This is a genomic window from Rhodococcoides sp. S146-33 (assembly GCF_059489205.1).
Genome location: NZ_JCAJWY010000003.1, coordinates 283573 through 338238 on the forward strand (window position 1 = coordinate 283573; position 54666 = coordinate 338238).

Genomic DNA, 54666 nt, shown 5'->3' on the forward strand with positions numbered 1-54666 from the left:
GCGCGCGCTCGGGCCGTGCGCGGCAGCGTTCTTCTCGCCGCAGCGGCCGTCGCCGGCATCGTTCATCTCGCGTCGTGGCCTCTGACATCTGCGCGTGCAACCGATCCGACGATGGGGCCCGCTGTTCTGCCGTTGGTGGTGGGAATCGTCGTTCTCGGTGTCGCCGCGGCACTTTCGGCCCGCCGCGCCGATCGGTGACGGCGGTTTCATCCCGCCCGTGGCGGTGAGATAGGCCACATAGCATGCATGCGCCCGATGCGCCGTCGGGGCACCTGGATAAAGTCCATGCTCAGACCCGCTCACACCCCTGGAGCGGGCGTCAACGTAGACGAGACGGTGAGCTGATGGATCTCTTCGAATACCAGGCGAAGGAATTGTTCGCCAAGCATGGCGTACCCACCTCCGCCGGTCGTGTCACCGACACGGTCGCCGGAGCAACACAGATTGCCGAAGAAATCGGCAAGCCAGTAATGGTCAAGGCACAGGTCAAGGTCGGCGGCCGCGGCAAGGCCGGCGGAGTCAAGTACTCCAAGGACTTCGCAGCAGCAACCGAGAACGCAGAAGCGATTCTCGGACTCGACATCAAGGGCCATGTCGTCAAGAAGCTTCTCGTCGCAGAAGCCTCCGACATCGCCGAGGAGTACTACATCTCCTTCCTGCTCGATCGCACCAACCGCACCTACCTCGCGATGTGTTCGGTCGAAGGTGGAGTCGAGATCGAGGTGACGGCGGAGGAGAACCCCGACGCACTCGCACGTATCCCCGTCGACGCAGTCAAGGGCGTCGACCTCGCGTTCGCACGTGAGATCGCCGAGAAGGGCAAGCTGCCCGCCGAGGTGCTCGACGCCGCTGCGGTGACCATCCAGAAGCTGTGGGAGGTCTTCATCAACGAAGACGCTCTCCTGGTCGAGGTCAACCCGCTGGTTCGCACCCCCGACGATCAGATCCTGGCTCTCGACGGCAAGGTCACGCTCGACGCCAACGCAGACTTCCGCCAGGCCGGCCACGCAGAGTTCGAGGACAAGGACGCAGCCGATCCCCTCGAGGCCAAGGCCAAGGAGAACGACCTCAACTACGTCAAGCTCGACGGACAGGTCGGCATCATCGGAAACGGTGCCGGACTGGTCATGTCGACCCTCGACGTCGTCGCCTACGCAGGCGAGGCACACGGCGGCGTCAAGCCCGCCAACTTCCTCGACATCGGCGGCGGAGCCTCGGCCGAGGTCATGGCCGCAGGCCTCGACGTCATCCTCGGTGACGAGCAGGTCAAGAGCGTGTTCGTCAACGTCTTCGGTGGCATCACCGCGTGTGACGCAGTCGCCAACGGCATCGTCGGCGCGCTGAAGAAGCTGGGCGACGACGCCAACAAGCCGCTGGTCGTCCGTCTCGACGGCAACAAGGTCGAAGAGGGCCGCAAGATTCTCGCCGACGCCGCGCACCCGCTGGTGACGCTCGCCGGAACCATGGACGAGGGCGCCGACAAGGCCGCCGAGCTGGCAGCGAAGTAGAGGAAACAATGTCTATCTTTCTGAACAAGGACAACAAGGTCATCGTCCAGGGCATCACCGGCGGCGAAGGCACCAAGCACACCGCCCTGATGCTCAAGGCCGGCACCCAGGTCGTCGGCGGCGTCAACGCACGCAAGGCCGGAACCACGGTCAAGCACGTCGACGCCCAGGGCAACGACATCGAACTGCCGGTGTTCGCATCGGTCGCCGAGGCCATGGAGAAGACCGGAGCCGACGTGTCCATCGCGTTCGTGCCGCCGGCATTCTCCAAGGACGCCATCGTCGAAGCGATCGACGCGGAGATCCCGCTGCTCGTCGTCATCACCGAGGGCATCCCCGTGCAGGACTCCGCGTACGCGTGGGCCTACAACGTGGAGAAGGGCAAGAAGACCCGGATCATCGGCCCGAACTGCCCCGGAATCATCACTCCCGGTGAGGCTTTGGTCGGCATCACGCCCGCAAACATCTCGGGAACCGGCCCCATCGGCCTGGTCTCCAAGAGTGGCACGCTGACCTACCAGATGATGTTCGAGCTCCGTGACTTCGGCTTCTCGACGGCCATCGGCATCGGCGGCGACCCGGTCATCGGAACCACCCACATCGACGCCATCGAGGCGTTCGAGGCGGACCCCGACACCAAGATCATCGTCATGATCGGTGAGATCGGCGGCGACGCCGAAGAGCGTGCAGCCGACTACATCAAGGCCAACGTGACCAAGCCGGTCGTCGGCTACGTCGCAGGCTTCACCGCTCCCGAGGGCAAGACCATGGGCCACGCAGGCGCCATCGTCTCCGGCTCGCTGGGAACGGCGCAGGCGAAGAAGGATGCACTCGAGGCCGCAGGCGTCAAGGTCGGCAAGACGCCGTCCGAGACCGCTGCCCTCGCGCGCGAAATCCTGGAATCGCTGTCCGTCAAGTAGGACTCGCTTCTGAAAGAGCCCGCCACCGATTTCGGTGGCGGGCTCTTTCGTGCGCTCGCGGTTCGCGCCGCGATCCGGGCGCGTGAATGGACCACTGCATACGTCTGGGCGCGGCAATGTCACATTCACGCGGTGCGTGCACACCAGTGGACTAGGTTGACCCCCGTGCACAACATCTTCACCACTGCCTTCGTGACGGTCCATCGGCTCTACATCAAGAAGGTCGAGCGAAAGGGCCGAACCGCAGCGGAGGTCGACGAGATCATTCGGTGGTTCACCGGATTCGACCAACAGACTCTCCAACACCATCTCGAGGCCGAGACGACGTTCGAGGATTTCTTCGCTGCGGCGAACCTGAACCCGAACGCGACCCTGATCACCGGAGTTGTCTGCGGCATTCGCGTCGAGAACGTCGAGGATCCGTTGATGAAGAAAATCCGGTTGTTGGACAAGTTGATCGACGAACTCGCCAAGGGCAAGGCGATGGAGAAGATTTTGCGATCGGGTTGAAATCACGATGAATCGAACTGTGGTGATTGCTTCGGGGCAGGACTTCACTGTTCGTCATGACAACCACAGAAAATCGTGCTCTCACCAAGAACTGGTCCGACGCTCCGACCACCGCTGCAGGGTGGATCTCTCGCGCGGGTGAGGTCGCTCAGCTTCTCGCCGTGGACGCCGTCGCCCGTGACAAGGGTCGTGAGATTCCGTCCGCTGAGGTCCAATTGCTCAAGGACGCCGGGCTCGTCACCCTGCTCGGGCCTGTCGAACACGGTGGCGCAGGACAGGATTGGCCGACGGCCTATCAGGTGATTCGTACCGTCTCCAAGGCCGACGGTTCCATCGGCCAGCTGCTGGGTTACCACCTTCTGTGGTTCTGGGCTGCCCGGCTCGTGGGCACTCCCGAGCAGATCGAGGCCGTCGAAGCCGATGCCACGAAGAACAAGTGGTTCTTCGGTGGAGCGGTCAATCCCCGCGACAACGACGTGTCGGTCACCGACGAGGGTGACACCATCGTGTTCGACGGCTCCAAGACCTTCTCCACCGGCAGCCGCGTCTCGGACGTGACCGTGCTCGAAGGTGCGCTCGCGGGCAGTACCGATCACGTGTTCGCCATTGTGCCGTCCGACATCGAGGGCCTGTCATTCCATGACGACTGGGACAACATCGGCCAGCGTCAGACCGAGAGCGGCAGCGTGACCATCGACAAGGTTCGCGTCGACTGGGCCAGCGCAGCAGGATTCGTGGACAAGGCTTTTCAGCCACGTGTGTACAACACTCTCAACGTTCCGACCATTCAGTTGGTGTTCGTCAACTTCTACCTCGGAATCGCGAGGGGTGCTCTCGAGGAGGCGGCGTCGTACACCAAGGACAAGACTCGCGCATGGCTGCACAGCACCGTGGACAAGGCCGTCGACGAGCCGTACATCATCGACATCTACGGAGACCTGACGTCGAAGTTGTGGGCCGTCGAAGCCCTCGCCGATGCAGTTGCATTGGAGGGGAAGAAGATTCACGACAATGCGTGGAACGTCACCGCTGAGGAGCGCGGTGATCACGAGGTGCGAGTGGCCGCCGTCAAGGCTCGCGCTACCGACGTGTCACTGGAGATCACCTCGACGGTGTTCGAGGCGCTCGGCGCGCGTGCGACGGCCAGCAAGTACGGATTCGACCGCTTCTGGCGCAACGTGCGAACCCACACCCTGCACGATCCCGTTGCGTACAAGCGACGCGAGGTCGGGCGCTGGGTACTCACGGGCGAGCTGCCCGAGCCCACCTGGTACTCGTAATCCCGACCATTCTGGCCCCGATCCGACCCCCGATTTCCGGATAAATGTGACATCCACGCCATCTGACTGCATGGATGGCACATTCATCCACTGAAAGAAGACGCACACATGAGCACCGAAAAGATAGCCGACGCAATCAAATTCGCGTATTGGGTACCCAACGTCTCGGGTGGCCTGGTCACCAGCACCATCGAGCAACGCACCAGCTGGGATTACGAGTACAACAAGAAGCTGGCGCAGACTGCCGAGAACAACGGCTTCGAGTACGCGCTCAGTCAGGTGCGGTACGAGGCGAGTTACGGCGCGGAGTTCCAGCATGAATCCACCAGCTTCTCGCTCGCGCTCCTGCTGGCCACCGAGAGGTTGAAAGTCATTGCCGCCGTGCATCCTGGGCTGTGGCAGCCGGCCGTGCTGGCCAAGCTCGGCGCGACCGCGGATCACCTGTCCAACGGCCGCTTCGCAGTGAACGTCGTCAGCGGTTGGTTCAAGGACGAGTTCACCCACCTGGGTGAACCGTGGCTCGAGCACGACGAAAGATACCGTCGCAGTGCCGAATTCCTGCAGGTACTGCGCAAGATCTGGACCGAGGACGATGTGGATTTCCGGGGCGACTTCTATCGGATTCACGATTTCACGCTGAAGCCGAAGCCGCTCAACACGCCCGAACGGCCCAATCCCGAACTGTTCCAGGGCGGTAATTCGTCCGCTGCGCAGGAGAATGCCGGCCGATACTCGGATTGATACTTCAGCAACGGCAAGGATTTCGACGGCGTTACCGAGCAGCTCGACAACCTCAGGCGCGTCGCGCGTGATCACCAGCGTGAGGTCAAGTTCGGACTCAACGGCTTCATCATCGCGCGTGACACCGAGAAGGAAGCCCGAGACACCCTGCGCGAGATCATCGAGAAGGCGAACAAGCCTGCCGTCGAGGGCTTCAAGGGAGCAGTGCAACAGGCGGGAAATTCGACGGCCGACAAAAAGGGGATGTGGGCCGACTCGTCGTTCGAGGATCTCGTCCAGTACAACGACGGCTTCAAGACTCAGTTGATCGGAACGCCGGAACAGGTGGCCGAGCGAATCGTGGCCTACCGTCGTCGCGGCGTCGACCTCATCCTCGGCGGCTTCCTGCACTTCCAGGAGGAAATCGAGTACTTCGGAGCCAAGATTCTCCCTCTCGTTCGTGAGCTCGAGGCTGCCGAGTCGAAGGACGAAGAGCTGGTCGCGGCCCGTTGACCTGGAGTGCCTGGATCGGTCGGGCCCGTGCAGTAGCGTGAATCGACAGGACCCGGCTCGTTGACCCTGGGTACGTAACTATCAGGATGAGGAGACGCGATGACCTACTCGCCCGGCAGCCCTGAAAACGGGGGCTCCAACCCTGGTGGCTACGGCGGAGGCGGACCGTCCTACGGTCCTCCCTCCTCGCCGAATCAGCCTCCGTCGCCCGCGCAGGGTCACGGTCAGGGCCAGCCGTTCCATCAGCCGTCGGTATCCAATCCGTTCGGGCCTCCCGTGCCGGGCACCTCGGCACCTGGCGCACCGGGAACGTCAGGGCCCGGTTCTGCTGCCCCCGAACGCAAGTCGCCCGGGTCGGGGCCGGCGAATTTGCCTAGAATCCTCACCTTCGTGGTGCTCGGCCTCGGTATCGTCAACTTCCTGCTCGGTTTGCTCGATCTCGTCACTGCCGAAGTCAGCTCGGCGCAGGAGCTGCCGAGCAGCATCCAGACGTCGTTCAGCACCACCTTCTTCGCATCCGGTGGCAGCGCGGTATCGGTGGCGCTGTTGCTCGCGGCCGGCTTGATCGCAGGCGCGTCGCTGCTGCAGAAGGACGCCAAGAACCAGGCCGTGGTTGCCGCCTTGGCGATCAGCGGCTTCCTGGTGCTGGTCTTCCAGTCGTTCAGCCTGCCGAGCGCCGAGGGTAACGAGTTCGCCAGCACCACCAGCTCGCTCGGTATCGGCGCAATCCTGGTGCTGGTCCTCGGCTTCGTTCAGGCCGCGGCCGCTGTGGTCGCATTGCTGCTCGACGCGGGCATCGTCAAGGCTCCGGCCCCCAAGCCCGCCGGCTACGGCAGCCAGAACCAGCAGAACGGCCCGAACCAGCAGGGCGGCTACGGCCAGCAGAACCCGTACAACGCGCCCACGACATCGTTCGGCGGGCCGTCGCAGCCCCAGAACTACAGCAATCCGCCAGCCTACGGTCAGGCTCCGGGAACCCCGTCGAACTACGGTCAGGCTCCCAGCGGACAGTCGTCTGGTCAGCATTCGTACAGCCCCGGCGGGCAGCCGCCGTTCGGCGGTCAGTCGGCACCGAACACGTCGCCGCAGGGCGGCTACGCACCGCCGCCGTACACCGGTCCGAGCACTCCTGCCGCGGGCCAGGCGTACCCACCGAATCAGTACCAGTACGGTCAGCCGTCGTCGGGTTACGGCCAGCCGCCGAAGTCCGAGGAGCCCGCTTCGGGGGACCAGTCGACGCCCTACGGCGCGCCCACGCAGTCGTTCGGTGCCACTCCTGCCGCAGACGACGAGAACAAGCGCGACTGATTCAGGCATCACATCCACCTTCGCGGCGCGCCTGACCGGCGTGCCGCGAAGTTGATGCGACTCTCGTTGCGATGAGCGATCTACTGAACCGAGACACTCGACGCGCGGCTGCGAGGACTGCCCGGGTCGGCACCGGCCCGACGCCGGACCAGTCGCGCACGCTTGCCGCCGTCGCGTTCAAGACCTCCGGCCTGGTCGTGGTGATTGCGACGACCCTGGCTCTGGTCACGCTCGTCTCGGTGAACAGCGATCTCACCGGGACGCTCGGAGCGATCGCCGGCATGTGGTTTGCCGCGCATCTGGTTCCCCTGACCATCGGCGGAACGTCCCTCGGCGTCGCACCACTACTGCCAACCCTGATCATCGGCTGGTCCGTTGCTCGTACCGTCCACCGAGCGGTGGATCCGGACACCGATCGCCGCATGGTTCGGTGGGTGTTCGCCGCCTCGATGGCCGGTCCGCTCGCCGTGACCGCTATCGCGTTGGCCGTTGCCGGGGACGCGTCCACCGTCATCGGCCTGTCGAGTCCCCATGCTCTCGCGGCCTTCTCCTGGGTAGCCGGCGTGCACGCGGCCGCGTCCGGATCCGGGTTGATCCTCGCCCGGTGGGATTCACTGGTGCTCCGCCGCGGTCTCCCGGACTGGGTTCGTGCCCTCGTCGCACCGTTCGTACGCGCACTCTCGATCCTCGTCGCAGGTGGCGCGGCCGTGGTTCTGCTCGCCCTGCTTGCCTCCTGGGAGACCGCGGGCGCACTGGTCGAAGGTGGCCGCGATGTCGTCGGAATGCTCGGCCTGACCGTGCTGTCGGTGCTCTACTTGCCCAATGTCCTGGTCGGTGCCCTCGCGGTGGCGACAGGGTCCACGGCCGGTCTCGGCGACGCGTCGGTGAGCCTGTTCGCGACCACAGGCGGACCACTTCCGCCGTTGCCGATCCTGGCCGTTCTCCCCGAGGGCCCTGCGCAGACGATGTGGGTCGTCATGCTCGCCGTCCCCGTCGCTGCGGGGTTGTTGCTCGGCCGAGACTGCGCCATTCGCAGCGCCGACATTCAGGTCGCTGTGTCCTCGGTGTGGGTGGTGGCGGCTGCAGCCGGAGTCCTGGCAGCGCTGTTCGGATACGCCTCAGGTGGAAACCTCGGCACCTTCGGAACCGTCGAGGTGACCGTCTGGAGCTTCGGGTTGTTGACATTCGCGTGGCTGGCCGTCGCCGGCACGATATCCGCGGCCATCGTCGTGTGGCGTCGAGCAGATCCTGAACCCGAACCTGAACCTGGACCGACCCCGGTGGTGGTACCGGCCGCCGAGGTGGCGATCGAGGCTGCTCCCGCCGAGGAGGAGGAAGACGAGCACGTCGAGGAGGTTGTCGAGGCGGAGGTCGTCGACGAGCCTGCGGTCGAGCCGGCGCAGGAACCAGCCGTCGAGACGGCGGTCGATGCCGATACCGACGAACCGTTGGACGCCGAGATCGTCGCCCCACCCGGGGACAAGGACGACGCGTCGAGCAGCACCGAGGATGGACCTGCCCGGTAGGGCTGCGGGGGCCAGCGACTAGGCTTTCTGCTGGCTCGAACGATCCCCTCGATACCTCAGGAGTAGTGCGCTGACTGCCTTGCGTGAGACACCCGCGCGGGTCGTCGTCCTCGCATCGGGGACCGGCTCGCTGCTGCAGTCGCTCATCGACGCGACGGCGTCCGAGAGCTATCCCGCGCGCATCGTCGCTGTCGGAGTCGATCGAGATTGCGACGCGGTACGCCGTGCGGACGAGGCCGGAATTCCGAACTTTCGGATCGGGCTGCGGGACTTTGCCGATCGCGGCGAGTGGGACGTCGCCCTCACCGATACCGTGCTGAGCTTCGAGCCGGATCTGATCGTCACCGCCGGTTTCATGAAGATTCTGGGTGCGCGATTTCTCGAGGACTTCGCCGGACGCATCGTCAACACGCACCCCGCACTACTGCCGTCGTTTCCGGGGGCGCACGCTGTTCGGGATGCACTCGACCACGGCGTCAAACTGACCGGTTCGACGGTTCATCTGGTCGATTCCGGCGTCGACACCGGGCCGATTCTGGCGCAGGAAGCCGTTCCCGTTCTCGATGGGGACGACGAAGCCGCGTTGCACGAACGCATCAAGACTGTCGAGCGGCGGTTGCTGATCGATGTGATCGCAGCCGTGGCCACCACAGGTGTCACCTCCGATGGACGAAAGGCTCAGATAATCCGATGAGTGAACGTAAAGCAGTGCGCCGCGCACTGGTCAGCGTCTACGACAAGACCGGACTGATCGAACTGGCGACCGGCTTGCACGGCGCGGGCGTCGCTCTGGTGTCCACCGGATCGACGGCGAGCAAGATCGCCGACGCCGGAATCCCGGTGACCAAGGTGGAGGACCTCACCGGATTCCCCGAGACCCTCGAGGGCCGCGTCAAGACGCTGCATCCCCGGGTCCATGCCGGCGTGCTCGCCGATACCCGTAAGCCCGAGCATCTTTCGCAGCTCGAGGAACTGGGCATCGAGGCATTCGAGCTCGTCGTGGTGAACCTGTACCCGTTCACCGAGACCGTCGCCAGTGGTGCGACCCCCGACGAATGCGTCGAGCAGATCGACATCGGCGGGCCGTCGATGGTGCGTGCAGCGGCCAAGAATCACCCGTCGGTTGCCGTGGTGGTCGACCCGAACCGCTACGAGGACGTGCTGACTGCCGTCTCAGGCGGCGGATTCACTCTCGCCGAGCGAACTTCGCTTGCAGCACAGGCGTTTCAGCACACTGCCGCCTACGACGTCGCGGTGGCGTCGTGGATGAGCAGTGTGCTCGTGGAGTCCGACGAGCAGTTCCCGGCGTGGATCGGCGGAACCTGGGACCGCGCGGCCGTGCTTCGCTACGGCGAGAACCCGCACCAGGCCGCGGCGCTGTACGTCGATCCTGCGGGCACGGGCATTGCGCAGGCGGAGCAGCTGCACGGTAAAGAGATGTCGTACAACAACTTCACCGATTCCGATGCAGCCTGGCGGGCGGCCTTCGATCATGCCGAACCCACCGTGGCGATCATCAAGCACGCCAACCCGTGTGGCATCGCCGTCGGCAAGGACATCGCCGAGGCGCATCGCAAGGCGCACGCATGTGATCCGGTGAGCGCCTACGGCGGCGTCATCGCAGCCAACCGAGAGATCACCGTCGAGATGGCCGAGCAGGTGGCCGAGATCTTCACCGAGGTCATCATCGCGCCGTCCTATGCCGACGGCGCCCTCGGGGTGCTGCAGCGCAAGAAGAACATTCGCGTTCTGTTGGCGGAGGCACCGCCCACGGCAGGCGTCGAGCTCAAGCCGATTTCCGGTGGCACACTGCTGCAGCAGCGCGACGTTCTCGATGCAGACGGCGACAATCCGGCCAACTGGACTCTCGCTGCCGGTGAGGCTGCCGACGAGCAGACGTTGAAGGATCTCGAATTCGCTTGGCGCGCAGGCAGAGCTGTCAAGTCCAACGCGATCCTGCTCGCCCACGACGGTGCGTCGGTCGGCGTCGGAATGGGCCAGGTCAACCGCGTCGACGCAGCCCATCTCGCGGTGCAGCGGGCGGGGGACCGCGCCGCCGGTTCGGTTGCGTCCTCGGATGCTTTCTTCCCGTTCCCCGACGGCCTGCAGGTCCTGATGAGCGCAGGTGTCAAAGCCGTTGTGCAGCCCGGTGGTTCGGTTCGCGACAACGAAGTGATCGCTGCCGCACAGGACGCAGGCGTGACGCTGTACCTGACGGGTTCGCGGCACTTCGCTCACTAGCCGCCACGCTGAGTCCGCAGTTATGCATGCCCATACCTCATTTTCGGCCGCATAACTGCGATCTCGACGTCTGTGGATGGCCGAAAGAGTTATCCACAGATCGCATTGTGGCCCGTTTCTGGGGCGTCGTCCGTGCCATTGTCGACCGATGGGGATCGAGGCTGGGCCGTTTCGGGGATCGGTTGCGCTGCAGTCCGGCCGATTGAGTCGTCACCAACTGAGCCGCGACTACCTACGAGTGTTCCGTGACACCTACGTGGGTGCGGGGACGACCCTCGATGCATCGGCCTTGGCCCTCGCCGCGTCGATGTGCGTCGGCGAGGGTGCCGTGATTGCAGGGGTGTCCGCGGCGGCAATCCACGGCGCGAAGTGGATCGACGCGAGCACTCCGCCGAGTGTGCTCGCGAACGGGCGATCGCACCAATTGCTCGGGTTGCGCATCCACCACGACGCGTTCGATACCGACGATGTGACGATCGCTCGGGGGTTCGCGGTAACCACTCCCGTCCGCACTGGATTCGACATCGGGCGCTGGGTCCGTCTCCCGCAATCTGTGGTCGTCCTCGACTCACTACTCGCCGCAACCGCCGTCGATGCTGACGCCATACGCGCGTATGCGGCGGACCGACCGGGCACACGAGGCATCCGGCACCTGTTCAGTGCGCTCGATGTCGTGGACGGCGGTGCCGAATCGCCGCAAGAGACGCGCACACGGCTCCTGCTGATCGACGCGGGGTTACCGAAACCCGAGACGCAGATCGAGATTCGTGACAGTTCGGGCAGGTTCGTGGCGCGCATCGACTTGGGATGGCGTCGTTGGCGGGTGGGGGTGGAGTACGAAGGCGTCCACCACTGGCTCGACGAGCGTCAGCGGACCCGCGACATCGAGAGGTTCGAGGATATCGACCGAGCCGAGTGGCAGATTGTCCGCGTCAATTCCGAGCAGATGCGGCTGCGACCGCAGGATGTTGTCGCTCGAGTGGGGGCAAAGCTCCGGGCTGCGGGTGCCGCGGTGTAGCGAACTCGCACTTGTGCGGGCGAATTGTCCGGTTCAGCCCGGCGTAAGTGCGAACTCGGCGGCAGCGCTCTTCCGCTCTCGATGGCAGCAATTGCCAAACGCTCGTAGCGTGGAGAAGTGACCTCTACCAAACCTGGCATCTCCACTCTCGGCGAACTCAAGGCATCTGGACATCGGCAGCGGTCGATCAAGGAAGAACTGCGTGAAAATCTTCTGAAGGCATTGCGTGACGGCGAAGATCCGTGGCCGGGGATCGTCGGATTCGGCGGCACGGTGTTGCCGCAGTTCGAGCGGGCGATTCTGGCCGGTCACGACGTGGTGCTGCTCGGCGAGCGCGGGCAGGGTAAGACGCGACTGCTGCGCACCCTGAATCTGCTGCTCGACGAGTGGGTGCCCGTGATCGCCGGAGCGGAACTCGGCGAGCACCCGTACGAACCGATCACGCCGGCCAGTATCCGCAAAGCCGGAGAACTCGGCGACGATCTGCCCATCGAGTGGCGGCACCGCAGCGAGCGGTACGCCGAGAAGCTCGCGACCCCGGATACGTCGGTGGCCGACCTCGTCGGTGACGTCGATCCGGTGAAGGTGGCAGAGGGCCGCAGCTTGGGTGATCCGGAGACCATTCACTTCGGACTCGTTCCGCGTAGCCATCGCGGCATCGTGGCGATCAACGAGCTCCCGGACCTCGCCGAGCGCATTCAGGTCTCGCTCCTCAACGTCATGGAGGAGCGCGACATTCAGGTTCGCGGTTACACCCTTCGTCTGCCACTCGACGTCATGCTGGTGGCGAGCGCAAACCCCGAGGACTACACCAATCGCGGACGCATCATCACCCCGCTCAAGGACCGCTTCGGGGCCGAGATCAGGACGCACTATCCCCTCGAGCTGGACGACGAAGTAGCCGTCATCGATCAGGAAGCGGATCTTCAGGCCACTGTCCCGACCTATCTGCTCGAAGTGCTGGCCCGGTTCACCCGACTGCTGCGCGAGTCGCCGTCGGTGGATCAGCGCTCCGGCGTCTCCGCGCGATTCGCGATCGCAGCAGCCGAAACCATCGCTGCCGCAGCCGTTCACCGAGCAGCGATCCTCGGCGAGGCCGAGCCCGTGGCCCGGCCGGTCGATCTCGGCACCATCATCGAGGTGCTGCGCGGCAAGGTCGAATTCGAGTCCGGTGAAGAAGGACGCGAAATCGAGGTGCTCGAACACATGCTGCGCCGCGCGACCGCCGATACCGTCCGGGCACACCTCGGCGGAATCAATCTCGCCGCACTGGTGACGGCAGTCGAGACCGGCGAGCCCATCGTCACCGGCGACCGCATCACCGCCAAGGCTCTGCTCGACGAGCTACCGGACGTCGAGGTCATCGGCGACATACATGAGCGGCTGAACGCCACCTCGGACGGCGAAAAGGCAGCCGCCGTCGAACTTGCACTCGAAGGCCTCTACCTCGCGCGCCGGATCTCGAAAGACCCCGACGACGACGGCCAGACGGTGTACAGCTGATGCGTCGTTCCAGATACGGGCGGTATCACGACGGGCCGGATCCCCTTGCGCCACCGGTGGATCTGCGCGAGGCGCTCGACGCCATCGGCGAGGATGTACTCGAAGGGGCATCGCCGCGGCGGGCCTTGCAGGAGATGCTGCGGCGTGGGACGAAGAACATGCGCGGGCTCGACGACCTGGCTGCCCAGGCGGCCAAGCGTCGACGAGATCTGTTGAAGAAGAACAACCTCGACGGCACGCTGCAGGAAGTGCGTGAGCTGCTGGACAAGGCCGTGCTCGAGGAGCGCAAGGCGTTGGCGCGCGCCCTCGACGACGATGCGCGGTTCCAGGAGATGCAGATCGGCGGTCTCTCACCGTCCACTGCCCAAGCGGTGCAGGAGCTCTCGGACTACGACTGGCGCTCCTCGGAGGGGCGCGAGAACTACGAGAAGATCAAGGACCTGCTCGGACGCGAGATGCTCGATCAGCGTTTTGCGGGCATGAAGCAGGCCCTCGAAGGTGCAACCGAGGAGGACCGGCAGGCCATCAGCGAGATGCTGAAGGACCTCAACGAATTGCTCGACGCCCACAACAAGGGTGAGGACACCGACGAGCAGTTCGACGAGTTCATGAACAAGCACGGTCAGCATTTCCCGGAGAATCCGAAGAATGTCGACGAGCTACTCGATTCATTGGCGGAAAGGGCCGCGGCGGCGCAGCGGCTGCGGAACTCTCTGTCTCCCGAGCAGCGAGCCGAGTTGGATGCGTTGGCGCAGCAGGCCTTCGGCGACTCGAACCTGTTGAATCAGCTCGATCAACTCGATCAGAATCTGCAGCAGGCCAGGCCCGGTGAAGATTGGGACGGCTCGCAAAACTTCCGCGGCGAGAACGGCATGGGTCTGGGCGACGGTACCGGCGCCCTCCAGGACATCGCAGATCTCGAGAACCTGGGAAACCAGCTCTCGCAGCAGTACAACGGCGCGGCACTGGACGATATCGATGCCGACGCGTTGCTGAAGCAACTCGGGCCGGAGGCTGCAGCCGATGCGCGGATGCTCTCGGAGCTCGAAAAGGCGCTTCAGCAGCAGGGTTTCATGGACAAAGGTGCCGACGGGCAATGGCGTCTGTCACCCAAGGCGATGCGTCAGCTGGGGCAGTCCGCGCTGAAGGATGTTGCAGGAAAGCTGTCTCGACGCGGCGGCGAGCGGGACACTCGCAAGGCGGGTGCCATGGGGGAGCCGACCGGAGCATCGCGGGCGTGGGAGTTCGGCGATACCGAACCGTGGGACGTGACCCGTACGGTCAATAATGCGGTACTGCGTTCAGCGGCAACAGGATCTGGTTTTCCGGTGCAGCTGCAGGTGACCGATGTGGAGATCAGCGAGACCGAGACCAGAACGCAGGCCGCGGTTGCCTTGTTGGTCGATACGTCGTTCTCGATGGTGATGGACGGCCGCTGGGTGCCGATGAAGCGCACTGCACTCGCTCTCAACCATCTGGTCAGCACCAGATTCCGCGGGGACGATCTGCAGCTGATCGGATTCGGCAGGCACGCACAGACATTGACGGCGTCGGAGCTGGCGGGATTGGACGGTGCCTACGATCAGGGCACCAACCTGCACCATGCACTGATGCTGGCAGTACGTCATCTGCGGCGTCATCCCAACGCACAGCCGGTGGTGTTGATCGTTACCGACGGTGAGCCGACTGCTCATCTCGAGCCGGACGGCCATGCGTATTTCGACTATCCGCCGTCGTCGAAGACTCTGGGATTGACGGTGCGGGAGCTCGATACCGTCGCCAAACTCGGTGCGCAGGTGACGATCTTCCGGCTCGGTGACGATCCTGGCCTGGCCAGAGTTGTCGACAAGATGGCCGAACGAGTGGGTGGACGGGTCATCGCGCCGGATCTGGACGGATTGGGTGCGGCAGTGGTGACCGACTACCTCAAGCGTCGGCGATCGTAGCTACTTCTCTGCGGCCTTGATGTCCACCGAGACTCCACCCCAGAATGCGAAGCCGGTGATGATGACGCGGGGTGCTCCGGGGTGGGCTGCACTGATGTGCTCGAAACCGCCCATGATGCCCATGCCGCGCACCTCCACGCTCACCCCGGGCGGCACGGTGACCTCGATGCCGCCCATGATGGCTACGCAGTTGATGGTGGTGTCCGCTGCGGAGAACGTGGCCCGTCGCAGGTCGAGCTCGACGCCGCCCCAGAAGGCGAACGCGTCGATTCGCGGCGCGGCGGTCCAGTCTCCTTTGCGTACGGCACCACTCATGATGGCGATCACGCGGTCGTTCGAGGGACCGCCGGACGGTGCGGATGTGGGAGGCGGAGAGAGTGCCAGGTCGCCGGTGAGCAGATCGAGTTCGCCGTAGGTTTTGGCCTGGTACACCGCGGCGGTGCGTTCGTCGTACTCGCTCACGGTGAGTTGGCCGTTCGCAAAAGCATCGCTGAGCAGCTGTGCGACCAGATTTCTGTCTGCGTCGGCAGCGCGGACGAGGCTTCGATCTCGGTCGGGGAGATGATCGCTCACCGCTCGGACCCTACCTGCGTGGCGGTCAGGCCGCATTCAGGATTGTGCGGCTACCGAGTGGCGATGCCAATGTCATCTGCATGGTGGCGTAGACGGCAACCATGATGCAGGATTTGTCGGCAGCGTCGGGCCTGGTGCCGGTACGCAACTCGACGGTGACCGTCGAGTCGGTCTCGGTCACCGTGGCGTCGGCCCCGTAGCACTCGGGAGTGCCGGTGACGAAGTGCACGGCGATGGTGTTGGGGGAGACCTGGCTCCACGACTCGAAGGGAGTGGTGGTGGCGCCGATCAGGTCAGGAGTCGGCTCGAACATCGTGCCGACGTCGCCGACAGGAACCTCGTGTGGAACCGGAGGCGGGCTGGGCTGCTGGATGTGGCCGACGGGTGTGGTGACACCGAGCGTGGGCGCTGTGTCCTCGTCGCCGCCGGAGGCCGTACTGCAGCCCGCCAGCAGCAGGCACAACATGACACCTGCAGCGAGAAACCTCATACCGACCAAGCTAGCGCCGGGAGCTGAGGAGAACCTTTGTGTTCGGGTCACGCGAGCAAGACCGTCACGAGTGCGATGACGGGAATCGACACCAGTGTGGTCACGAACGCGGTGTCGCGGGCGAGTACCACTCCGCGCTGGTAGCGGCTGGCGAACACGAACACGTTCTGCGCGGTGGGCAGTGCCGATACGACGACGATGGCGAACAGGTCGTGACCGTCCAGACCGAAGACGAACCGGGCCATGAGGTAGCCGAGCACTGGCTGCAGCGCCATTTTGAACACGGTGGCCAGGGCGACGTCCCGCCGTGGGCTGCTGCCCTTCTGCAGTACGCGGGCACCGTACAAGGACAGACCGAAGGCGAGCAGTGCACCTGGAACGGACAGGTTGCCCACGAGTTGGAACGGCTGCATCAACGCCTCGGGGAGCTCGAATCCCGTGATCGACAGGACGAGCCCCGCGGCTCCGGCCAGCACGATCGGGTTCCGAAACGGCGTCGTGACGGTCTTGAACAGGGAAACCTGATCGATCTTGGTGGAGATGTCGAGGATGCTCACGGCGACCGGCGTGTAGATCATGATCTGGAACAGCAGCAGGGGAGCGACGAAGTTGGCGTCACCCAGTACGAACACGGCGATCGGGATGCCCAGGTTGGCGGCGTTGACGTACGAGCTTGCGAGCGCACCGACGGTCGCGTCGGGCACGGCTCGTTTCAGTGCAAGCTTCGCGATGACGAAATAGATGGCTCCGACGAGCAATGCAGTGGAGCCGGCGACCGCCAACACCGGCGAGAGGATGACCGACAGGTCCGAGTTCGCCAGCGTGACGAACAGCAGTGACGGCGTCGCGACGAAGAACACCAGACGACTGAGGACGAATTGACCGTGTTCGCCGAGCACCTTCAGGTGGGCAAGCAGGTAACCCAATGCGATGACGACGAAGATGACGGTGAAGCCCTCGAGAACGCCGGACATCGTGGAAGTGCTCATTTCTTACTGGGAACGACAGAAAGGCCGCGTAGCCCTCAGGGCTACGCGGCCTTTCTCGAAAGCTGATTCAGCGGCTGGTGAACGGCAGCAATGCCATTTCACGAGCGTTCTTCACTGCGACAGCGACCTGGCGCTGCTGCTGCGGGGTGAGCCCGGTGACCCGACGGCTGCGGATCTTGCCGCGGTCGGAAATGAACTGACGAAGAAGGTTGATGTCCTTGTAGTCCACCGTGGTGACCTTGGCGGCATTCAACGGGTTCTTCTTCGGTCGACGACCCGCCTCTGCGCGGACCTTCTTCGACGGTGCTCTCTTGACTGCCATCTCTACCTTTTCCCTTACCAGCTCGACTTGTGGACGCCTGGCAGCTCCCCACGGTGTGCCATCTCGCGCATTTTCACGCGGGACAGCCCGAATTTCCGTAGGTAACCGCGCGGACGTCCATCCGCAGCGTCACGATTGCGTAATCGTACCGGACTCGAATCGCGTGGCAGACGCTGCAGTGCTGCTTGGGCCTGGGAGCGCTCGGAATCGCTGCTCGAGGGCTTGCGAATGATCTCCTTGAGCTCCGCGCGACGTGTGGCCCAGCGGGCGACGATGACCTTGCGCTGCTCGTTCTTCTCTATCTTGGACTTCTTCGCCATGGCTAACGCTCTTCTCGAAAATCGACGTGCTTGCGGACGACGGGGTCGTACTTCTTCATCACCAGTCGGTCCGGATCGTTGCGACGGTTCTTGCGGGTGACGTAGGTGTAGCCGGTTCCGGCGGTCGATTTGAGTTTGACGATCGGACGCACATCCGTGCTCTTGCCCATCAGATCTTCTCCCCGCGTGCGCGGATCTTGGCGACCACGGCGTCGATGCCGTCGCGGTCGATGGTTTTGATGCCCTTGGCCGAGAGCGTCAGGGTGACGCGACGGCCGAGGCTCGGCGCGTAGTACGTCTTGCGCTGGATGTTGGGGTCCCACCTGCGGCTGGTGCGCACGTGGGAGTGCGAGACGGACTTTCCGAAGCTGGGGGTACGGCCGGTGACTTGGCAGTGCGCTGACATGAGCAGTCCTTTCTGATCGTTATGACAATCGTTTTCGACAAAGCGCTGCTGTGAATGTAGCGTGCGTTCTCAAGTAATGAAAATCGTTGTCGAGAAGAAGGGTGCTCGTGAACAACTCACCGGACGATCGAACCCCGATGGTCCTCGTCTCCGGCTGGACCGGAGCCATGGACGCCGTCGTGACCTCGCTACTCGCGCCGGGAACCGTCGCAGTGCGCCACGACCTGAGCCGCGTCACCGAGGGAGTGGTGCGGCGCACGCTCTGTGTGCTGGGCGAGAACCCGCGCGAAACCATCCTGGAACTGGCACACGGCTGTGTCTCCTGCACGCTCCGCGAAGACCTGCTGCCGCTGCTGCGTGCACTGTCGACGCGCAGCAGTGTCGATCGCATCGTGCTCGTCCTGGACCCGGCCCTCGAGCCCGAGGCGTTGTGCTGGGCGGTGGACAACGTAGTCGTGGCAGACGTGGTGGGGCAGATCGACGGCCCGGCCTCGCGGGATGTGCGTATCGACGCCGTGATCGGCTGCCTCGACGCCGCAACCTGGTTGGCCGACGCGACCGGTGACGACGCGTTGGCCGATCGCGGCGTCGTCGCCAGTGGTGACGACGATCGAACCGTCGCGCAGTTGGTCGTCGGCCAAGTCGATTACGCCGACGCCCTTGTCGTCACTGCAGGTCCCGAGGTCGACGCGTGGGAGCGCGCCCGCCTCGCCGCCGTTCTGGCGCGGTTGGCCCCGAACGCACCCGTCGTTTGGGTTGCCCAGGACGCAATGGTCGACGGCCCAGCAGTTCTCGCGTCTGTTCCCTTCGGCGCTCGTCGCGGTGAGATCACGGACGCCCACTCGCCACTGTTGCGTGGCCAGCCGCCCTTGACCGTCGACTGCGGCGTCGCACTAGTGGAATTTACCGCGACGAGGCCCTTCCACCCCGAGCGATTGCACGAGGCTATCGACGTGCTGCTCGACGGAGTCGTCACCGCCCGCGGACGGGCGTGGGTCGCCACGCAGCCCGACGAGGCACTGTGGATCGAATCGGCCGGTGGAGGTCTGCGGGTGGCGAACGCTGGAAAGTGGCTTGCCGCAATGACTCCGGCGGAACAGGACCGCATCGACACCACCCGACGGGCAATGGCCGCGTTGCGGTGGGACGAGCAGTTCGGTGATCGAGACACCTCGTTGGTGATCCTGGTCCATCGGGCCGACCCCACCGAGATCGACCGCACTCTGCAGTGGGCGTTGGTGTCCGACGACGAGATGACCGATCCCGCCCAGTGGGCCATGTGGACCGACCCGTTCGGCCAGTGGCACGAAGACCCCTGCGACAGCAGTGAATCCCCGTATGCAGAACAATCACGAGAGGCAACAGAATGAAACCAGGCATTCACCCCGACTATCACCCGGTGGTGTTCCAGGATTCGAGCACGGGAAATCAGTTCCTCACCCGATCGACCGTTACGTCGGTTCGCGAGACCGAGTGGGAAGACGGAAACACCTACCCGCTGATCGTCGTCGACGTCTCGTCCGAATCGCACCCCTTCTGGACCGGAGCCGCCCGCGTGATGGACACCCAGGGACGCGTCGAGAAGTTCGAGAAGCGCTACGGCCGCCGAAGCCGAAAGGACGTCTGAGTTATGGCTGTTCCGAAGAGAAAGATGTCGCGCTCGAACACACGGAGTCGTCGCGCCCAGTGGAAAGCCGTTGCCCCGGATCTGGTGACGGTGCGTGTCCAGGGCACGGAGTTCCGGGTTCCACGCCGACTGGTCAAAGCGGTGCAGACCGGGGTGTACGACCCGAGCTGACCCCCTGTCGTGCGCGTTTTGCGTCCTTCCAGGTACGCAAAACGCGCACGAGGGCGGAGCCCGCTACGTTTGATCGATGAGTCGGATGGCACCGTCGACGAAAGACGTCAAACGATGGCGGCAATACCTCGCCGATGAGCGGGCCGAGGCCGCCGTCTATCGCGATCTGGCCGGCCGACGCAGCGGCGAGGAGCGAGAGATACTGCTCGCACTCGCCGATGCGGAAGGCCGCCACGAGCAGCATTGGCGAAATCTGCTGGGTGAGCGAGTCGGCATGCCGCTCAAAGGTGACATCCGTACTCGAATCCTCGGTGTGCTGGCGCGCCGGTTCGGTTCGGTGTTCGTCCTCGCGTTGGCGCAACGAGCCGAAACCCGTTCGCCGTACGCCACCGACGACGATGCAACGGAGGCGATGACCGCCGACGAGCAGATCCACGCCGAAGTGATCAGAGCGCTCGCCGCGCGCGGTCGTAATCGGCTCTCCGGCACATTCAGGGCCGCGGTGTTCGGTGCCAACGATGGACTGGTGAGCAACCTCGCTCTGGTACTCGGCATCAGCGGCTCCGGAGTGTCCAACCAGATCGTCTTGGTCACGGGACTCGCAGGATTGCTCGCGGGTGCGCTGTCGATGGGTGCAGGCGAATACGTCTCTGTGCGTTCGCAACGCGAGTTGCTCGAGGCCTCGTCCCCGGACAGTGCCGCGAGCGAAGCCGTCCAACATCTGGACGTCGACGCCAACGAACTGGCGCTGGTGTATCGGGCCCGGGGAATGACGCATGAGGAGGCCGACGCCAAAGCGTCGGAAGTGTTGCGGCTGTTGCCCACCGACGACGAGATGACGCCCGACGTCGACGAGCACGAGTCCATCGGAACAGGACTCGGAGCGGCCGGAGCCAGCTTCTGCTTCTTCGCCTCGGGAGCGGTGATCCCGGTGTTGCCGTATCTGTTCGGTCTCGAAGGCTTTGTCGCGCTGATCGTCGCGGCTGTTCTCGTCGGGCTGGCGCTGATTTGTACCGGATTGGTGGTGGGACTACTCAGTGGTGGGCCACCCGTCAAACGTGCACTGCGACAGCTCGCCATCGGCTACGGCGCGGCTGGGGCGACGTATTTGCTGGGCTTGGCATTCGGTGGGGGAGTGTAGGGCGCGGCGTTGTGGGCAGATTTGCGCATTATTGGGCCCGATCGACGGGATCCCGTCGATGCGCGGCAGTTCCGTGCACTGAGTCCCGCGTTCTTCCATTCCCGCCGCTCGACTTAATTCGCTCGCGTCGAAGAGGTTTCGCTCGATAGGGTCATCGCCATGCGTGCTGCTTGTCTGCCTTGTGCGGTTCTCGATACGAGAGCCGGTCTGAGCGTTGTGCTGCGCGCATATTCGCCCGAACTAGGTGCTGCTCTCGGAGGTAAATCGGCACAGTTCGTGAAGCGACCCATCGAATAACGCCCTCTTGTGCAAGGGGGCAGGAAGGAACATCATGCCCCCGAACAAGGTGGGCTTACGGCTGCTCAACTGGGCGTCACAGCTCGAGGACAAGACGCTCGAGCAGGCTCGCGAAACAGCGTCGATGCCGTTCGTGCATCCGCACGTCGCCCTGATGCCCGACGCTCACAGCGGTATGGGAAGCGCCGTAGGCACAGTGATTCCCACGCTGGGCGCTGTCATTCCGGCCGCCGTCGGTGTCGATATCGGCTGCGGAATGATCGGTGTCCGAACGGAATTCATGCTCGACGACGTCGACGGCCGTAATCTTACGGACCTGCGACTCGCGATCGAGGCAAGCATCCCGCTGTCGCCCGGCAACTACAACGCCGGCGTCGACCGGTGGGACTTCACCGCACCGAAGCTACTCGAACTCGAGGAGTTGGCGGCCAAGGACGGTGTCGAGCTGAACCACTCACCGCAGTGGCGTGAGCAGCTCGGTTCGTTGGGCGGCGGCAACCACTTCATCGAGCTGTGCCTCGACGAGACCGATCGAGTGTGGCTGTTTCTGCACAGTGGGTCGAGGGGCGTCGGCAACAAGATCGCCAAGAAGCACATCGCGATCGCGCAACGCTTGTGTGCGCAGTGGTGGATCTCGTTGCCCAACAAGGATCTGGCGTACCTGCCCGAAAGCTCCCGTGAATTCGGGCAGTACATCCGAGACCTGAATTGGGCGCAGCTGTTCGCTTACCTGAATCGCGCCGAGATGATGGATCGGTTCGGCGCGGTGTTTGCCGAGTAGGTGGGAACCGACGATCATCGCGAGGTCGAGCGGATCAACTGCCATCACAATTACACGGTGAAGGAAACGCACGCGCACAAGGACGTGTGGCTCACTCGTAAGGGTGCAGTCGACGCACACGAGGGTGTTAGGGCGATCATCCCGGGGTCGATGGGAACTCGTTCATACGTGGTCGTCGGTAAGGGTTCCAAGGCCGGCCTGTGCTCGGCACCGCACGGTGCAGGACGACAGTTCTCTCGGACCGAAGCCAGGAAGCGGTTCACCCACGAGAACCTGCAAGAGCGGATGAAGGGAATCGAGTTCCGCGACAGTGCAGATTTCATCGACGAGATTCCGGACGCCTACAAGTCCATCGACGTCGTGATGGAGGATGCCCGTGACCTGGTGAGCATCGAGCACGAGCTGCGGCAGATCCTCAACGTGAAGGGGACCTGAGCACTGTCCGGTCGTGCACGGAACTTCGTAGTGGGCTACGAAGTTCCGTGCACGACGGGATTGTCCCCGTTCGTCCCGTTGTGCATCGGTGTTCTCCATCTGTTCACCTATCGTGCTCCGTTCTGTTCAGCGTCCGAGGGGGCTCTGCGGTCACGATCGATGCATGACGCTCAATCCCGCAGGCGAGACCGTCGCGACCGGAATCCCGGGCACTCTCGCCGAGAACATGACCATGGCCGAGCAGCACGACTGGCATCGGTCGTTCCTGCGTCGGCACCCGGTCAGCCGACGTAACTTCCTGGTGGGAGCCGCCGCTACGGCTGCCGCGGTAGGCGTCGGGAATTCGGTGTTCGCTCGCACCGCCTACGCGCAGGACGCCCCGTTGGCCGTAGCGGGCCGACACATGGGATTCGGAAACGACCCGGCGACTCAGCTGCGGTTCTCTGCTCAACTCTCGCGCAATCCCGGCCTCACCGGCGTCTTTCTCGACCACGGCCCTACGCCTGCACTGGGCGCGACGACGTCCGCCGAGGTGCGCAACCTGATCAGCCAGGTGCCGCAGACCGACGGCGGAATTCTCTCGGCGGAGCAGTACTACGTGCACGTGCCCGTCGACAATCTGACGCCCAAGCTGCCGCACTACTACCGCTGGCGCACCGCCGACGGCTTCGTCAGCGACATCCGGAGCGCGTCTCCGGCATTGCCGACCGGTCGTATCGCTCCGTTCCGCTTCACGATGATGGGCGATCAGGGTGTCGACGAAACACCCTCGCAGCCGCCTGGTCTGGTGGCCGGAGATTACGACGACCTGTACTACAAGGCAGACAACGAACCGTCGGTCAAGCACGCGCGCAACATCAATCGGCAGATCGAGGCGTCGCGTCCGGACTTCCACATTCTCGCCGGCGATATCGCCTACGCGGATCCTTCGGGTGCCGGTCTGCCGCCGCAGTTCGCGAAGCACGGACAGACGCCGCCGAAGGGGTTCGACAAGTTCAACCCCTTCGTCTGGGACGGCTACTTCCAGGCCATCGAGGCCAGCGCGTCCACCGCTCCGTGGTTGTTTGCCACCGGCAATCACGACATGGAAGCGCTGTACAGCCCCAACGGATATGGCGGCCACGCAGCACGTCTCGATCAGCCGACCACCGGGCCCAAGGGATGCCCGTCGGCCTACTCGTTCGTGTACGGCAACACCGCCGTTCTCTCACTCGACGCGAACGACGTCAGCTACGAGATCAAGGCCAACACGGGCTACAGCGGCGGCGCCCAGAACACCTGGGTGGAGCAGACTCTCGCGAAGTACCGCGCCGATCCGAACATCGACTTCATCGTCTGCTTCTTCCACCACTGCGCGTACTCGACGACATCCACCCACGCGAGCGACGGCGGCGTGCGCGACGCCTGGGTGTCATTGTTCGACAAGTACGAGGTGGATGTGGTGCTGCAGGCTCACAATCACGTCTTCGAGCGCACCGATCCCATCCGCGGCAATCGTGCGACGCGGGTGGCCGGCGACAACGCGACGGTGTGCGGAAAGACCGACGGCACGGTGTATTACACCGTCGGCGGTGGCGGCCGTCCTCGATACACGTTCCAGGACGGTGAGGGCGTCAGCTACCGAGGCAACGAGTTGCCCGATACCGCAGTTCCCAACAGCTACGTGTGGGCACCGGACGGCACCAAGTCGGCCGAGTCCATCACCTGGTCTCGGGTGCGATTCCTGAACTACTCGTTCGTCAGAGTCGATGTGGTGCCGGGCATTCCGGGGATCGCGCCCAGCAAGATGATCATCGGTGCCATCGACGAATACGGCAACGAGTTCGACCGACTCACCTTCGAGCGGACAATCCCCGTCGCCCCGATCTTCGGTTCGTCCTGACACCCTTGTGAGCGAAACTTCGACCCCCTCTACGAATTTCCGCTCACCTGCGGCGAAGCCGCTCTACAACCACTTCTGGCGTTTGAACACCACGTAGAGCGCGCTCGAACAGATCACCATGGCAATCAGTGCCATCGGATATCCGAGTTGCCACTTCAACTCCGGCATGTCGTCGAAGTTCATTCCGTAGATGGCGGCGATGAGCGAGGGCGCAAAAAGTATTGCGCCCCAGGACGAAATGCGCTTGACCTGTTCGTTCTGTTCCAGGCTGACCTGGGTCATGTTGCGCATTTCTTCGTTCTGCTGCTGCGCCACCATGGTGGAGTGCACGGTCATTGCGTTCTGCAGATTGGACCGAAATGCCTCGATGCGGTCGGAGATGCGGATCGCGTGGTCCAGCACGTCGCGAAGATTGCGCTGCAATTCGACGTCGACGTGATACTTGTCCGAACCGCGCTTGAGTGACTCGATCATCTCGACCAGAGGCTTTGCGGCGCGGTCGAATTCGGATACCTCACGCAGTAGTGAATAGATTCGACGCGAGACGCTCGGATCGCCGGTGAACAGCTGATCCTCGATCTCGTCGATGTCGGTCTGCAGTCCCTTGATGACCGGAACGTACTCGTCGACGACTTGATCGAGGATGCCGTACAGGATTGCTTCGGGCCCGAGCCCGAGCAATTCGGGCGATTCCTCGAGTCTATGCCGCACCTTCCCGAGTTCGGGCGATTCGGCGTGGCGAATGGTGACAACGAAATCGACGCCGAGAAAAATGTGCAATTCACCGAATTCGACCTTTTCGGTCTCGTCGATGTATCGGGCGGGGCGGAGTACGACGAAGAGCTGCTCGGCGTACCGTTCGAGTTTCGGTCGTTGATGGGCCGCAATGGCATCCTCGACTGCCAGTCGATGCAGACCGAATTCAGTTGCTACAGCGTTGATTTCGGTGAGCTCAGGCCGATAGAGGCCGATCCATGCCATTCCGTGGCGATCTCGCATGCACTCGAAGGTGATATCGAGGCTCTCGGGATTAGCGGTTCGCTTCCCCTCGACGTAGACGGCGTTGTCGACGATCGGCATTTCGGATCACCTCGGTTCGAGAAACAGACGTGCCGGACGGCACCCGATCGAGACTATCGTGTGAACGGCCGAGCTAGCCGTTGCCGACGATCACCAGAATGGTCGCGTTTTCGCTGATTTTGGTGCCGGCCTGGAAATTCGTTCCGATCACGGTCGCGTCGGGGCGGTCGTAGTCGGTAATGACGTCGGTGAAGCCGGCATCCGAGAGTGACTTCAGCGCGTCCGATTCAGAGCTCCCCGCGACAACGGGGATCGTGGCCCGATCCGGCGCGGCTTGAGCGACGGCACCTCCGCCGAGTGAGAGGGCACCGGCTACGGCGATCGTGGCGATGGTCTTCTTGAATCCGATACGCATGATGTTCTCCTCGGTGAGGCGGAATCGCTGACAACACGACACTGCTCGCCGATGCTGAGTCGCCCCTCGGATGTTGCTGTGAAGCTGCTGTCAGTGCCGTGACATGCTGATCCGATGCTTCTCGACCTCCTCGGCTACATCGGTATCGCAGTCTTCGCGGCGTCAGGTGCTTTGGTCGGAGTGCACCGCCGGTTGGATCTGTTCGGAGTCTGCGTCGTCGGAATCACGACGGGCATCGGCGGCGGAATCATCCGTGATCTTCTCCTCGGCATCCATCCGCCGACGTCGTTGGACACGTGGCCGAATCTCACCGTCGGCTTCTTCGCGTCGTTGGCGGTCTTCGTGGCTCATCGACAGATGGGAAAGGTCCGACGTGGCGTTCTCGTGCTCGACGCCTTCGGGATGGGATTGTTTGCCTCGACCGGTGCGACGATCGCGTTGGCTTCCGGGGGAAGCGCCCTGTCGGGAGCCCTCATCGGCACCACAACGGCGGTGGCCGGTGGCGTCATCCGAGACGTGCTGGTCAACGAAGTGCCCCTGCTCCTGCATCGAGACCTATACGCCCTGCCGGCGTTGCTCGGCGCGTCGATGGTCGTATTGGCAGACGTTCTGACGCTGCCGGAGAACGTGGGACTGGTCGTGGGAACAGTGCTCGCGACGGGGTTGCGTCTGCTCGCGTTGTGGCGGAAGTGGAACCTCCCGCTGGCTCGGAACCTTCCAGTGCTCTAGGGGGAGTAGGTACCCCTCTCAGACAGATCTCAGTCGACCAGGACAAACTGTACGAATGCGGATATTGGTGGTCGACGACGATCGAGCCGTGCGTGAGTCGTTGCGCAGGTCGCTGACGTTCAACGGGTACACCGTGGACCTGGCGGTCGACGGGCTCGACGCGCTCGAGCAGGTGGCGGCGGGACGCCCCGATGCGTTGGTACTCGACGTGATGATGCCTCGGCTCGACGGCCTCGAAGTGTGCAGACGATTACGCAGTGTGGGCGACGACCTGCCGATCCTCGTGTTGACGGCTCGGGACTCTGTCTCCGAGCGCGTTGCCGGTCTCGATGCGGGTGCCGACGACTATCTGCCCAAGCCGTTTGCGCTCGAAGAACTACTGGCCCGTCTGCGCGCGCTGCTACGGCGCACCGCGATGGAAGCGGGCATCGACTCGGAGACCATGACGTTCGCGGACCTGTCTCTGGACCCGGTCACCCGGGAGGTCTCGCGTGCCGAGCGCTCCATCAGCCTCACCCGAACCGAATTCTCGTTGCTCGAGATGCTGATGACGAATCCGCGCCGAGTCCTCACCAGAAGTCGCATCCTCGAAGAAGTCTGGGGCTACGACTTCCCGACGTCGGGCAACGCGCTCGAGGTGTATGTCGGTTATCTCCGACGTAAGACCGAGGCGGAGGGGGAGTCGAGGCTGATCCACACCGTGCGCGGTGTCGGGTACGTACTTCGCGAAACGCCCCCGTGATGGTTGCTTCGTTCGGACGCAAGACGGCCGACGCCGGTGGGAGCGCACCGACTCCGATGCGACCACCGACACCGCTGACGCGGTCTGTGTCCCTGCGCTGGCGGGTGACATTACTTGCGGCCTCGGTCGTCGCAATCGCGGTGGCAGTCATGGCCATTGCCGCGTATACGGTGGTCTCGCGAGCGCTGTACGGCGATGTGGACACGCAATTGCGTTCTCGTGCTTCGGCTCTGGCCGAGTCGACCCTCGTCTCGTACGACCCTCGCTTCGTTGCCGGTGCCACGTTGTACAGCACCGACGTGAGTGTGGCTCTGATCTATCCGGACATGTCCAGCTACAACCCACCGGGGCCGAAGGTGCCTATCGGCGACGCCGAACTCGCTGTGGTGCGGGGCGATCAGCAGTCGTCGCTGCGGACGCTCGACGACCAGCGAGTGCTGGCCATCCGGACCAATGACGGCAGCACCCTCGTCGTGGCGCAGCGGCTGTTGCCCACCGGAGAAGTACTGGACCGGCTGGCGTGGGTCCTGTTGATCGTCGGCGGCTGCGGAGTGGTGTTGGCTGCCGGAGCAGGTATGGCTGTGGGACGTACCGGTTTACGGCCGATCGCGCGACTGACGGCTGCCGCCGAGCGAGTGGCGCGTACCGACGATCTGACGCCGATCCCGGTCACCGGTGACGACGAATTGGCCCGGTTGACAGAGAGTTTCAACACGATGCTCCGGGCACTCGCCGAATCCCGGGGCAGGCAGAGCAGATTGGTCGCCGACGCAGGCCACGAACTGCGGACACCGTTGACCTCGCTTCGGACCAACATGGAGTTGCTCATCGCGGCCGGTCGCCCTGGTGCGCCGTCCATTCCGGACGAGGACATGGCCGAACTGCGAACCGACGTGGTGGCGCAGATTCAAGAACTGTCCACGCTGGTAGGGGATCTGGTCGATCTGGCGCGGGAGGACGCACCGGAGACGGTGTTCGAGCGTGTGGACCTGGCAGATGCAGTCGAACGCAGTCTGGAACGAGCACGCCGACGTCGCAACGAAATCGACTTCGACGCAACGCTGATGCCCTGGTTCGTCTACGGCGACCAGGCGGGACTGTCGCGGGCCGTGCTGAACGTGCTGGACAACGCAGCGAAGTGGAGTCCGAACGGCGGCGAGGTGCGAATTGCCATGCGGCAGATCGCTGATGGTCTGCTCGAGTTGACGGTGGACGACGCGGGCCCGGGTATCCCCGAGGAAGATCGCGAGTTGGTGTTCGAGCGCTTCTATCGCTCCACGGCATCGCGCTCGATGCCGGGATCCGGTCTGGGGCTTGCGATCGTGCGACAGGTGGTCGTCAAGCACGGAGGCACCATCGGGGTCGAGGTATCCGAACGCGGCGGTGCGCTCATTCGGATCGTGCTACCGGGCGAAGGTGCCCCGGATCCGAACACACTCTCGGCACACTGACCGCACTCTCGGGAAACTGATAGGCGGATCTCAGCGCGCTCTCAGTACCGCCCTGCACAGTGAGTAGCAAGAAGGCGGGCGGGCCTCGGAAGTCGAGGTCCCTACTGAAGGAAGCAGCAACGATGAGTGACGACCGTAACGAATCCGAACAGCCCGGGCAGGGTGCCGGGTCCGAGCAGCATCCGGTGAACCGGGCTTCGGGCGGCGACGAGCAGAACTACTCGGCCCAGCAGCATCCGACCCAGCAGGATCCCGCCCAGCAGCACCCGACGCAGCAGTTTCCATCCCAGCAGGGCCAGCCTCACAACCCAGGGTCGCAGCCGCCGCAGCAGGGTTACCCGCAGCAGTACGCCGGCTACGGGCAGGGGTCCTATCAGCCCGGCTACGGGCCCTACGGCCAGCAGAGTCATCCTCAGGCGTCCACGCAGGTCCATGCTCAGCCGCAGCACGTTGCACCGCAGTCGAATTCGGCTCCGGGCGCTGTGAAGACCCGGTCGGGTCGCTCGGCGCTGGTCGCCGGCGCTATCGCGCTCGTTCTGGTCGGCGGCGGAATCGGCGGCGCGGTCGGTGCGATCGCGACCAACAACGCCAACGGCAACGGCGGCTCGGTGAGCAATTCGTTGAACTCGACCGTCACAGCTGCGCAGCCGGCTGCCAACTTCCCCGACGGCTCCGTTCAGGCCGTCGCGAACAAGGTCCTCCCGAGCGTGGTTCAGATTCAGGTCAAGGGTTCTCAGCAGGAGGGGGAGGGCTCGGGCGTCATTCTGAGCAGTGACGGTTTGATCCTCACCAACAATCACGTCGCGACGGGGGCGGGAGCCAACGGCAAACTCACCGTTGCGTTCTCGGACGGCTCGGTGGCCGATGCCACGCTCGTCGGTGCCGATTCGGTGTCGGACATGGCGGTCATCAAGGCCGAGGGCAAGACCGATCTGACGCCCATCGAACTCGGTTCGTCGTCGAATCTCGAAGTGGGACAGCAGGTTGTCGCGATCGGTTCACCGTTGGGCTTGGCGGGCACCGTCACCACCGGCATCGTGTCGTCGCTCAATCGCCCGGTCTCGACGTCGGGTGAATCCGGCAACCAGAACTCGGTGATCGACGCCATCCAGACCGACGCGGCCATCAACCCGGGCAACTCGGGTGGTGCGTTGGTCAACACCGAGGGCCAGCTGATCGGCATCAACACCGCAATCGCCACGCTGGGTGGCAGCGAGGGGTCCGGCGCGCAGAGCGGCTCCATCGGCCTGGGCTTCGCGATTCCCGTGGATCAGGCCAAGCGCATCGCCGATGAGTTGGCTACCACCGGCAAGGCCACGCAGGCCATGATCGGGGTGCAGGTGCCGTCGCAGGATGACGCCAACGGCGCGACCGTCGTCGAGGCCACCGAGGGTGGACCGGCGGCGTCGGCAGGAATTCCGAAGGGTGCGGTGATCACCAAGCTTGACGATCGCATCATCTCGAGCGGTGACGCGCTGATTGCGGCGGTGCGTTCGCACGCGCCCGGGGATTCCGTCACCGTCACCTACACCGACGGTGGAAGTGAGAAGACGGCAAAGGTGACGCTCGGAACCGCAGAGCCCGCGGCGTCTCAGCAGCAGCCTCAGACGCAGCAGCAGGAGCAGCAGTTGCCCTTCCAGATCCCGTCGTTCCCGGGCGGTCGCTGATGTTGCGGGAAGCGGGCAGGCACGGGACGGTTGCAACGATTTACGCACAGCGTGAGCCGGGTGGAGGCCTTACTACTACGGTGAGCGGTATGGAACTCGACGCACCACTGGCAGGACGCGCGTTGGTCGTCATCGTGGACGACCGGACTGCGCACAGCACCGAGAAGGATTCGACGGGACCTCTCGTCACCGAACTGTTGACCGAGGCAGGTTTCCTCGTCGACGGCGTCGTTGCAGTGACTGCCGACGAGGTCGACGTGCGCAACGCGCTCAATACGGCGGTGATCGGTGGTGTCGATCTGGTGGTCTCCATCGGCGGCACCGGCGTCTCGCCGCGAGATGTGACCCCTGATGTCACCGCCGAGGTACTCGATCGTGAGATTCCGGGCATCAGCGAGGCATTGCGTTCGTCCGGTCTGGCAGCAGGGTCGCTGGAAGCGGGCTTGTCCAGAGGATTGGTCGGCGTCTCCGGCAGCACTCTGGTGGTCAACCTGGCGTCGTCGCGGGCCGCTATTCGCGACGGGATGGCGACGCTGACTCCGTTGGCCAGCCAGGTCATTGCCGAGTTGTCGGGGCTGGACGCGTAGCGATACCGATGGACGAGCCGAACGACGATCGATCGGCCGAAGACGAAGCGAGCCGGGCCCGAGCAGAACGGGCCCGGCTCGCTCGCATCTTCGGCGAGGTACTTCCGGAGATGACCGGGGACGAGCGACACGACGGTCCGGGTGCAGGGTCGAGCGGATCGAAGTCGGACGAATGGTTGGAACAGCAGCGACCACCCCATTACTTTTGATGTGATCCACGACACATTTTCTTGGCTGGAATGACAGGTCTGTTAGTTACTCGTTTACCTGGCGTTAGTGAGCTACCCGGCAGTAGCTTGGGACGCCAAGCCTCAAATCGGGCGCAGTGGACGCGATGCAGACCGGACTATTCGGCCGATCCGGACACGGTCGTGTCGGTGTATTCCCACATCAGGGTGGGTTTACTCGAATGAGACGGATGTAACGGTTCGGCGCTTCCGCGAGATGCTGTGACCCCGGTTATCGCTAACACTGCTGTGAAAGTTGTTCACGCCGTCGAAACACATCACGAGTCGGCAACGTTTGATGGCCGATCGTAGGGATTGTCACGGTCAGGCATCTCCTCTAATGTTCCCCTCAGCTTCCAAGGATCAGGGCGTGGGACCAACCGGTGCCGCGCCCTTAATCTCGGAACAGTTGAACGAGGATGTGGCCTTCACGGCTCCATCCGGCTCGGGCTCGTTCGCATCGTTGCGGCCGATCTAGTTCGAGGGTGAAAGCCACAAGCTTCCCCGTGCGACACCGCGCTGGGACTGAACATGATGAGGAATAAATGACGGAGATCCAGAAGTCGCGGCGCAGCCGGGGACTCAAGTCCATGAGCGTCGCAGTTGCTGCCAGCGCTTCGGTTGTCGGCCTGGTACTCGGTACCGGAACCGCTTCCGCCGCTGTCGACAGCTCCAACTCGGTCGTCGACGCCGACGGCAACACCATCACGGTGACCCTGTCCGACACCTTCATCAACGGTGTTGCTCCGCTCGACGGCAGCCCGCTCACCCGTGAGTGGTTCGCCAACGGCCGGGCTTCCTACGACGTCCAGGGCCCCTCGGCCGACGACTTCGAGGGCACCCTCAAGATCGGTTACCAGGTCGGTTACCCGATGAGCCTCAATGGGACTGTCACCATCGAGTGGGCTACTCCGTCCGCAGAGTTGGGCATCTCCAGCGGCAACGACTCGAGCCTTGGCGCAGTAATTCCTCTCGACGGCAGTGGTATCGATATCGGTGACATCGAGACCGAAGCAACGTCCGGTAGTGCCCTCGATATCGGCGTCCAGCTGATCCCGCAGGCAACGGCAGAGATCGAGCTCGGTAACGGCCCCGGCGTCATCCAGTCCGAAGGTGCAGTCGCCGTCATCGACGAGTCGGCAGACCTCACCGGTTCCGAAGGCGATGCAGCAGGCACCAGCGGCTCCATCCAGATCGCGAACCTGCACGGCACCGCCACCGGCATCCTGGGCAACGTCACGATCCGTCCGTACGTCTCGCTCGCCAGCGCAACCGGCGACACCGCAGTCACCTACGGTGCACCGGTTCGCCTCAACTGATTTCCCAATCGGTTGTAGCTCGGTGAGACAGAATCACCTGCAGTAAATCGACATAGTCAGGCCCGTACGGATAACTCCGTACGGGCCTGAACTATGTTCTGCACAGAAGTAGTTCGACGTATACAGAGAGGCACTGAACCGAAGATGCACTCGAAAGCCCGTTTCACGGTCGTCGCTGCAGGAGCGCTCCTTTCTCTCGGTCTCGCCGCCGGTTGTAGCAGCGACGAGTCCGCGGCCTCCGGCGAGAACACCGACGTCTGCAACACGTTCGCCGCCGACCACAATGCATTCGTGGGACTGGCAGCGGCAGGACCAGGATCCGCCGAGAACATCGACAAGTGGACCGCCGACAAGCAGGCCGCAGTCGACAAGCTAAAGGCACTGCCTGGCACCGCATCAGGCGATGTTGCCAGTTCGTTGACTACCTTCAGTGATGGACTGCCGGCGGACACCCTCGAGCTCTCGACCACCGACAGTGAATCCGGTAAGGCGTTCGTCGACAACGGCGCAGCGGTGAAGTCTGCCTGCGAGGCCGACGGCACGACGATCACCCTCGACGCGCTGCCGCTGTCCACGTTCACCAACTGATCGCCCGACGGCCCTCTCGGACTGTCCCATCATCACCCCCACCAACGAATGAATGTGCCAGTCACGCACTCAGAGTGCGTGACTGGCACATTCATTCGTTTAGGGGCCCATCAAGCGCGGGCAAAGAGAGATCAGTCCCTGGAGTGCTTACCGAGGTCGGGGGAGGAGGAATCCATAGCCTCGCCGCTTCCGCCGGTCGTATCTTCGGCCGTCGAAAGTTTCTGTCCCGCTGCGGTTCCCCCCGCGAGGATGTCGCGAATCTGCACCAGCACGTCCACGTCGCTCAGTTCCTTCTCCGGCTGGCTGACGAAGCGCTTCTTCGCGGTGTTCACCGGCAGGATCAGTACGAAGTAGACCACTGCGGCGATGATGACGAAGTTGATGATCGCGGTGATGACAGCGCCGACATTGATGAACGATTCCGGCGACGACGTCACCTGGAACCCGAAGCCGTATTCGTTGGAACCGCCGAGAGCGGCGACAAGCGGGTTGATGATATTCGTGGTGAATGCGGTGACGATGGCGGTGAATGCCGCACCGACGACCACTGCGACTGCAAGGTCAACAACATTGCCCCGCAGTAGAAAGTCCTTGAAGCCCTTCAGCATGAGCCCTTCTCCCAACGCTCGGTATGTTCTGTCTCGAGAAACGTTAGTGCAGTGTGACCGTCAGGGCACTGACCAACGAGGCGGCGGCCACCGTCGTCGCATCGTCGGTGGGTAAGGCCAGCAGCACCACACGATCTCGCTGTCGGCTGCCCCCGGCGTCGGCGGAGACGAGTACGACGATGGCCCCGGAGGCCAGAACTCTGGCTGCAGGGACGGCATTCGGGTCGTCCTGCACCTCGACGGTCAACACATCGACCCGATCGCCTTCACGCAGCAGGTCGCTCACTCCGGCGTCCGCGAGATGCACCGGTACGACGCGCGCCTCGGTCCCCAGTGCCGTCGTGGCCGTCCGGGATCCGAGTAGGCGTACGTCGGTGAGCAATTCGCCCGCTCGTACCGGCCCGGTGAGCGTCTGTCCGTCCACTGCGCCCGTATCCATCAGTGCGCCCTCGGGAACACTGGCGGAATCCCAGTCGCTGACGACCACATCGGCCGGCGTGAGGACCGTCCCTGGTGTCAGATCGCGTCCGGCGGTGATCACTTCTACTCGGTCGTCGCCGGCAGCGTCGTCGACGAACAAGACCGCTGCCAGTGCCACCAAAGCGCCTGCGGTGACTCGCCGAAATTTCGGGGAGCTGACCCACGCGGGCCGCAGGGTGAGGCGATCGAGCAGGGTCGAGTCGAGTCGGTTCTTGCCGGCGGTCATGCTGGAACGCTAACGCCGCCGAGGTCGCTTCGAACGCCCAAAAGGCCGGGCTGTGGATAACGGCCCGGCCTGTGGATGAAGCGGAAAGCTACTGGCTTGCAGCAGTTTTCGTGGTCGACGACGAAGACGAGGAGCTCGACGACGACGAATCGGAGGATTTCTTCTCGGCGGGCTTCGAGTCGGACTTGGACTCGGACTTGGAGTCCGACTTCGCGGCCGCATCGGACTTCTTCTCGCCTGCGCCCTCGCTCGAGGTGCTCGAACCGCCGCGGCTGTCGGTGCGGTAGAAGCCGCTGCCCTTGAAGACGATGCCGACGGAATTGAACAGCTTGCGAAGCTTGCCGGAGCACGCCGGGCACACCGTCAACGTGTCGTCGGTGAAGGACTGGACGATGTCGAAGCGGTTGTCGCACTCGGTGCAGGCGTATGAGTAAGTGGGCATCGTGTTTCCTCCGCGCTGGTCACCGAGGAGATTGGCTGCTCTGCGAGCCGAGGCCGAACACCGCCGGTGTCTTATCTGTTCGTCGAAACTGGGGAGAGCATTAGCACTCTACAGTCAGGAGTGCCAACCAATCGAATCGGAACGTTATTCCGTACCCGAGCGTACGAGTCCGCCGCCGGGAGTCAATCTGTGCGTCACCCTTCGGTCGTGTGGCTCGCTGGGTAGTCGATCCACCACTTCGCTGTCGCGCACCACCGCCACCAGCATCGCGTCGGGTCCGCACAGGTCCAGTGTGCGGTCGTAGAAGCCCGCACCGCGGCCCAACCGAACACCGCGCCGATCGACGGCCAACGCCGGAATCAGCAACAGTGAGCAGCCGGCGACGGCGTCGGGCTCCAGCAGAGGGCCGGAGGGTTCCAGCAAACCGAACGGAGCAGTGACCAGGGAGTCGCGACCGGTGTACACCACCCACCGCAACGGTCCCGGCTCGTGCGCACTCGGAAGCAGGACGGTGGAGCCGGCACGGACCATCGCGTCGAGCATCTCGATCGACCCCGGCTCCCGGCCGACCGGCACGTACGCGGCCACCGACGGGTGTTCGGCAGCCAACTCGGCCACGACATGGCAGAGTGCTGAGGACTCCACCGCGCGCTGCGCATCGTCGAGCAGTCGGCGTTCGGCGAGGACATGTGCCCGCCAACGATCCTTGGGCGTGTTCTCCGATAATTCGGGAACGCTCACAACGGTTCACCCACCCTTCCTGTGCTGTCGTTCAACGATATGCACTCGGGGGTAGAACGCAGCACACGGCGAGCAGATCTACAGAAACCATGGATAGGGTGAGCACCATGACAGAAGCCGTTACAGCGACGACCGCCGCCACGCCTGTGCATTTCCGCACGGCCATCGTCCCCGCCGCAGGCATGGGAACCCGGTTTCTGCCGGCGACGAAAACCGTTCCGAAGGAACTGCTTCCGGTCGTCGACACACCCGGTATCGAACTCGTCGCCGGAGAAGCGGCCGATTCCGGTGCACAGCGGTTGGTCATCGTCACCTCACCCGGCAAGGACGGCGTCGTCGCCCACTTCGTCGAGGATCTCGTTCTGGAAAAGAAGCTCGAAGCGAGCGGCAAGCTCGAAATGCTGGAAAAAGTGCGCGTCGCCCCCAAACTCCTCGACGTGCAGTCGGTCATCCAGCACGAGCCGCTCGGACTCGGACATGCAGTCGCCTGTGCCGAAGAAGCCCTCGACGACGACGAGGATTCGGTCGCAGTCCTCCTCCCCGACGACCTGGTGATGCCCCGCGGTGTGCTCGACGTCATGGCTCGGGTGCGCGCCAAGCGCGGCGGCTCGGTGCTGTGCGCCATCGAGGTCCCCGACGACAAGGTCTCGTCCTACGGCGTCTTCTCCGTCGAGATCGTGCCCGATGCGGTCAACCCGAACGTTCTCAAGGTCACCGGGATGGTCGAGAAGCCGAAGCAGGAGGACGCGCCGTCCAACCTGGCTGCCGCGGGACGGTACCTACTCGACCGCGCTATCTTCGACGCGTTGCGTCGCATCGAGCCCGGCGCCGGCGGCGAGTTGCAGCTCACCGACGCCATTGCGTTGCTGATTTCGGAAGGCCATCCCGTCCACGTGGTGGTGCACCGCGGATCGAGACACGACCTCGGAAATCCCGGGGGATACCTGCGCGCTGCGGTTGACTTTGCTTTGCAACGTGACGACTACGGTCCGGCGCTGCGCGAATGGCTGAACGAACGCTTGAGTGACAGCTGGGCACCGGAACTGACAACGTACGAATAGCATCGAGGGTCGATGTACTAGAGGAAGGGCCAGATGCGCTCGGTCGAAGATCAGCAGACCAGAGTGACCGCAGCGGCGGTGGCTCCACGGCCTGTTCGGGTCGCCATCTCGGAAGCACAGGGCCTGCTCTGTGCCGAAGAAGTGGTCACCGAGCGTCCCCTTCCCGGTTTCGATCAGGCGGCGATCGACGGCTACGCAGTGCGCAGCGTCGACGTAGCAGCCGCCGGCACGGATCTGCGCAACGAGGAAGACGAGCGCATCGACCTGACGCTGCCCGTCGTCGGCGAGGTCTCGGCCGGATCGCGTCAACCCATCCGTCTGCAACCACGACAAGCAGTGCGCGTCGATACCGGCGCACCACTGCCTACCCTGGCCGATGCGGTGCTGCCGCTGGATCGCACCGACAGCGGTCGTGCCCGCGTCAAAGTGTTCCGACCGGTGCGCTCGGGTGACTATGTCCGCAAGATCGGCGACGATGTTCAGCCCGGTGACGTAGCGGTTCGGGCAGGCACGATCATCGGTGCAGCTCAGGTCGGCCTGCTCGCAGCGGTCGGCCGGGACAAGGTGCTGGTACATCCCCGTCCTCGGCTGTCGGTGATCTCGGTAGGCGGCGAACTGGTCGACACCGACCGGACGCCCGGGCCCGGACAGGTGTACGACGTCAACTCCTACGCACTGGCCGCCGCAGCGCGCGACGCCGGTGCCGACGTCAACCGCGTCGGCATCGTCAGTACCGATCCCAAGCGACTGCGCGAGGTGGTCGAGGGTCAACTGATCCGATCCGAGATCGTCGTCATCGCCGGGGCAGTGGGCGGCGGCGCGTCGGACGGTGTGCGGGAGGCGCTCGGTGAGCTGGGCGACATGGAGGTCGAACGAGTCGCCATGCATCCCGGGTCGGTCCAAGGATTCGGTCAGCTCGGACGCGACGAAGTACCCACCTTCTTGCTGCCGGCCAACCCCGTCAGCGCGCTGGTGGTGTTCGAGGTGATGGTGCGCCCGTTGATTCGCATTGCGCTCGGTCGACGACAGCCGATGCGTCGGACCGTCACGGCGCGAACCGTGGCACCGATCACCTCGATCGAGGACCGCAAGGGATTTCTCCGCGGCCAACTCATGCGCGACGAGGGAACCGGCGAGTATCTGGTTCAGGCGCTCGGCGGCGCGCCGGGATCGTCGTCACACCTTCTCGCGACACTTGCCGAGGCGAATTGCCTGGTCGTCATCGATCCCGAGGTCATCGAAATCCGCACCGGCGAAGAAGTGAAGGTTTCGTTCCTCGCTCAGAGAGGCTGACGCCAGTGGCGTGTTCAAGTGCCATGGAGGGCACCTAACCACCCCACTGCGCGTAGCGCATACGATCGACGGATGCCGCGAACGTGGTCGAGCCACCCAGGTTGGCCGGCGAAATTGGGTCCTGTGAGAGTGGCCGGCGGAACCGTGACGGTACGGCCGGTACGGGTGCGTGACGCGGCAGCCTGGAGCCGGATTCGTACCGAAGACCGTGCCCACCTCGAGCCCTGGGAGCCCAGCGGCGAAGGCAGCTGGAATTCACGGCACCACATCTCTTCGTGGCCCACACTGTGTTCCGGCCTCAAGTCCGAGGCCCGCAAAGGACACATGCTGCCCATGGTCATCGAGGTCGACGGCGAATTCTGTGGACAGATCACCACCGGCAACATCGTTCGCGGCGCGCTGCGGTCCGCGTGGATCGGTTACTGGGTGTCCAAGGAAGTCAACGGTAAGGGCGTGGCGACCGCAGCACTTGCACTCGGACTCGACCACTGCTTCGGCCCCGTCGGACTGCACCGCGTCGAAGCAACGGTGCGGCCGGAGAATCTCGCCAGTCAGGCAGTGCTGCGCAACGTCGGGTTCCGCGAAGAAGGTCTGCTCTACAAGTACCTGGACGTCGACGGTGAATGGCGCGATCACAAGCTCGTGGCGATCACCTCCGGTGAAGTGCAGGGAACCGTCGTCGATCGGCTGGTCCGTGCGGGACGCGCGGCATGGGCCTGATCTGCCCGGAAAAGATGGCACTCCTGTTGTCAAAGTGACAGGAGTGTAATTCGAGTCGGCGCGTCTGCGTCGATCTTGCACCTCCTCCCCATAACCTGATGTCGTCACGCCTGTCGCCGTTGCCAAGGGAGGAGAACATCGCCGATGCCGAACTCGGTCATCTGGATCGGTCTCGTGGCCGTCTGGCTCTTCGTTCTTCTTCCCATGCTGATGACCAAGCGTCCCCAGATCATGCAGACCACCGATGCGGCTCTCGCCACACGCGTACTGCATCGGGGTGGCACCAAGCGAAAGCAGCGCGGCCCAGCGACCGGCCATCGCAGCGATCCCGACTGGCGACCGGAGGACGACCTCCGAGTGTCTGCTCCGGCCCGTGAGATCTTCGGCCCGACCGTGGCGGCTGTTCGTATCGACTCACCCGATCTACCCGGTACCGCGGAGGACCCGATGGACACTCACGCAGCAGAGAACGATCTCGAACGCGACGCACCGGTGCAGGAACCAGCGCGCGAGAGATCAGCCGCGCACGAGCCCGGCGTCGTCGACGACGACTTCGTGCCTCGCCGACGCGGCCGCGGCGGTTTCGATCCCGAAGCCGACGCCATCGCCCGCGCTGCGCGATATGCCTTCCGGCAGCGCGCAGTACTGGGTCTGATTTTCGCAGCGATCACCACAGCGGCATTGGCGTTCATCATTTCTCCGATGATCTGGTGGCTGTGCGGTCTGTCCGTTGCCGTCCTCGTCGGATACCTCTACTACCTGCGCCGGCAGGTGCAGATCGAGGAAGAAGTGCGCCGGCGTCGGCTCACCCGAATGGGTCGGTCCCGGCTCGGGGTGGAATCGGAAACCGATGAGGAGCTCGAGCTCGTCCCGCAGCGCTTGCGTCGACCGGGCGCAGTCGTTCTCGAGATCGACGACGAGGATCCCGAGTTCGAGCATCTGGACCACTACGAGGAGCCGTTCCAGGCCAGCCGTGACGACGATCGGAACATGCGCCGGGCGCAGGGCGCGTAGCGGCCGTCCGACGCGGCTTTGCTAGGGTTACCGAGCCGGTCTCGACGACGGCAAAGGGGCTGTGGCGCAGTTGGTAGCGCGTCTCGTTCGCATCGAGAAGGTCAGGGGTTCGATTCCCCTCAGCTCCACCCCGGATTCGTGAACAGGCCCGGTCGACACTGTCGATCGGGCCTGTTTTCGCGTACAGGGCCGAGAACGCGTGTCTGGTTCGCATCGGTAACTGTATGTTTGTCCGGTGCTCAGTCGCCTCGGTCCTCGTCGCGCCGGACTGGTGGCGGACGCATTGACGATTGTCTCCATCGTTGCTGTCGGAGTATGTCTGGCAGCGGTTCTGGAACGCGGCGACGTGCAGCAACCCGACTCGCGAACCGATGCGGCACCGACATCGGAGGCGACCGCAATCGACGCGCCGGAGCCGACCTCCGAGCCGGTTGACACTACGTTCCGCAGTCCCGAGGTCGAGTTTCCCACCACCATCCCGGGGTGCGACGACGTCGAACGCCCCGTCCCGGAATCCGGCACATGGGGCCAGATCGTCACCAGTGCGGACAGTTACGACAATCCGCAGTACCCGTGGTACTCAGGGCCCCGGTCAGTGATGATGACCGACGCACTCGGCGATGCCCTGCCGAACGGCGTCGATGTCGCTTTCGGGAGCACTCGCGAGTCGCTGGTCTTCCAGCCGATTCCGCAGACGTCGAGTGAACCGGGAGACCCGAAGCCGCCGGGGGTAGCGTCTGCTTCGGCCGAGATGTGGCGCGGCCCTACCCTGGGCCTGCTCGCCGTCGATGTCTCCGCGGCGGGAGATGTTCCTCCCTGCGTCGCCGGTGCCCTCCAGGAGCGGACGACAGCGAGGGACGGCACGATCGTGGACGCAAACGAATCGTGGTACGAGTACGGCGACGATCGGACGAACTTCCGGTCGGTAGTGGCGTATGCCCCGGATGGCTCGCAGATAAGGGCGACAGCATCGGACAGCGAAGGATTTCGGTCGAGCAATGTCGGCGAGCGAGACGTCGTGCTCACCATCGACGAATTGACGTCGATCGTATCGCTGCCACAACTCAAGATCAGCGCGGCGATTCCATCCGGCACCCCCGAACCGACCAGGGGTTGCGACAACTCGTTCGCGTTCTTCGGAGACGGCGCGGAGATCGACGCCGCTACGGCATCAGAAATGAACGCCGCGCTCGAGCGTGTCGACACGGGCCTGCGCTTCGATCACGGTCTGAACAGCCTGATGCTCGCGGCTTTCGATCCCGGGGTGGTGTGCACGCACGTCGACGTGCTCGACACCGGCGCAGACCTGTCGATCTCCATTCGCGGGGGCCAGGAACTGCCGACCGTCCCGGACGTGTACGACCCCGCCTACGCCAGCAGACCCTTGTCGACGGAGACGCTCGACGGCGGAGCGGTGGTCCAGGTGGACGAATCGCCGTACTCGTATTCGCCTGCGCCACAATCTGGTTCGACCGGAGGATTGTATCGATCGGTGACCGTCACCTACCCGTCGGGTACGCAGGTGCAGGTGCGTTCACACGCCGAGAACCCGGACGAACCGCTCGATGCCGAGATTCTCCGTGACATCGCGACGGCCGAAGGACTGGATGTGCTGTGAACGTCTATCGACGGCTGGCGATCAGTGCGGTCGCGGCAATCGTCAGCGTCGGTGCAGCTGTGGTGTCGGTGGGTGCCTCGGACCAGGAGAGTGAGCCTCGAACGCAGGCGACGCCGACATCGCCGGGTGCAGTGTGGACTCTCGATGCAGCCGACGTGGTGGGCAACGATTTCGCCACCTTCGCCGACCCCGTGGGTGCGCGGTTCGGTGAGAAGGTAGGCGGCGTCATCGAGGCGGGCGAGATTCTGGTGACCGAGGTCGGCGTGACGAACCAGGAAACCCAGGAATTCGACAAGTCCGAGTTGGTCGGAATCGACGCATCGACCGGGGACGTGCGGTGGACGACGTCGGCGCAGAGCATCTCGAATTGCTCCACATCACTTCTCGGCGCACTGCTGTTGTGCACCGGCGGACACGATGTCGTTGCGGTGAACACGGCCGACGGCACGGTCACCCGTCATCCGACGGAGTGGGAAATCTTCAGCGTCGCGACGGACGGCACCGACATCTACGTGATGGAAGGCGCGATCGACGGCTACACCACACGGATTCACCGGGGGACCCTCGACAACCCGGACTCCCGGTGGTCTCTGACCATGGAGGAGACATATGTGGGAATGCAACCGTACGGAGACATGATCGAATTCGTGGGCGGGGTAGGCGTCACCAATTTTCTTTCCTCCACTGCGGTGTTCGATGCGGAGACCGGTGAGATCATCTCGAGCTTCGGTGTGCCGGACTGCGTACGAGCACGTTCGGTTCGCGGGACCGATGTCCATTTCGTCCTGGGGCGGCATTGCAGCGACCTGTTCGAGTATCGGACCGACGTGGTCGATACGCGCGGCCGTGTGCTCGGGACCGTCGACGCCGAGGCCTATCAACGAGTGACGATCGATGCACCAGCGGAACAGGACGACCCAGTTCTGTTGAACGGCAATGCCTTCGACCCCTCTACGGGGCGGAAGATCTGGTCCTGCGCCGAAGACGAGTACGGCTGCTTGTATACCGGCGACGTCGCGATCGTCGGGAACGTCGTGTTGGCGGGCGGAGCCCCTGCGCTCGATCTTCACACCGGCGCGCAGGCGTGGCCCGCGACTGTCGAGCCGCTCCCGGTCACTCCCGAGGTGCTGCACGACGACGCCGTCTGGCTGTCCGATCTCGGGGAGATCGTTGCGATCGATCCGAGCACGGGCTCCCGTCGGAAACCGGTGTCGGTGGAAGGGCTACTCGGAAACACCGAGGGGCTGTCGGAAGAAATAGACCTGTTCGCTGTCCGCGACGGAGTTGTCGTGCTGAACGAAGCCCGGATCAACGTGATCCGCTGACGGACTCCTGTAAGTCGCGCGTGTGTTGCTCGGTCGGCTCATTGCGCACAGCTAAGGTTCTGCTCATGCGCGGTTGGCGAGGATACGTAGCCGACGATGTCTTCTGGGCTTTGTTCCAGGTGCGGCAATCGGCCGTGGTGGCGCTGGCGAACTGCCCGCTTCTGCCCGCCGTACTCCGCGGACGGGCGCTGCGGGGAGCTCGCGTACGGGTGGGTGCGCGTGCGCTCGTCTACGGCGGTCAGACGGTCCAGGGCCGAGGCCTACTCAGGCTGGGTGCGGGTGCATTCGTCAATTACGGCTGCTACTTCGACACGGTCGCCGACATCGATATCGGTGATGGGGTCTTCCTTTCGGACCATGTGCGCGTGTTGACCAGCACGCACGAGGTCGGCGCTCCGACTCGACGGGCCGGGCGCCTGGTGGGCAAGCCGGTGACGATCGGAACGGGAACCTGGGTGGGCTCCGGTGCCGTCATCATGCCGGGCGTCCGGGTCGGCGCGGGCTGCATGGTGGGTGCCGGCTCGCTGGTGACGAAGGACTGCGATCCCGACGGGGTCTACGTGGGCAGTCCGGCGAGAAGAGTCCGCAATCTGAACGATTAGTCGACTCTCCGCGCATAAACCGGGCGATTACTGGTTCAGGCGTCCGTCTTGCGATTTCCAGTATGTTCGGCCATATCTGAACGTAATTCGTATTGTTTACTGCGCATAAATCGACGAATTGTCCCCGCGTCATAGTGAGGTACCATCGATTTCGTCCGCGGCTCGCATTTCGGGACCAATGAATTCTGCAAGCGAATCGAGCCACACGGTTGCCAAAAACAATTCGTCAGGGGTTGGCACGGGTGAACACTCTTTCGGTCGTTGTTCCTGCATTCAACGAATCCGCCCACGTGGGTGAATGCCTCGATGCATTGCTCGAACAGCAAGAACACATTCACGAAATCATCGTGGTCGACAACAACTCCACCGACGACACTGCCGCGATAGTGCTCGAGCGCCGTCGTCGATTCCCGATGGTGACGCTCGTGGCCGAGTCCGAGCGAGGCGTCGTGCACGCCCGGAACACCGGCTTCGATCACGCGAGCGGATCGATCATCGGCCGCATCGACGCCGATACACACGTCAGCGCAGGCTGGGCAAAATCGGTTCTGGACTTCTTCGATCGACGGCTGGACTATGCCGCGGTGACCGGCCCGATCTACCTCTACGATTCGCCCTGGGCTGCTCCCTACCGAGCCTTCGTCAACTACACGACCAAGCGCAAGCCCGATGAGCTGTGGGTATCTGCAGGGTCCGGCAACAACTTCGCCATTCGTCGCTCTGCCTGGGAGGCGGCCCGCGACCGAGTGAGTGTGCGAACCGACCTGCACGAGGACATCGATCTGTCGCTGTGCCTCTACCGCGTCGGGCTGCGCATCGCACAGATCAAATCCATGTGCGTGGAGGTATCGGGGCGTCGACTGCTCACGCCGCCCCTGGAGTACCGCCACTATGTACTGAGTTCCTACCGGACCTGGGCGTTCCACAACCTGGCAAACAAGTCGCTGCGTCGATTGCTGGTCGGGGACATGATCTTGCACACTGTTCATTGGCCGTTGACGCGCATGCTGTCCACCTGTGAATCGCGCATTCTCCCGGTATCGCATTCCGACGCAAGCGTTACATCGGACCGTCATCTGTCCGCAATTCGTGAAAATCGATTTGCGGCTGCGTCCGGGAAGTGAATTCTCGGATGCTCGACAATGAATGACAACAATGTGACGAATCGTCGGTTTTCTCGGTTTCCGAATCGCTCAAAACAATAACGACAAAGTCCGATTCGCCCGAAATAACGGGAATCGATGTCGGGTCTCAGGCGCGAACGAGGTCGAGTCCGCACCAATTCTCGTGGCTCAGATAATCGAGCAATGCAGACTCGGCGGGACCGGAAGGCGAGCGGACGCTTGCTCGGACGGCATGCGATACCGGCGGGTCGAGCGGGCGCGCAAGGTGTCCGTATCCGGGTGGGACGGCCGAGGCCGGTATCAGTGTGACGCCCAGACCCTCCGAAGCAAGCTTGACCGCGGTGGCCAGTTGGGATGCCCGAGCGACCGTCGATACCGACAACGAGTGCGATCGAAGCGCGTGCGTGATGACGTCGTCGCGAGCACTACCCCGTCGAAGTCGAACCCACGGCTGGGATGCCAGCTCCTTCAGCGTCAACACTTTCCTGCTCAACAGCGGGTGACCTTCGGACAGTGCGACGACATACGATTCGTCGCCGATGACCGTGGCGTTCGGATCGTAGTGGCCGTAGTCGCTGGAGAGCACCAGGTCAGCCTCGCCGGTACGCACCAAACGGTCGATTGCCTGAGGGTCCGATTCCTCGTACAGGGTCACCTCCAAGCTGGGATACCGTCGCCGCAACTCGCCGATGGCTCGCGGCAGTTGACACATCCCGAGTCCGGTCTCGACGACGACGACCAGCTCGCCGGCAACTGTTCCGGAGCATGCCGTCGCGGCAGCGCGAGCTCGGCGAGCGGCGGACACCGCAATCGATGCTTCTTTGACGAAGGCGCGTCCGGCGACGGTGAGGCTCAGTCCGCGGGAAGTCCTGACGAACAGCTGCACGCCGAGTTCCTTCTCCAGCGACCTGATCTGTTGTGAGACCGACGGTTGAGCGACGCGGAGCTTCTCGGCCGCCGCGGTCACCGACCCCTCCTCGGCAACAGCAAGTGCATATTCGTACTGGCGGATACTCATTCGCCAACTCCTATAGTGGTTGCCTATACACAGAACTGCAAATTGGTCTTTGATCCTATACCGGTTCGGTTCTAGCGTCGTCGGCATGACGTCCACCGTTTCTGCCGACATACAGCAGCGATCTCTGCTGTCGCCTTCCGTCCTGTTGCTCGCCGCCGTCGCGTTCGTGATCGGAACCGCTGAGTTCGTGGCCATCGGACTCGTTCCTCAGCTGGCCCGAGATCTGGACACCACAGTCGGTGCCGCCGGGCTCACCGTCACCTTGTATGCCCTCTCCGTCGGGATCCTCGCCGTCCCGCTGGGCCTCGCGCTGGCCCACCGTCACCCACGTGCGCTGCTGACCGCGCTTCTGGTCGTATTCGCGGCAGCGAACCTGGTTGCCGCAGTGGCACCCGGACTGCCCGTGCTGCTGGTCGGACGCATCGCGTCTGCTGCTACACAGGGAGTAGCGCTGGGTGTGGCCGTCAGCGCAGTCACCACCTTCGTTGCCCCGGAGGCGCGCGGAAAGGCCGTGTCTCTGGTCTTCGGGGGTCTGATGAGCGCCATGTTCCTCGGGGCACCGATCGGTACCTACCTCGGCGGGGTCGCCGGGTGGCGTGCAGTGTTCGTCGCGCTGGCCGGGCTCGGAGCGGTGCTGGCAGTGGGTCTGTGGGTTGTGCTGCCCCGTCGAATCGAGGGGACGGGGGTCCGCGGGGGCTTCCACCAACTACGGGTGGTCACCGTTCCCGGCGTGCTCGGCTTGCTGAGTGTTGCCGTCGCAATTCTGCTCGCGTCCAACTTCTTCTTTCCGTACCTCGGGGTATACCTCTAGCAGTCGGCCGGAATGGGTTCCGGCGGCATCTCGGTGGGGCTGGGGGTCTTCGGCGTAGCGGGATTGCTGGGCAATGCCATCGGGGGCTACCTGGGCGGACGCGCCGATACATTCTGGGTGACTGTGTTCGCCGTGATTGCGATGTCAGCGGTGGCTGCGCTCGCCCTGTCCGGTGGGTCCGCTGCCGTCGTGTTCCCCGCACTGGCGGTGTGGGGTGCCGCGCAGATGGCCGCGCTTCCGATCGTGACCACCGCGGTCGTGGCCCTTGGCGGCGGTTTCGCTGCGACGCTCAACGTCGCGCTCATCAACCTTGCCATTGCCGCAGGCGGCTTCGTCGGTGGCGCGTTCGCCGCGTCGGCGATCGATCTGCTGCCGTGGCTGAGTGTCGGCGGCTTCGTCGTGGTCGTCGCTGCGCTGGCGGTTCGACACCTGAGGTCGGCCGGCAAGACAGAAGTTGCTTAGCAATCAAAACGGACTGACGGTATGGTTGATCGATTGACGATCGACGTGCCCGTCGGGCCGGTAGATTGACGGGCGATATCCTCGACCGGACCGGTTCCGAGCACAGGATCTGCCCTGCAATCTCTCTTGGAGTGTGAATGTCGTTCGAGATCGTCGACCTCCCCGAAACGTGGGTCGCCGGTCTTCCTGTCCGCAGCCCCAAACGGGCACTCGGCAGGCTCAACGATCCCGCTTTGGACCAGGCCTGGTCTGCGGTGCTCAATCAGGACACGTCGGGTCCGCTGGCGTCCATTTATACCGACTTCGCTCCCGGTATCGGCTCTTACAACACACAGATAGTCGGTTATCTCTGTTCCTCTCTCGGGCAAGTTGCGCGCGGACATCTAGTAGCAAAAGTTCTCGCCGGAAAATATGCTCGATTTTCCGCGGTGGGGTATTTCCCCGAGGTTCTCACTCGACTGTGGACTCAGATCGATCATGCCGAGGAGCAGGGCGAGATAGTGCGATCGTTCACCGGCGATTACGAGTGCTATCCGCACGCATACAAAATCGATCTCTATCTGGCGATCACTCTGCCCGGTGGTTCATCGTGAGTTTTCGGGTGACAGCGCGAAGTGCGGAACTGTTCAGTGGATTGGTAGCGCCGCGAGTGGACGCGGGTGCCGAATCCAGTGGCAGCGAATGGATGGGATTCTTGCGAGATCGGTTGCGCGAGAAGCATATCGGCGCGAACGAAGTAACCACGGTGTACGTGCCGGATGCGCACGGCACGGTCAATGCGGTCGTCGCTGTCCCGGTGGATTCTCCCGCTGATGTCGATGCGGGAGATGTGTTCGTTTCAATACCGACCGGTGTGTTTGCAGTATTCACGCCGAGTGGTTCGCTGGCCGACCCTATCGAGGACGTGTGGGCTCAGGTCGACGACTGTGTGGCGTCCGGGGCAATTTTTCGGGCGTACAAAGAGGAAGTAGAAGTCGTTACAAGCTCTGGAGAAGTGGAACTTTTCATTTCAATTGTTTTGTGAACGGAACTTCTTCACGTAATTGTCACTTTCGAATCACAAAGTCGGCATCGAACCGGTTACTATTGTCGAACGCTGCCGGCCCGATCGGTCGTCGTCAATTCGGCCCGCACGCCGTCAGTCGACGGGTAGGCAGTGTGGACAGGGCGTCGATGTCATCGCAAGGTCGACAGAGCAGGGGTGCAGCAACATGGTGAGACAACTCAGAGCAGAAGCAACACGCGCAGCAGCACTGCGCGCCGCGGCAGACCTCTTCCTCGAGGTGGGGCACGCAAATGCCACACTCAGTCAGGTTTCTGCGCAATCCGGCGTGACCAAGGGAGCGCTCTACTTCCACTTCGCGTCCAAGGAAGAGCTGGCCCGCGCAATCGTCGACGAAGGTCACGAACGGGTGTCCACCGCGTGTGCCGGCCTGGTCGACAGTCGTAGCCCGGCCCTCGAATCGGTCATCGGAATCTCGTACTCCGTGCTCGAGCTCGCGGCCTCGGATCCATTGGTTCGAGTCATGTACCGGCTGCAGATGGAGATCGACGGTTCCGACACGGCGCGTGGCAGCGTATTCGGTACCTGGGGAAACATCTTCGAGCACCTCTTCGAGCGCGCGATCGAGCACGGCGACGTTGCCGATCACCTGGACGCGGGCAACGCGGCGCTACTGGTGTGCGAGATGCTCGCCGGAGTCCTGATGGTGTCCGAGGCGCAGTCACGTCTCGAAGACGCGCCGTCGAGGATGGAGAAAGTGTGGAACACCGTGCTTCCGTCGCTCGTGCCCGCCGACAAGCTGCCTTACTTCCGTGAATTCGCAGCACGCAGTCTGTCCAGTTTCGTACGCGAGAACATCACCTCTGCATCCGTCACCGTCTGAACAGATCCGCCGAGCAGTTTCGTGATCGTGTAGTGCTTGCCGGGCTCCTTCGTGCCGGGCACACTGTGTGATATGGAACACACTGTTCAGAAATCGAGAATGTCGGACAACGAACTGCGGAAGGCGATCGGCACCTTGCAGCAGCGCGCGGACGATGCGCGCAAACGCGGTGCGGACGACGACGCTGCGCGTATCGAGCACACCGTTGCCGACTACCGAGACGAGATGTCGCACAGATTGTGACAACCCTGTCGGTCGTCACCGCGTAGGGTCGAAATCGAACTGAACGTGGCAACCGGTGGGGGATACAGGCTTCGATGGCTACTTACGATCTGCGCGGCAAAAAGACGTTGATCACGGGCGCGGGCAGCGGAATCGGTCGGGCGACGGCGATCGCTGCTGCAGGGGTGGGAGCGGAGCTGTTCCTCACCGATATCAACGCCTCGGGATTGGCCGAGACTGTGGACATGGTCGGCCGCGCGGGCGGTACAGTCAGCCATTCGTTGCCCTTCGATGTGTCCGATTTCGAGGCGGTCACCGCGTTCGCGGATGACATCCATGCCGAGTTCGGCAGCCTTGACGTCGTGATGAACATCGCCGGTATCTCGGCGTGGGGAACCGTCGAGAACCTCGAACACCGGCACTGGAAGTCGATGGTCGATGTCAATCTCATGGGGCCGATACACATCATCGAGAAGTTTCTGCCGCCGATGGTCGAGGCCGGACGCGGTGGCCATCTGGTCAACGTCTCGTCTGCGGCCGGTTTGATTCCTCTGCCGTGGCACGCTGCGTACAGCGCAAGCAAGTACGGTTTGCGCGGAGTGTCCGAGGTACTCAAGTACGACCTCAAGCGCCATGGAATCGGCGTCAGCCTGGTGGTTCCGGGCGGCGTCAAAACCGGTCTGGTGGACACACTTCAGATTGCCGGCGTCGATCGCGACGATCCGCGTGTGCAGAAGTTGCAGCACCGATTCGAGAAGCGTGCCGTCGAACCGTCCGTGGTCGCCGATGCCATCCTCGCCGGAATCGCCAAGCGCAAGTACCTCGTGTACTCCTCCAACGACATCAGGTTCGGCTACTGGATGGCCCGCAAGTTCGCGCCGCCCTACGAATTCGTGCTGCAGCGAGCCAACGATCAATTCTCGAGGTTGCTCGTCCCGCGTCGCGTCGAGGGGGCGTCGAAGTCCACGTCCAGCGTGCGCGCACCCGGACCCGAGTGAGACAGTTCGTCGTGCGGATTGGCCAGAGCGCAGCCGGCAAGAGATAGACATCCGCAGCCGATGCACCCGGTCAGGTTGTCACGCAGCCTGGTCAATTGTTCTATGCGAGAGTCGAGTTCGCGCTGCCACCGCGTCGAGAGTCGGGCCCAGTCCTCGCGCGTGGGCGTCCGCTCGTCCGGAAGATCGCTCAGTGCTCGCCTGATCTCCGCCAGCGGAATTCCGACCTTCTGTGAGATACGGATGAACGCGACACGTCGTAAGGTCTCGCGGTGAAATCTGCGCTGATTCCCCGTGGTTCTGCGGCTGGTGATCAGACCCTGTTTCTCGTAGAAGTGGAGTGCAGACACGGCAACTCCACTGCGCTCGGAGAGTTGGCCTGGAGTCAGCTCGCGAACGTTCCACTCGGGCATCGGCACGACCTCGACATTACTCGAGGTCCTGCATTCTTGCGGCGCGGCTGCTCTACGAGGGTATGCGCTAGAGAACGGTGTTCACCTTGTCGGCGGGTCGCGCCAGCACGGTTCCCTTCTCTGTCACCACAATTGGGCGTTCGATGAGAATCGGGTGCTCGATCATCGCCGCGATCAACGTATCGTCGTCCGCGGATCCGAGCGCCAGTTCCCTGTAGATGCTCTCTCGGGTGCGAACAGCCTGCCGGGGTTCGAGACCGGCGTCGGCGAGCAGGGTGCGGAGCTCGCCCTCGGTGGGCGGTGACTCCAGGTATCGGATCACTCGCGGAGTGATGCCCGCTTCCTCGATCAATTTCAACGCCGTGCGCGATGTGCTGCACCGGGGATTGTGATAGATGGTCGCGGTGGCGGTCATGTTTGCAATCCTGCCACGCGGGTAGCCCGCCGACAGATTCACGCCAGGAACGGGAGTTGTTTTCATGACCGACAAGCGGATTGTCATTGCAGGTGGGCACGGCCAGATCGCGCAGCACCTGACGCAGGTGTTGACGGCGCACGGCGATCGCGCGGTGTCGTTGATTCGCAACGACGACCACGTCGATGCTGTCACCGCACTGGGTGCGTTGCCCCAGGTGATCGACCTCGAGTCTGCCTCCGTCGACGAGTTGGCGGCCGTGCTCGAGGGTGCCGACGGCGTGGTGTTCGCAGCCGGTGCCGGGCCCAACAGCGGTCCGGAGCGCAAGGACACCGTCGATCGAGCGGGTGCGGTTCTGCTGGCCGACGCAGCCGAGAAGGCCGGTGTTCGCCGCTACGTGCTGATCAGCTCGTTCGGTGCCGGAGAGCCGGTGGCAGAGGATCTGGATGACGGCTGGAAGGCTTATATCAACGCCAAAACCGCTGCCGAAGAGAATGTTTCGGCGAGATCCGGTCTCGACTGGACGATTCTGCGTCCCGGCAAACTGACGGACGAGGATCCCACGGATTCGGTGTCGCTCACCGAGCCGCCCCTCGAGTCCGGCGAGGTGACGCGTGCCGATGTGGCCGCCGTGATCGCGCAGCTGCTCGATACCGGTAAAGCAGTGAACAAGACTCTGATGTTGACGTCCGGTTCGACGTCCATCGTCGACGCAGTCGACGCGGTTGGTTGAGGCACGGACTGTGCGCGTTCATATCGATCCGTCGAACACGACACCGGTGTTCGAGCAGCTGAGGATGCAGATCCTCGGGCTGGTGCGATCCGGAGATCTGATCGCCGGCACCAAGATTCCGACGGTTCGCGGTCTCGCCGAGGAGCTGAAGATCGCTCCGAACACCGTAGCCAAGACGTACCGGGAGCTGGAACAGCAAGGTGTCATCGAGACGCGCGGACGATCGGGGTCGTTCGTCGCATCGGGTGGCGATCCCTCTCGCGATATCGCGGCACGGGCGGCGACGGAGTTCGTCAAGACCGTCCGTTCGATCGGCTTGGGCGACGATCAGGCGCGATCCTTCCTGGAATCGGCGCTGAAGGGTGCAAGCGACCGCTAAGTTGACGCTTCAACATAGTTCTGACATCGTGGGGCGGCCCATGTAGTCGTGTCAGAAGGATGCTCAATGAACTCCACCCTCGTCCGCGACGCCGTCGCCCTCGTAGCCCGCATCGGCCTGGGAGTCGTCTTCATTGCCCACGGCTGGCAGAAGCTGAACACCTACGGCCTCGACGGTGCCGCGGCCAGCTTCGAGATGATGAACATCCCGCTCCCCACGGCGTCCGCCTACTTCGCCACCTTCGTGGAACTCATCGGCGGCGGCGCGCTCATCCTGGGAATCTTTACTCCCATCGCCGGCCTGCTGCTCTTCCTCGACATGCTCGGAGCGGCGATTTTCGTCCACTTCGAGCACGGTGTGTTCGCAGCGGACAACGGCTACGAACTCGTCGTCGCCCTCGGCGTCGGCGCGCTGCTGCTGGCCGCATTCGGTGCCGGACGCATCAGCATCGACGGACTCACCAAAGGCAAGACAGCACTGCTTGCGTAGTCGGCCGGCCTAACGCCAGCTCGGTAACCACAGCTGTTGCTGCCACATCTCCGGAGTGATCGGCATCGCGGTGAGGATCGGCCACAACCAGACGAAATTCGCGATCACCACGGCGAGGTACAGGGCAACCAGTAGGAGCCCGGTACCTCGCCGTTCCGCTGATGCCGTCGCCTTGCCGATGATGTCCCCCAGCACCAACGCGAAGCCCATCACCATGAACGGAGCGAGCGCCACCGCGTAGAAGTAGTACATCTGTCGGTCCAGTGTGGTGAACCAGGGCAGCAGAGCTGCGGAGTATCCGACCAGCACTGCGGCATAACGCCAGTCGCGCCGAACGGCCACCGACCAGATCGTCCAGGCCAGCATCGGCAACGCCAGCCACCACATCGCGGGTGTGCCGATGAGCATGATGGCCTTCACGCACGAGGACGCCGAGCAGCCGGACACGCTCTCGCCGTCGGCGAAGTAGTAGAGCATCGGACGCAGACCCATCGGCCACGTCCACGGCTTCGATTCCCACGGATGCCGGTTGCCGGCCGAATTGGTCAGTCCCTCATGGAATTGCAGCACACTGCTGCTGTAGAACCAGAGGGACCGCAGTGCGTCGGGAACGAACGAGAACGGACCTCCGACTCCGATGCCGCTGCCGACCTCGTGCCGGTAGACACCGGTCTCCGAGGTGAACCACGCCCACCACGTCATCAGATACACCGCGATGGGAACGACGACCAATGCGTAGAGCGCGGGCCCGATGTCTCGCACTGCCGTTCCTCGCCACGGACGCCGGACGCCGTACGAGCGACGTGCGGCCACATCGAATGCCACACTGAGCAATCCGAAGAACGCAATGAAATACAGGCCGGACCACTTGGTGCCGCAGGCGAGCCCCAGCATGATGCCGGCTCCGAATCGCCACCATCGCACACCCATTCGCGGACCGAACGCACTTGCGTTCATTCGGCCTTCGTCACGCACCCTCGACAATCGTCGCCGCATGTCGTCGCGGTCGACGATCAGGCATCCCAGTGCCGCGGTGACGAACAGTGCGAGAAAGATGTCCAGCATGCCGATCCGGCTGCTGACGAAGGTCACCCCGTCGACGGTCAGCAGGATCCCGGCGATCGCACCGACCAGTGTCGACCGTGCAAGGCGTCGAACGATTCGAATCACCAACAGCACCAACAGTGTTCCGGCCACGGCCGACGAGAAGCGCCAACCCCACCCGTTGTAACCGAACAGCGCTTCTCCGACGGCGATCAGCTGTTTGCCGACCGGTGGATGAACCACGAGGCCGTAGGCCGGATTGTCTTCGAGTCCGCCGCCGGTGAGTACCTGATAGCCCTGCGGGGCATAGTGCTTCTCGTCGAAGACCGGGGTTCCTGCGTCGGTGGGGTAGCGCAGCATCGTGAATCGCGTGATCGCACAGATGGCGGTGATGACAAGAGTGACGATCCAGCCGCGCTTGGCATCGGTGTCGTGGAACCAGTCGCGCGCGGCAACGGTGGGCCCGGGACTGACCATCGACCGGTCGCCGGAGCGCTCAGAGGTCAGCAAGGTCACGTACCGATCGTAGGCGTTGATGCGCGGTGCCTGCAGTTCGCTGCACTGCATGCGGGACACTGAAGACATGCTCATCCTTGCCGCCACCCCGATGGGCGACGTCGGTGATGCCTCGCAGCGCCTGCGTGACGCCCTCGGCAGTGCCGATGTCGTCGCCGCCGAGGACACTCGGCGCACCAAACAACTCGCGTCCTCGCTCGGCGTGGTGATCGCAGGGCGGGTGGTCAGTTTCTACGACCAGGTCGAGACGGCCCGCCTGCCGGCCCTGGTCGAAGCCGTGGCCGAGGGCAAGACGGTGCTTTTGGTGACCGACGCCGGGATGCCGTCGGTGAGTGATCCCGGCTACCGGCTCGTGGCTGCATGCGTCGAGGCGGATCTGCCGGTGACCTGTCTGCCCGGTCCGTCGGCCGTCACGACTGCGCTCGCCTTGTCGGGTCTGCCGGTCGAACGGTTCTGCTTCGACGGGTTCGCGCCGCGCAAGCAGGGCCAGCGACGCACCTACTTCCAGTCGGTGCTCGCCGAACCACGGGCCATTGTCTTCTTCGAGGCCCCACACCGCCTCGTGGCGTGTCTCGAGGACGCCGTGCACGTACTCGGTCCCGACCGCCGCGCCGCGGTGTGCCGGGAGCTCACCAAGACCTACGAGGAGGTCCGACGCGGCGGCCTGGGGGAGCTGCTCGACTGGGCGAGAGGTGGAGTGCGCGGCGAGATAACCGTCGTACTCGAAGGAGCTGTCGCCGTCGCCGGGGAGCCCGAGGATCTCGTCGCCGACGTGGAAACGCTGGTGGAGTCGGGCATGCGGTTGAAAGACGCCTGCGCCCAGGTTGCGGTCGACGGCGTGTCCAAGCGTGAGGTCT

At 63.7% G+C, this 54666-nt stretch carries 60 protein-coding genes, 1 tRNA gene and 2 pseudogenes (2 of these 63 cut by a window edge); 46 read left to right on the forward strand and 17 right to left on the reverse strand.

The genetic code is table 11. The features are described from left to right. The 13 genes and pseudogenes from AC5WEY_RS17005 to AC5WEY_RS17065 form a co-directional block, all read left to right on the forward strand. Nucleotides 1–198 carry the end of a hypothetical protein gene (locus AC5WEY_RS17005; RefSeq protein ID WP_495646782.1) on the forward strand. It extends 1668 nt beyond the left edge of the window, so only the last 198 of its 1866 coding nucleotides appear in the window; its start codon lies beyond the left edge, outside the window; it ends in the stop codon at nucleotides 196–198. A 146-nt stretch (nucleotides 199–344) separates the two neighbouring features. Next, nucleotides 345–1508 (forward strand): ADP-forming succinate--CoA ligase subunit beta, encoded by a 1164-nt coding sequence (gene sucC / locus AC5WEY_RS17010; RefSeq protein WP_495646783.1) that lies wholly within the window; start codon nucleotides 345–347, stop codon nucleotides 1506–1508. Between the two features lie 8 nt (nucleotides 1509–1516). Then, complete coding sequence (gene sucD / locus AC5WEY_RS17015) at nucleotides 1517–2428, forward strand: succinate--CoA ligase subunit alpha (protein WP_057479197.1); 912 nt, start codon at nucleotides 1517–1519, stop codon at nucleotides 2426–2428. A gap of 165 nt (nucleotides 2429–2593) precedes the next feature. Further along, nucleotides 2594–2938 (forward strand): DUF2200 domain-containing protein, encoded by a 345-nt coding sequence (locus AC5WEY_RS17020; protein WP_495646784.1) that lies wholly within the window; start codon nucleotides 2594–2596, stop codon nucleotides 2936–2938. Between the two features lie 56 nt (nucleotides 2939–2994). Continuing rightward, nucleotides 2995–4218 (forward strand): acyl-CoA dehydrogenase family protein, encoded by a 1224-nt coding sequence (locus tag AC5WEY_RS17025; RefSeq protein WP_495646785.1) that lies wholly within the window; start codon nucleotides 2995–2997, stop codon nucleotides 4216–4218. A gap of 108 nt (nucleotides 4219–4326) precedes the next feature. After that, nucleotides 4327–5451 (forward strand): annotated as a pseudogene (sfnG, locus tag AC5WEY_RS17030) (dimethylsulfone monooxygenase SfnG). Nucleotides 5452–5550: 99 nt separating this feature from the next. Beyond that, on the forward strand, nucleotides 5551–6759 hold the full coding sequence (locus AC5WEY_RS17035; protein WP_495646786.1) for a DUF5336 domain-containing protein: 1209 nt from the start codon (nucleotides 5551–5553) through the stop codon (nucleotides 6757–6759). A 71-nt stretch (nucleotides 6760–6830) separates the two neighbouring features. Further along, nucleotides 6831–8285, forward strand: a complete 1455-nt coding sequence (locus AC5WEY_RS17040) for a cell division protein PerM (protein ID WP_495646787.1) — start codon at nucleotides 6831–6833, stop codon at nucleotides 8283–8285. Between the two features lie 70 nt (nucleotides 8286–8355). Beyond that, nucleotides 8356–8979: a phosphoribosylglycinamide formyltransferase gene (gene purN / locus AC5WEY_RS17045; protein WP_495646917.1), complete on the forward strand. Its 624-nt coding sequence runs from the start codon at nucleotides 8356–8358 to the stop codon at nucleotides 8977–8979. Then, nucleotides 8976–10526: a bifunctional phosphoribosylaminoimidazolecarboxamide formyltransferase/IMP cyclohydrolase gene (gene purH, locus AC5WEY_RS17050; RefSeq protein ID WP_495646788.1), complete on the forward strand. Its 1551-nt coding sequence runs from the start codon at nucleotides 8976–8978 to the stop codon at nucleotides 10524–10526. Before purN ends, purH begins: the two co-directional genes overlap by 4 nt. 148 nt (nucleotides 10527–10674) lie before the next feature. Continuing rightward, entirely contained in the window at nucleotides 10675–11544 is an 870-nt protein-coding gene (locus AC5WEY_RS17055) for a putative endonuclease domain-containing protein (protein WP_495646789.1), read from the forward strand. A 117-nt stretch (nucleotides 11545–11661) separates the two neighbouring features. After that, the gene (locus tag AC5WEY_RS17060) at nucleotides 11662–13047 is read left to right on the forward strand and encodes an ATP-binding protein (protein ID WP_495646790.1); all 1386 of its coding nucleotides are present in this window, start codon (nucleotides 11662–11664) and stop codon (nucleotides 13045–13047) included. Then, entirely contained in the window at nucleotides 13047–14993 is a 1947-nt protein-coding gene (locus AC5WEY_RS17065; protein WP_495646791.1) for a vWA domain-containing protein, read from the forward strand. Before AC5WEY_RS17060 ends, AC5WEY_RS17065 begins: the two co-directional genes overlap by 1 nt. Here AC5WEY_RS17065 and AC5WEY_RS17070 read toward each other — a convergent pair whose 3' ends face one another. The 7 genes from AC5WEY_RS17070 to rpmB form a co-directional block, all read right to left on the reverse strand. Next, nucleotides 14994–15566 carry a DUF1707 SHOCT-like domain-containing protein gene (locus tag AC5WEY_RS17070; protein ID WP_495646792.1) on the reverse strand — a complete coding sequence of 191 codons (573 nt, stop codon included), beginning with the start codon at nucleotides 15564–15566 and terminating at the stop codon, nucleotides 14994–14996. It lies immediately after the preceding gene. 25 nt (nucleotides 15567–15591) lie between these two features. Continuing rightward, nucleotides 15592–16056, reverse strand: coding sequence for a hypothetical protein (locus tag AC5WEY_RS17075; RefSeq protein ID WP_495646793.1), 465 nt, complete (start codon nucleotides 16054–16056; stop codon nucleotides 15592–15594). Between the two features lie 47 nt (nucleotides 16057–16103). Then, nucleotides 16104–17030, reverse strand: a complete 927-nt coding sequence (locus AC5WEY_RS17080) for an AEC family transporter (RefSeq protein ID WP_495646918.1) — start codon at nucleotides 17028–17030, stop codon at nucleotides 16104–16106. An 82-nt stretch (nucleotides 17031–17112) separates the two neighbouring features. Then, entirely contained in the window at nucleotides 17113–17367 is a 255-nt protein-coding gene (rpsR, locus tag AC5WEY_RS17085) for a 30S ribosomal protein S18 (protein WP_008719028.1), read from the reverse strand. Between the two features lie 14 nt (nucleotides 17368–17381). Beyond that, entirely contained in the window at nucleotides 17382–17687 is a 306-nt protein-coding gene (gene rpsN, locus AC5WEY_RS17090) for a 30S ribosomal protein S14 (RefSeq protein WP_495646794.1), read from the reverse strand. Between the two features lie 2 nt (nucleotides 17688–17689). Continuing rightward, a complete protein-coding gene (gene rpmG / locus AC5WEY_RS17095) occupies nucleotides 17690–17860 on the reverse strand; it encodes a 50S ribosomal protein L33 (RefSeq protein ID WP_170944568.1) in 171 nt (56 codons plus the stop codon). Next, nucleotides 17857–18093 (reverse strand): 50S ribosomal protein L28, encoded by a 237-nt coding sequence (rpmB, locus tag AC5WEY_RS17100; protein ID WP_032365915.1) that lies wholly within the window; start codon nucleotides 18091–18093, stop codon nucleotides 17857–17859. Before rpmB ends, rpmG begins: the two co-directional genes overlap by 4 nt. 137 nt (nucleotides 18094–18230) lie before the next feature. Here rpmB and mrf point away from each other — a divergent pair, with 137 nt between their 5' ends. From mrf to AC5WEY_RS17130, 6 genes and pseudogenes are all read left to right on the forward strand, one after another. Beyond that, complete coding sequence (gene mrf, locus AC5WEY_RS17105; protein ID WP_495646919.1) at nucleotides 18231–19463, forward strand: ribosome hibernation factor-recruiting GTPase MRF; 1233 nt, start codon at nucleotides 18231–18233, stop codon at nucleotides 19461–19463. Beyond that, nucleotides 19460–19720 (forward strand): type B 50S ribosomal protein L31, encoded by a 261-nt coding sequence (locus tag AC5WEY_RS17110; protein ID WP_495646795.1) that lies wholly within the window; start codon nucleotides 19460–19462, stop codon nucleotides 19718–19720. The genes mrf and AC5WEY_RS17110 overlap by 4 nt, the downstream gene beginning before the upstream one ends. 3 nt (nucleotides 19721–19723) lie before the next feature. Then, a complete protein-coding gene (gene rpmF / locus AC5WEY_RS17115) occupies nucleotides 19724–19891 on the forward strand; it encodes a 50S ribosomal protein L32 (RefSeq protein ID WP_495646796.1) in 168 nt (55 codons plus the stop codon). 76 nt (nucleotides 19892–19967) lie between these two features. Continuing rightward, complete coding sequence (locus AC5WEY_RS17120) at nucleotides 19968–21032, forward strand: VIT1/CCC1 transporter family protein (RefSeq protein ID WP_495646797.1); 1065 nt, start codon at nucleotides 19968–19970, stop codon at nucleotides 21030–21032. Nucleotides 21033–21363: 331 nt separating this feature from the next. Continuing rightward, nucleotides 21364–22545: pseudogene (locus AC5WEY_RS17125) on the forward strand (RtcB family protein). A gap of 163 nt (nucleotides 22546–22708) precedes the next feature. Next, nucleotides 22709–24427, forward strand: coding sequence for a metallophosphoesterase (locus AC5WEY_RS17130; RefSeq protein ID WP_495646798.1), 1719 nt, complete (start codon nucleotides 22709–22711; stop codon nucleotides 24425–24427). 63 nt (nucleotides 24428–24490) lie between these two features. Here the strand turns inward: AC5WEY_RS17130 and corA are convergent, their stop codons facing one another. Further along, complete coding sequence (gene corA, locus AC5WEY_RS17135; RefSeq protein WP_495646799.1) at nucleotides 24491–25507, reverse strand: magnesium/cobalt transporter CorA; 1017 nt, start codon at nucleotides 25505–25507, stop codon at nucleotides 24491–24493. Nucleotides 25508–25580: 73 nt separating this feature from the next. Further along, a complete protein-coding gene (locus AC5WEY_RS17140; protein WP_495646800.1) occupies nucleotides 25581–25862 on the reverse strand; it encodes a PASTA domain-containing protein in 282 nt (93 codons plus the stop codon). 114 nt (nucleotides 25863–25976) lie between these two features. Between AC5WEY_RS17140 and AC5WEY_RS17145 the strand changes: the two genes are divergently transcribed. The 7 genes from AC5WEY_RS17145 (at nucleotide 25977) to AC5WEY_RS17175 (ending at nucleotide 33172) form a co-directional block, all read left to right on the forward strand. Further along, a complete protein-coding gene (locus tag AC5WEY_RS17145; RefSeq protein ID WP_495646801.1) occupies nucleotides 25977–26591 on the forward strand; it encodes a trimeric intracellular cation channel family protein in 615 nt (204 codons plus the stop codon). Nucleotides 26592–26646: 55 nt separating this feature from the next. Next, nucleotides 26647–27333 (forward strand): response regulator transcription factor, encoded by a 687-nt coding sequence (locus tag AC5WEY_RS17150; protein ID WP_032377306.1) that lies wholly within the window; start codon nucleotides 26647–26649, stop codon nucleotides 27331–27333. Next, nucleotides 27333–28784, forward strand: coding sequence for a HAMP domain-containing sensor histidine kinase (locus tag AC5WEY_RS17155; protein ID WP_495646802.1), 1452 nt, complete (start codon nucleotides 27333–27335; stop codon nucleotides 28782–28784). The genes AC5WEY_RS17150 and AC5WEY_RS17155 overlap by 1 nt, the downstream gene beginning before the upstream one ends. A gap of 122 nt (nucleotides 28785–28906) precedes the next feature. Further along, nucleotides 28907–30451 carry a S1C family serine protease gene (locus AC5WEY_RS17160; protein ID WP_495646803.1) on the forward strand — a complete coding sequence of 515 codons (1545 nt, stop codon included), beginning with the start codon at nucleotides 28907–28909 and terminating at the stop codon, nucleotides 30449–30451. 89 nt (nucleotides 30452–30540) lie between these two features. Then, a complete protein-coding gene (locus AC5WEY_RS17165; RefSeq protein WP_495646804.1) occupies nucleotides 30541–31038 on the forward strand; it encodes a MogA/MoaB family molybdenum cofactor biosynthesis protein in 498 nt (165 codons plus the stop codon). A gap of 772 nt (nucleotides 31039–31810) precedes the next feature. Beyond that, a complete protein-coding gene (locus AC5WEY_RS17170) occupies nucleotides 31811–32584 on the forward strand; it encodes an MspA family porin (protein ID WP_495646805.1) in 774 nt (257 codons plus the stop codon). Nucleotides 32585–32728: 144 nt separating this feature from the next. Next, nucleotides 32729–33172 (forward strand): hypothetical protein, encoded by a 444-nt coding sequence (locus tag AC5WEY_RS17175; RefSeq protein WP_495646806.1) that lies wholly within the window; start codon nucleotides 32729–32731, stop codon nucleotides 33170–33172. A 131-nt stretch (nucleotides 33173–33303) separates the two neighbouring features. On the opposite strand, the gene mscL is transcribed toward AC5WEY_RS17175, so the two are convergent. The 4 genes from mscL to AC5WEY_RS17195 form a co-directional block, all read right to left on the reverse strand. Beyond that, nucleotides 33304–33780 (reverse strand): large conductance mechanosensitive channel protein MscL, encoded by a 477-nt coding sequence (gene mscL, locus AC5WEY_RS17180; protein WP_495646807.1) that lies wholly within the window; start codon nucleotides 33778–33780, stop codon nucleotides 33304–33306. A gap of 43 nt (nucleotides 33781–33823) precedes the next feature. Continuing rightward, nucleotides 33824–34486: an RcpC/CpaB family pilus assembly protein gene (locus tag AC5WEY_RS17185; protein WP_495646808.1), complete on the reverse strand. Its 663-nt coding sequence runs from the start codon at nucleotides 34484–34486 to the stop codon at nucleotides 33824–33826. Nucleotides 34487–34574: 88 nt separating this feature from the next. Beyond that, on the reverse strand, nucleotides 34575–34928 hold the full coding sequence (locus tag AC5WEY_RS17190) for an FmdB family zinc ribbon protein (protein WP_495646809.1): 354 nt from the start codon (nucleotides 34926–34928) through the stop codon (nucleotides 34575–34577). A gap of 144 nt (nucleotides 34929–35072) precedes the next feature. Next, complete coding sequence (locus tag AC5WEY_RS17195; RefSeq protein WP_495646810.1) at nucleotides 35073–35669, reverse strand: 5-formyltetrahydrofolate cyclo-ligase; 597 nt, start codon at nucleotides 35667–35669, stop codon at nucleotides 35073–35075. Between the two features lie 107 nt (nucleotides 35670–35776). Between AC5WEY_RS17195 and AC5WEY_RS17200 the strand changes: the two genes are divergently transcribed. From AC5WEY_RS17200 to AC5WEY_RS17240, 9 genes are all read left to right on the forward strand, one after another. Continuing rightward, nucleotides 35777–36730, forward strand: coding sequence for a UTP--glucose-1-phosphate uridylyltransferase (locus AC5WEY_RS17200; RefSeq protein WP_057479169.1), 954 nt, complete (start codon nucleotides 35777–35779; stop codon nucleotides 36728–36730). Between the two features lie 33 nt (nucleotides 36731–36763). Beyond that, nucleotides 36764–38023, forward strand: coding sequence for a molybdotransferase-like divisome protein Glp (glp, locus tag AC5WEY_RS17205; protein ID WP_495646811.1), 1260 nt, complete (start codon nucleotides 36764–36766; stop codon nucleotides 38021–38023). Nucleotides 38024–38095: 72 nt separating this feature from the next. Continuing rightward, nucleotides 38096–38743, forward strand: coding sequence for a GNAT family N-acetyltransferase (locus AC5WEY_RS17210; protein ID WP_057479168.1), 648 nt, complete (start codon nucleotides 38096–38098; stop codon nucleotides 38741–38743). A 144-nt stretch (nucleotides 38744–38887) separates the two neighbouring features. Continuing rightward, the gene (sepX, locus tag AC5WEY_RS17215) at nucleotides 38888–39757 is read left to right on the forward strand and encodes a divisome protein SepX/GlpR (RefSeq protein ID WP_495646812.1); all 870 of its coding nucleotides are present in this window, start codon (nucleotides 38888–38890) and stop codon (nucleotides 39755–39757) included. Nucleotides 39758–39812: 55 nt separating this feature from the next. Continuing rightward, nucleotides 39813–39885, forward strand: a tRNA-Ala gene (locus AC5WEY_RS17220). Between the two features lie 107 nt (nucleotides 39886–39992). Beyond that, a complete protein-coding gene (locus AC5WEY_RS17225; protein ID WP_495646813.1) occupies nucleotides 39993–41375 on the forward strand; it encodes a hypothetical protein in 1383 nt (460 codons plus the stop codon). Continuing rightward, nucleotides 41372–42700: a PQQ-binding-like beta-propeller repeat protein gene (locus AC5WEY_RS17230; protein WP_495646814.1), complete on the forward strand. Its 1329-nt coding sequence runs from the start codon at nucleotides 41372–41374 to the stop codon at nucleotides 42698–42700. Before AC5WEY_RS17225 ends, AC5WEY_RS17230 begins: the two co-directional genes overlap by 4 nt. A 65-nt stretch (nucleotides 42701–42765) precedes the next feature. After that, nucleotides 42766–43302 (forward strand): acyltransferase, encoded by a 537-nt coding sequence (locus AC5WEY_RS17235; RefSeq protein ID WP_495646815.1) that lies wholly within the window; start codon nucleotides 42766–42768, stop codon nucleotides 43300–43302. A gap of 242 nt (nucleotides 43303–43544) precedes the next feature. Next, the gene (locus tag AC5WEY_RS17240) at nucleotides 43545–44426 is read left to right on the forward strand and encodes a glycosyltransferase family 2 protein (RefSeq protein WP_495646816.1); all 882 of its coding nucleotides are present in this window, start codon (nucleotides 43545–43547) and stop codon (nucleotides 44424–44426) included. A 127-nt stretch (nucleotides 44427–44553) separates the two neighbouring features. On the opposite strand, the gene AC5WEY_RS17245 is transcribed toward AC5WEY_RS17240, so the two are convergent. Then, nucleotides 44554–45444: a LysR family transcriptional regulator gene (locus tag AC5WEY_RS17245; RefSeq protein WP_495646817.1), complete on the reverse strand. Its 891-nt coding sequence runs from the start codon at nucleotides 45442–45444 to the stop codon at nucleotides 44554–44556. Between the two features lie 85 nt (nucleotides 45445–45529). Here AC5WEY_RS17245 and AC5WEY_RS17250 point away from each other — a divergent pair, with 85 nt between their 5' ends. The 7 genes from AC5WEY_RS17250 to AC5WEY_RS17280 all read left to right on the forward strand — a co-directional run bounded on the left by AC5WEY_RS17250 (nucleotide 45530) and on the right by AC5WEY_RS17280 (nucleotide 49823). Next, nucleotides 45530–46255 (forward strand): MFS transporter, encoded by a 726-nt coding sequence (locus AC5WEY_RS17250; RefSeq protein WP_495646818.1) that lies wholly within the window; start codon nucleotides 45530–45532, stop codon nucleotides 46253–46255. Between the two features lie 12 nt (nucleotides 46256–46267). Then, the gene (locus tag AC5WEY_RS17255; protein WP_495646819.1) at nucleotides 46268–46717 is read left to right on the forward strand and encodes a hypothetical protein; all 450 of its coding nucleotides are present in this window, start codon (nucleotides 46268–46270) and stop codon (nucleotides 46715–46717) included. A 137-nt stretch (nucleotides 46718–46854) separates the two neighbouring features. Next, complete coding sequence (locus AC5WEY_RS17260) at nucleotides 46855–47310, forward strand: GyrI-like domain-containing protein (RefSeq protein ID WP_495646820.1); 456 nt, start codon at nucleotides 46855–46857, stop codon at nucleotides 47308–47310. Continuing rightward, nucleotides 47307–47741 carry an effector binding domain-containing protein gene (locus AC5WEY_RS17265; RefSeq protein WP_495646821.1) on the forward strand — a complete coding sequence of 145 codons (435 nt, stop codon included), beginning with the start codon at nucleotides 47307–47309 and terminating at the stop codon, nucleotides 47739–47741. Before AC5WEY_RS17260 ends, AC5WEY_RS17265 begins: the two co-directional genes overlap by 4 nt. Nucleotides 47742–47928: 187 nt before the next feature. Continuing rightward, on the forward strand, nucleotides 47929–48603 hold the full coding sequence (locus AC5WEY_RS17270; RefSeq protein ID WP_057479325.1) for a ScbR family autoregulator-binding transcription factor: 675 nt from the start codon (nucleotides 47929–47931) through the stop codon (nucleotides 48601–48603). A gap of 72 nt (nucleotides 48604–48675) precedes the next feature. Next, entirely contained in the window at nucleotides 48676–48846 is a 171-nt protein-coding gene (locus AC5WEY_RS17275) for a hypothetical protein (protein WP_495646822.1), read from the forward strand. A 74-nt stretch (nucleotides 48847–48920) separates the two neighbouring features. Continuing rightward, nucleotides 48921–49823, forward strand: coding sequence for an SDR family oxidoreductase (locus AC5WEY_RS17280; protein ID WP_495646823.1), 903 nt, complete (start codon nucleotides 48921–48923; stop codon nucleotides 49821–49823). Here the strand turns inward: AC5WEY_RS17280 and soxR are convergent. Both soxR and arsC read right to left on the reverse strand, forming a co-directional pair. After that, a complete protein-coding gene (gene soxR / locus AC5WEY_RS17285) occupies nucleotides 49739–50239 on the reverse strand; it encodes a redox-sensitive transcriptional activator SoxR (protein WP_082521152.1) in 501 nt (166 codons plus the stop codon). The genes AC5WEY_RS17280 and soxR overlap by 85 nt on opposite strands. Nucleotides 50240–50300: 61 nt before the next feature. After that, the gene (arsC, locus tag AC5WEY_RS17290) at nucleotides 50301–50648 is read right to left on the reverse strand and encodes an arsenate reductase (glutaredoxin) (protein WP_495646824.1); all 348 of its coding nucleotides are present in this window, start codon (nucleotides 50646–50648) and stop codon (nucleotides 50301–50303) included. A 64-nt stretch (nucleotides 50649–50712) separates the two neighbouring features. Between arsC and AC5WEY_RS17295 the strand changes: the two genes are divergently transcribed. From AC5WEY_RS17295 to AC5WEY_RS17305, 3 genes are all read left to right on the forward strand, one after another. Continuing rightward, complete coding sequence (locus AC5WEY_RS17295) at nucleotides 50713–51381, forward strand: SDR family oxidoreductase (RefSeq protein ID WP_495646825.1); 669 nt, start codon at nucleotides 50713–50715, stop codon at nucleotides 51379–51381. Nucleotides 51382–51391: 10 nt separating this feature from the next. After that, nucleotides 51392–51760 carry a GntR family transcriptional regulator gene (locus AC5WEY_RS17300; protein ID WP_057479155.1) on the forward strand — a complete coding sequence of 123 codons (369 nt, stop codon included), beginning with the start codon at nucleotides 51392–51394 and terminating at the stop codon, nucleotides 51758–51760. A 66-nt stretch (nucleotides 51761–51826) separates the two neighbouring features. Next, complete coding sequence (locus AC5WEY_RS17305; RefSeq protein ID WP_057479154.1) at nucleotides 51827–52249, forward strand: DoxX family protein; 423 nt, start codon at nucleotides 51827–51829, stop codon at nucleotides 52247–52249. A 9-nt stretch (nucleotides 52250–52258) separates the two neighbouring features. Here AC5WEY_RS17305 and AC5WEY_RS17310 read toward each other — a convergent pair whose 3' ends face one another. Next, nucleotides 52259–53770: a dolichyl-phosphate-mannose--protein mannosyltransferase gene (locus AC5WEY_RS17310; RefSeq protein WP_495646920.1), complete on the reverse strand. Its 1512-nt coding sequence runs from the start codon at nucleotides 53768–53770 to the stop codon at nucleotides 52259–52261. Between the two features lie 88 nt (nucleotides 53771–53858). On the opposite strand from AC5WEY_RS17310, the gene rsmI reads away from it, so the two are divergent. Then, nucleotides 53859–54666, forward strand: partial view of a 16S rRNA (cytidine(1402)-2'-O)-methyltransferase gene (gene rsmI / locus AC5WEY_RS17315; RefSeq protein WP_495646826.1) — the 5' portion only. 35 nt of this gene lie beyond the right edge of the window; only the first 808 of its 843 coding nucleotides appear in the window; it begins with the start codon at nucleotides 53859–53861; its stop codon lies beyond the right edge, outside the window.

Excerpts from the sequence above, each read along its gene's own strand:
- sucC (WP_495646783.1), top strand. The coding sequence starts at position 345 with ATGGATCTCTTCGAATACCAGGCGAAGGAATTGTTCGCCAAGCATGGC.
- sucD (WP_057479197.1), top strand. The coding sequence starts at position 1,517 with ATGTCTATCTTTCTGAACAAGGACAACAAGGTCATCGTCCAGGGCATC.
- AC5WEY_RS17025 (WP_495646785.1), top strand. The coding sequence starts at position 2,995 with ATGACAACCACAGAAAATCGTGCTCTCACCAAGAACTGGTCCGACGCT.
- AC5WEY_RS17035 (WP_495646786.1), top strand. The coding sequence starts at position 5,551 with ATGACCTACTCGCCCGGCAGCCCTGAAAACGGGGGCTCCAACCCTGGT.
- AC5WEY_RS17040 (WP_495646787.1), top strand. The coding sequence starts at position 6,831 with ATGAGCGATCTACTGAACCGAGACACTCGACGCGCGGCTGCGAGGACT.
- purH (WP_495646788.1), top strand. The coding sequence starts at position 8,976 with ATGAGTGAACGTAAAGCAGTGCGCCGCGCACTGGTCAGCGTCTACGAC.
- AC5WEY_RS17055 (WP_495646789.1), top strand. The coding sequence starts at position 10,675 with ATGGGGATCGAGGCTGGGCCGTTTCGGGGATCGGTTGCGCTGCAGTCC.
- AC5WEY_RS17065 (WP_495646791.1), top strand. The coding sequence starts at position 13,047 with ATGCGTCGTTCCAGATACGGGCGGTATCACGACGGGCCGGATCCCCTT.
- AC5WEY_RS17075 (WP_495646793.1), bottom strand. The coding sequence starts at position 16,056 with ATGAGGTTTCTCGCTGCAGGTGTCATGTTGTGCCTGCTGCTGGCGGGC.
- AC5WEY_RS17080 (WP_495646918.1), bottom strand. The coding sequence starts at position 17,030 with ATGTCCGGCGTTCTCGAGGGCTTCACCGTCATCTTCGTCGTCATCGCA.
- rpsR (WP_008719028.1), bottom strand. The coding sequence starts at position 17,367 with ATGGCAGTCAAGAGAGCACCGTCGAAGAAGGTCCGCGCAGAGGCGGGT.
- rpsN (WP_495646794.1), bottom strand. The coding sequence starts at position 17,687 with ATGGCGAAGAAGTCCAAGATAGAGAAGAACGAGCAGCGCAAGGTCATC.
- rpmB (WP_032365915.1), bottom strand. The coding sequence starts at position 18,093 with ATGTCAGCGCACTGCCAAGTCACCGGCCGTACCCCCAGCTTCGGAAAG.
- mrf (WP_495646919.1), top strand. The coding sequence starts at position 18,231 with ATGGTCCTCGTCTCCGGCTGGACCGGAGCCATGGACGCCGTCGTGACC.
- AC5WEY_RS17110 (WP_495646795.1), top strand. The coding sequence starts at position 19,460 with ATGAAACCAGGCATTCACCCCGACTATCACCCGGTGGTGTTCCAGGAT.
- rpmF (WP_495646796.1), top strand. The coding sequence starts at position 19,724 with ATGGCTGTTCCGAAGAGAAAGATGTCGCGCTCGAACACACGGAGTCGT.
- AC5WEY_RS17120 (WP_495646797.1), top strand. The coding sequence starts at position 19,968 with ATGAGTCGGATGGCACCGTCGACGAAAGACGTCAAACGATGGCGGCAA.
- AC5WEY_RS17130 (WP_495646798.1), top strand. The coding sequence starts at position 22,709 with ATGACGCTCAATCCCGCAGGCGAGACCGTCGCGACCGGAATCCCGGGC.
- corA (WP_495646799.1), bottom strand. The coding sequence starts at position 25,507 with ATGCCGATCGTCGACAACGCCGTCTACGTCGAGGGGAAGCGAACCGCT.
- AC5WEY_RS17140 (WP_495646800.1), bottom strand. The coding sequence starts at position 25,862 with ATGCGTATCGGATTCAAGAAGACCATCGCCACGATCGCCGTAGCCGGT.
- AC5WEY_RS17145 (WP_495646801.1), top strand. The coding sequence starts at position 25,977 with ATGCTTCTCGACCTCCTCGGCTACATCGGTATCGCAGTCTTCGCGGCG.
- AC5WEY_RS17150 (WP_032377306.1), top strand. The coding sequence starts at position 26,647 with ATGCGGATATTGGTGGTCGACGACGATCGAGCCGTGCGTGAGTCGTTG.
- AC5WEY_RS17155 (WP_495646802.1), top strand. The coding sequence starts at position 27,333 with ATGGTTGCTTCGTTCGGACGCAAGACGGCCGACGCCGGTGGGAGCGCA.
- AC5WEY_RS17160 (WP_495646803.1), top strand. The coding sequence starts at position 28,907 with ATGAGTGACGACCGTAACGAATCCGAACAGCCCGGGCAGGGTGCCGGG.
- AC5WEY_RS17165 (WP_495646804.1), top strand. The coding sequence starts at position 30,541 with ATGGAACTCGACGCACCACTGGCAGGACGCGCGTTGGTCGTCATCGTG.
- AC5WEY_RS17170 (WP_495646805.1), top strand. The coding sequence starts at position 31,811 with ATGACGGAGATCCAGAAGTCGCGGCGCAGCCGGGGACTCAAGTCCATG.
- AC5WEY_RS17175 (WP_495646806.1), top strand. The coding sequence starts at position 32,729 with ATGCACTCGAAAGCCCGTTTCACGGTCGTCGCTGCAGGAGCGCTCCTT.
- mscL (WP_495646807.1), bottom strand. The coding sequence starts at position 33,780 with ATGCTGAAGGGCTTCAAGGACTTTCTACTGCGGGGCAATGTTGTTGAC.
- AC5WEY_RS17185 (WP_495646808.1), bottom strand. The coding sequence starts at position 34,486 with ATGACCGCCGGCAAGAACCGACTCGACTCGACCCTGCTCGATCGCCTC.
- AC5WEY_RS17190 (WP_495646809.1), bottom strand. The coding sequence starts at position 34,928 with ATGCCCACTTACTCATACGCCTGCACCGAGTGCGACAACCGCTTCGAC.
- AC5WEY_RS17200 (WP_057479169.1), top strand. The coding sequence starts at position 35,777 with ATGACAGAAGCCGTTACAGCGACGACCGCCGCCACGCCTGTGCATTTC.
- glp (WP_495646811.1), top strand. The coding sequence starts at position 36,764 with ATGCGCTCGGTCGAAGATCAGCAGACCAGAGTGACCGCAGCGGCGGTG.
- AC5WEY_RS17210 (WP_057479168.1), top strand. The coding sequence starts at position 38,096 with ATGCCGCGAACGTGGTCGAGCCACCCAGGTTGGCCGGCGAAATTGGGT.
- sepX (WP_495646812.1), top strand. The coding sequence starts at position 38,888 with ATGCCGAACTCGGTCATCTGGATCGGTCTCGTGGCCGTCTGGCTCTTC.
- AC5WEY_RS17235 (WP_495646815.1), top strand. The coding sequence starts at position 42,766 with ATGCGCGGTTGGCGAGGATACGTAGCCGACGATGTCTTCTGGGCTTTG.
- AC5WEY_RS17245 (WP_495646817.1), bottom strand. The coding sequence starts at position 45,444 with ATGAGTATCCGCCAGTACGAATATGCACTTGCTGTTGCCGAGGAGGGG.
- AC5WEY_RS17250 (WP_495646818.1), top strand. The coding sequence starts at position 45,530 with ATGACGTCCACCGTTTCTGCCGACATACAGCAGCGATCTCTGCTGTCG.
- AC5WEY_RS17255 (WP_495646819.1), top strand. The coding sequence starts at position 46,268 with ATGGGTTCCGGCGGCATCTCGGTGGGGCTGGGGGTCTTCGGCGTAGCG.
- AC5WEY_RS17260 (WP_495646820.1), top strand. The coding sequence starts at position 46,855 with ATGTCGTTCGAGATCGTCGACCTCCCCGAAACGTGGGTCGCCGGTCTT.
- AC5WEY_RS17270 (WP_057479325.1), top strand. The coding sequence starts at position 47,929 with ATGGTGAGACAACTCAGAGCAGAAGCAACACGCGCAGCAGCACTGCGC.
- AC5WEY_RS17275 (WP_495646822.1), top strand. The coding sequence starts at position 48,676 with ATGGAACACACTGTTCAGAAATCGAGAATGTCGGACAACGAACTGCGG.
- AC5WEY_RS17280 (WP_495646823.1), top strand. The coding sequence starts at position 48,921 with ATGGCTACTTACGATCTGCGCGGCAAAAAGACGTTGATCACGGGCGCG.
- arsC (WP_495646824.1), bottom strand. The coding sequence starts at position 50,648 with ATGACCGCCACCGCGACCATCTATCACAATCCCCGGTGCAGCACATCG.
- AC5WEY_RS17295 (WP_495646825.1), top strand. The coding sequence starts at position 50,713 with ATGACCGACAAGCGGATTGTCATTGCAGGTGGGCACGGCCAGATCGCG.
- AC5WEY_RS17305 (WP_057479154.1), top strand. The coding sequence starts at position 51,827 with ATGAACTCCACCCTCGTCCGCGACGCCGTCGCCCTCGTAGCCCGCATC.
- AC5WEY_RS17310 (WP_495646920.1), bottom strand. The coding sequence starts at position 53,770 with ATGGTCAGTCCCGGGCCCACCGTTGCCGCGCGCGACTGGTTCCACGAC.